We start from the raw sequence: 57,671 nt of genomic DNA, 5'->3' as shown, positions 1-57,671 counted from the left end.
ATCTTGATACTCAATTTCAGCCTCTGCGAGTGCTGTCTCACTGGATGGTGACCAATAAACAGGTTTTAATCCTTTATAAATCATACCTTTGAGTGCCATTTGCGCAAAGACGCGAATTTGTTGCGCTTCGTAGTCTTTATTGAGTGTAATGTAAGGATTTTTGTAATCACCAATTTTACCAAGTGATTTGAAATCTTTCATTTGGATTGCAACTTGTTCACGTGCATATTTCTCACAAAGCGCTCTAAATTCATGTAACGGCATTGATTTACGATCTACACCTAACTTTTGAATTGCATTTTCAATCGGTAGTCCATGTGTATCCCAACCTGGTCTAAAGGGTGTTTTAAATCCTGCCATGAATTTTGTGCGGACAATAAAGTCTTTTTGAATGCTGTTTAATGCATGACCAATATGTATGTTTCCGTTAGCATATGGAGGACCATCATGTAATACAAAGAGTGGCGCACCTTCTGCTTCTCTGGTTGTTTGCATTGCTTCATAGAGATTTTCTTCATCCCATTTTGCTTGGATGAGTGGTTCTTTTTTACTGAGATTCCCTCTCATTTCAAATTCTGTTTTCGGTAACAGTAGTGTATCTTTGTATTCCATAATTTCCTCCTATATACAAAAAAAGACGTCCTTAGATAAGGACGTCTTCGACGCGGTACCACCTTAATTCACAATTAGAAATTGTGCACTCAAATGCGGTAACGCCGCCGACGTGTTTCTTACTTTATTCATAGAGTGTTCAGAAACAAGCTCACAAGTGATAAACCCATAAGGCCCTCTTCGTTCTCACCAACCACGAAGTCTCTGCAAGGGATGCTTATTGATTATTGTCTTGGTCATCGCCAATTATTAATGAATAAGGCGCTTCGGGAAGTTCAAGTCCTTCAATCGCTTCTTCTAGATTTTTAATTTTATCTTTCAATTCATCACGAAGCAAGTTCGATTCATTTGAAATTCGTGCAATCTCAACAAGCACTTGACGCGATGTTGACATTGCTTCACGAACAATCATATCTGCATTTGAATAAGCATTTTCAATAATGTCGTTTGCTTCACGAAGGGCAAGGCGTGACATTTCTTCTGACGCTCGTTCACGAACAGTGATTTCGCCAACAAGTTGTTGATACCTCTTTTTAATGAGGTCACGTTGTTCTTGGAGTGTATCAATCTGTTTCTTATAGATTTGTGTTTGTTTTTGCAACAAAACGCGTTCACGTTCTAGTTCCGAGATTGTCTGATCTACTTCAAAGCGATCGTATCCCTGTTTCATAATGCGAAATGCATGATTGTTTGACATAGTGTCTAAGAATCAAATTCTTCAAGGTTCATACTGATTTCACCTTGTACACCAATTGTTTTAGGAGTACATAGAATTACATTATGACCTATTTTTTGAATTGATCCATCAAGTGCAAAGACGACACCTGTTAAAAAGTCAATCGTACGCTGTGCGTAATCACGTTGTAAACGGTGTAAGTTTACAACAGCAGCGCGTTTTTCTTTTAAATAACGTGCTACTTCCTCAGACTCCTCAAAGGATCTTGGTTCGAATAGAACCATCTTTGTATCACTTGGTAATTTTGTTCCATCGCTTGCGCGTGGTGTTTCATAATCGCTCAATGTTTCTACCTCATCATCTGAAAATTCTAGGTATTCGTCATCTTCTACCGGCGTTAGAATGTTTTTAAGTTTGTCTTTAAAGCTCATATCCAAACCTCCATTTGTGTAATTATAGCATTTTTTCTACTGAACTTAAAATAAATTTTGTTATTCTACCTCAAGCAGACCATAGTCACCATCTAAACGCTTGTAAACAACAGCTACTTCATTGGTTTCATCATCAGTATAAATGAAGAATGTATGACCAAGCATTTCCATGTTTAAGATTGCATCGCTTAGGTCCATTTTTTCTGCAGCAATTGTTTTGGTTCTTACTAATTCTGCTTCTTCGTTTTGTTTTGTTTCTGCCTCTTGATCTTCGATCATTGAAATGAATGCTTGTGATAAGCCTTCGCGGTTTTTCTTAGAAATACGTGTCTTATGACGACGAATTTGATCTTCTAATTTATGGACCACTTTATCAAGTGCAGCATAGAAATCTTCGGTCATTACTTCTGCACGTAATGGTCCGATTTTTGAAGTAATAGTTACTTCAACTTTAACGCCTGTTGGGTATGTATTAACAACAACGTTTGCACGCCATGTATCGTCAATTTCGAAATACTTGTGTAAGAATTCCAATTTTTCCTCTACTGCTGCGTACATCGCCTCTGTAATGTCGACGTTTTTTCCATGAATACTGATTAACATAATAAAACCCTCCCTATTATAGTGTTATAGATTTAATAAATACTATTGTAATACTTCATTTCTTTACCAACAGGTCGCCCTGTATCATATTGGCAATCTCTGAGTATGTCATCAAATGTCACACTAGGATCTGCAAGTGCTTCATTGAGACGATCAACAAGGATTACACCTAGTTTAATTGAGTAATCGTACAAGTCGACGAAGCTTAGTCGCGATGTATCGTTTATATCCGTTGGATTTGACCAAACATCGTGTTTTAAATTAAGCACATCATGTTCTGAATCCAGTTTTCCATTCACCACATGACTCGTGAGTGCCCAGGGTTCCAAGAACTTGTTTTCATATGCCCGGATGACAGGCGTCTTGATGTTACTTGGATCATATAAGAATCCAAGTGCCGTCTTGAAAGTCACAATTGATTCTTCTATGACTTGTGGGCTCGTTTGAATATCAAACACATTTGCCAATAACATTTGGTAAAATGATGCGATAACACGACGCTCCGTCGCATCAACATCCACAAATCGTGTCGCTTTCAATTTTTTCATGTCTCTTCGTTTTACGTAAGATACCATGAGGGCGTCAATCATTGACTCGTAACGGAAATGCCAGTATTTCGTTTCATTTGCAATTTCGCCACCGCGATAGAACACAAATGGATGTGCTAACATATCTAGTGACCAATGCATAAAATGTCCCGAAAGAAATGCAATGAGAATTGCACGTCGTTCTGGATCTTGAACTTGACGAACAAATGATACAGCTTCACGATAGAAGTCATTAATGTGTTCGACATGAACTAAGTTTCCATACCCACCGACTTTTTTATTCAAAGCTTGATCTTGCCAAGGCAAGGCTTTGTAGTAAAAAAGAAGGTCAGGTCCGTTACTCCCAAGCAAGTAAGCTTTAGGATGTTTTGCGATTGCCTCTTGGACTTCTGACACCTCTAGTTTGTTGTAAACGTCGAGCGCCATCAATCCGTGTGTTATTACATTAGGTATGACGGCCACCTCCTTTAATCTATTGTACCAAAAATGCTTAAAGAGTTCATCCTTTTAACGTATTTTTCATGTTGATATATTCAAAATTTTGGGAACGGGCGACTGCAGCATTTGTAATGTGACCATCATAGGCATTAAGACCATTAAATAGACCTTCATTACTTTGGATTGCTTCCAAAGCGCCACGATTGGCAATTTCTAGACCATATCGAATTGTCGCATTCCCCAACGCATGAGTGGATGTTTGTGGGACAGCACCCGGCATGTTCGTAACACAGCAGTGCACAATGCCTGAGTCAATAAAAATTGGATTTTGGTGTGTTGTCGGTTTGCTAGTTTCAAAACATCCCCCTTGATCGATTGCAACATCCACAAGAACTGTTCCTTTTTCCATCAGTTCTAGATGTTCACGACGTACAAGTTTTGGTGCCTTGTCGCCTGGAATCAATACACTACCAATCACAATGTCAGCACGTTTCAACTCTTCTTGAATATTATGCTCATCGCTGAAGATTGTATTGACACGACCATTAAAGACATCCTCGATGTATGCTAGACGATCAAGATTTGTATCCAAGATACTTACAGATGCTCCAGTTCCAAGTGCTGTTTTACATGCACTCATACCGACAACGCCAGCACCAATAATTACCACATGACCGCCATGAACTCCCGGAACACCCGATAGAAGAATTCCTTTACCACCGTAGTGACCTTCAAGGTATTTTGCTCCTTGTTGAATTGAAAGTCGTCCTGCAACTTCTGACATAGGACGTAATAACGGTAAACGACCTTGCGGATCGGTAACTGTTTCATAAGCAAATGCCGTCACTTTTCGGTCTACAAGTGCCTGTGTCAGTGGCGCATTATCTGCCAAATGAAGGTATGTGAACAATATTTGTCCAGCACGCATCAATGGATATTCACTTTCAAGCGGTTCTTTAACTTTTATCATCATGTCTACTTGTGCCCATACCGCTTCAGCGCTATCGACAATCGTAGCTCCAGCTTCGCTGTATAGTTCATCAGGAAAACCGCTTGCCTCACCCAATCCGGATTCCACAATCACAGTATGCCCTGCATTCACATACTCAAATGCATGGGTCGGCATTAATCCCACTCGGTTCTCGGATTCTTTTATTTCTCGTACACAACCTACAATCATATTAAATCCTCCTTAATTTTTATGAGTAGTTCTTCTCGGTTTCCACGCCACGTCACATAATCATCATGGACGTCCGGCTGACGGTTAATTAAGTCATCCGTAATCAACCATGTTTCCATACCTAGTTTTGCAGCCATCATATCTTCTTGTACATCATTTCCAATCATGACGCAGTTTTTGGGTTCTAAGTCACAAACACTCATAATTTCTTGATAATACATTGGATTAGGCTTGCAGAAATGATTCGATTCGAATCGTGTAATATAGTCAAAGTCTTCAGGTTTAAATCCTGCCCATTCGATACGTTTATCAGTAGCTATCTTAGGGAACAAAGGATTTGTCGCTAAAATAACGGTATATCCTTTTTGTTTGGCATAATGGATTGCTTCAATCATCGCCTGACTTGGTTTTGTTGCTTTTTGAATTTCTGAAAACGGACCGTTGTAGTACTGATCCATTGTTTCCTTAATATATGCGGTTGCTGATGCGCCAATCAATGCTTCAAATGCTTTCCAAAAAGTTGTTTCATTGGTTCGATTTGGATCAGTATTTTGAATCATCGCTGCGGTTGCTGCCCACAGGCTTTTCGCTAATTTTTCAGGTTCGATAGTATCCTTCGCAAAGGTTGTTAGCGTTCCAATATAGAGACGTTCAAAATCTTTGTTATCCAAAGGTAATACAGTTCCATCTAAATCAAATAATAGTGTCTTTTTCATTATGCACCCCCTAGTACTCTAAAAGTATATCATATTGTGTTATTTTTCTGTGAAGACTGTGTTCACAATCCGTCGTTTTATTGCTAATAATCCTTAATTTTGTTATAGTTTACATGAAAGTGAGGTGGCAACATGGAAGGTCAAAGTTGTAGTTCTAGTATATGTAGCACTTGTTCTTTAGACGATGATCCCTTGGGGCCTCCCTCGGGTTATTATCTATTTTAGTGCGCTTTTTCTGATGAAGGAGGGCTTATTGAATGACATCAAAAAATAAAAATATTCTAGACTTGCTCCAAAGTTCCCAAGAGGAACTCTATGATAATTTGGGAGCGTCGCCAACAGGGTATACTCTCGACCAAGCAGAGCAAAAACTTGAAGAGCTTGGTCCAAACGCGATTTCACAGGGGACGAAAAAGCATCCAATTATTGGTTTTGTAAACGTATTGATTAATCCATTTAACTTAGTGTTAATGGTCGTTATTGCAATTACACTAATTACTGATGTAATTGTTCCGGTATTTTTCTTGACTGGGGAAACACCCGATTATCTCACCATCACAATCTTGACTGTCATTGTCATGATTTCAACACTGATTTCATTTGTTCAAGAAGAACGTTCCAGTGCTGCTAGTGAGAAATTACTCAACATGGTTTCGAATACCACCGCAGCACTTCGTGATGGCGTCTTTACTGAAATCCCAATTGATGATTTAGTGTTGGGTGATATTGTCCGACTATCAGCAGGTGATATTATCCCTGCAGATATGCGCGTCTTATCTGCAAAAGATTTATTTATTTCTCAAGCGACCTTAACCGGGGAATCACAGCCTATCGAAAAATTTGTTAAGTTCGACGAAGATCAAATGATCACAGAGTCTGATTATTCTAACTTGTGCCTCATGGGAACCAACGTGGTCTCAGGTAGTGCCCGTGCAATGGTCATTCGGACTGGTGATGATACATATCTTGGCCGAATGAATACAAGTCTCAAAGAAACAAAGCAAATCAACAGTTTTGAAAGTAGTATTTCAACAATTAGTTCGCTTTTAATGCGATTAATGTTAATTATGCTACCCATCATTTTTATCATTAATGGCGTTTTGAAGCATGATATTGTTGAGGCCTTCTTGTTTGCGCTAACAGTTGCAGTTGGTCTTACACCAGAAATGCTTCCCGTTGTATTAACCACAAGTCTTGCACGTGGTTCTATCAACATGGCAAAGCATCAAACAATTGTTAAATCCCAAAGTTCTATTTCTTCCTTTGGAGAAATGGATATACTTTGTACAGATAAAACCGGAACTCTAACACAAGATAATATTGTTCTTGAACGTTATATGGACGTTAATGGTGAAGATGACATGCGTGTCCTTCGCCATGCATTCTTAAACTCATACTTCCAAAGTGGCCTTAAAAACCTAATTGATCTCGCGATCATCAATCGTGCTGAATCATATAACATGGATGACCTTGTCAACTACTATTCAGTCGTAGATGAAATCCCATTTGATTTCTCTCGCCGTCGAATGAGTGTCATCTTGGAAGATGGTAATGACAAACGCCAACTTATTACTAAAGGTGCCGTTGAAGAAATCGTTAAATTATGCCGATACATTGATCGTAATGGCGAAGTATTTGAACTCAACGACGAAATTCGTAAAGAAGCTATGGAAGTCTACTCACAACACAATCATGATGGATTACGCATGATCGCTGTCGCTCAGAAGAACAATGTTCCTACAGAGCACGAATTCGGTGTCGAAGATGAAAGTGATCTCGTATTAATTGGATTTATTGGTTTCCTTGATCCACCTAAAGAAAGTGCGAAACCTACAATCGAAAGCCTGAACCGACATGGTGTCAAAGTTGTTGTTATTACAGGTGATAGTTTAGGTGTTGCTAAAAAAGTAAGCAGTAAAGTTGGAATCGATACTGAGATTACTTATATGGGTGATGAAGTAGAAGCGATGAGCGATGAGGAATTACGTGATGCAGTTGATCACTGTCACCTCTTTGCTAAGATTTCTCCAGATCAAAAACAACGAATCGTTAAGGCATTCCAAGATAAAGGCCATACCGTTGGTTTCTTGGGTGATGGTATCAACGATGCCCTCGCATTGAAGCAAGCAAACGTCGGTATTTCGGTTGACAGTGCCGTTGATATCGCAAAAGAATCTGCGGATATTATTCTATTAAAGAAAGATTTAACCGTTCTTGAAGAAGGAATCCTTGAAGGTCGTAAAACAATTGTAAACATGATCAAGTATTTGGAAATGGCAGTCAGTGGTAACGTGGGAAATATGATTTCCGTCTTGGTTGCAAGTCTCTTTGTACCATTCCTACCACTATTACCAGTTCATATTCTTGTTCAAAACCTCTTAAGTGATTTAGCACAAACAGGTATTCCATTTGATAATGTAACTGAAAAGGAGCTCGAGAAGCCGCGTAAACTTGAGTCAAAATCGCTCGTGAAGTTCATGAAACTCTTTGGACCACTCAGTTCAATCTTCGATATCGCATGTTTTGTTGTATTGTATGCAGTCTTTGATGTTCGAACACCTGAACATGCAACCTTATTCCAAACATTCTGGTTTGCGTTTGGTATTATCTCGCAATCCTTGATTATTTTTGTAATTCGTACAAAACGTCCTTTCTCGCTTGGAAATCTCCCTTCAGGCGTACTAGTATTTGTATCATTCCTAGCAATCGCAATCACGTTGCTGTTTGTTACAACACCATTAGCATCAACAATTGAACTCCAAGTACTCTCCTCAGCACACCTCATGTGGGTTGGCGGAATTGTACTTATGTATATCATCGCGACTTCAGTTATGAAACGCATTTGGTTTAAAGATATTATCTAATTTAAAGGAGTGCGTATGCACTCCTTTTATATAAAAAGAACCGCGTAACTGCGGTTCTTTTCTTAATTTATTAATGATCCAATAACTCCTACATACAGTAGGATAATAAAGATAAGAATAATGATAAGGCTCTTTTTACGAGCACTACGCGGATCTTTTTCGACATCAAAGCGAAAGATTGTAGAAATACCTTTTACTAGAGTGTTAATGATTGCTTCCATTAGTTTATCTGTCCTAAAACAACATCTAATTGACGTCGATATTCGTCAAGCTTCGCTTGTTCGGCTTCAACTTTTGCAGCAGGTGCTTTAGCGATAAAGTTCTGGTTCGCAAGCATTTTTTCACCACGTGAAATCTCCGCTTCAAGTCGTTGTTTCTCAGCATTTAGTTTTACTAACAATGCTTCCTGATCTACTAATTCATCTTGTAATAAAATAATTGATCCACCTTGAATTGGTTGTTTAACGGGATTCTCGGTAATCGTTCCGATGGTAACCCGTGCCATACTCTCAAGCATCGCTTTTAAAATAGCATCAAATTCGTAATCATTATCTTTGTTGTTCAATAGTTGTGCCGTGAGTGGTTTTGAAGGCTTAACATCGTATTGAACACGGAGTTCACGAATTGCAGAGATTGCATCAATCATGAATGTGACTTGTTCTAATCCATCTGTGTCAATTTCCATCATTAAAGGCCATGTCTCGAGATTGATTGATTCCAAGCTGCCAGGCATCGATTGGTAAATCTCTTCCGTTACAAACGGCATGAATGGATGAAGGACTTTCACGATATTCTTCAACATATGAGCAAGTGTTGCTTTCGTTGCATAGACAACTGTTTCGTCCTCACTTTGAAGTCCTGATTTGCTGAGTTCGATATACCAACTACAGAAATCATCCCATACAAAACGTTGTAAGGTATTTCCTACGAGAGCATACTCGTATTTGTCCATATTACGATTTACTTCATCGAGTGTACGGTTAAATTGATGAATAATGTGACGATCAACCATTGAAAGTGTTGCTTTCTCTATATCATATACTTGATCACTGGTATGCATGTTGACGAAGCGTGAGGCATTCCAAATTTTGTTGATGAAATTCCATGAAGCTTCTACTTTCTCTGGCACATAACGCATGTCTTGCCCCGGTGTCGAGTTTGTCGTTAAGAAGTAACGTAGCGCATCAACACCAAATTCTTGGATGACATCCATTGGATCAACACCGTTTCCTAATGACTTACTCATTTTATGACCGTGTTCATCTCGGATTAATCCATGCATTAGGACGTCTTTAAATGGCTTGGATCCTGTAAAGTAACGACCTTGGAATGCCATTCTCGCAACCCAGAAGAAGATGATATCATAACCTGTTACTAATAAGTCCGTTGGATAGTATCGTTCAAGATCTGGTGTTTGTTCTGGCCATCCAAGTGTTGAGAAAGGCCATAGTGCTGATGAAAACCAGGTATCTAAAACATCAGGATCTTGTGTCCAATTTTCGATATCCTCAGGGGCTGTTTCTCCTACGTAGACTTCTTGCGTTTCGTTATGAAACCATGCGGGAATACGATGTCCCCACCATAACTGACGTGAAATTGTCCAGTCTTCAATATTTTCAAGCCATTGGTTAAAGGTATGGTTAAAGCGTTCTGGGTAAAATTTAATTGGATCTGTTTCTTGGAACTTTAAAACTTCTTGAGCAAGTGGCTGCATTTTAACAAACCATTGATCGGATAAATACGGCTCTACAATAACACCAGTACGTTCCGAGTGTCCGACCGAATGTATATGTTTTTCAATACTGATTAACTTTCCGTTTTCCTTAATGTAAGCTACTAGCTGTTTTCGTGCTTCAAAACGGTCTAATCCTGCAAATTGATGTGCAAGTTCATTCATGGTGCCATCTGGATTCATACAAATTGGCATTTCTAAATGATGGCGTTTTCCAATTTCATAATCGTTTGGATCGTGTGCCGGAGTACATTTCATAACACCTGTACCAAACTCAATATCGATATAGTCATCCGCAATAATGGGTAAGACTTCACCATTTGCAGGATTTATCGCATGTTTCCCAATTAGATGCTGATAGCGGGCATCATCTGGATGTACAACGATACAAACATCACCGAACATCGTTTCAGGGCGTGTTGTTGAAACGGCAAGTTTTTCGCCCGTCTCTTCAACCGTATATTCAAAAGTAAAGAAATTTCCTTCAATTTCTTTGTGCTCTACTTCAATATTTGATAGCGCCGTTTGGGCTTGAACGTCCCAGTTTATGATGCGATATCCGCGATAAATCAAACCATCGTTGTAAAGATCAACAAAGACTTTATTAACCGCTTTGTTCAGGCCTTCATCTAGGGTGAAACGCTCCCGCGAATAATCAACCGAAATTCCAAGTTTCTCCCATTGAGCACGAATGTGTGAAGCATATTCTTCTTTCCATTCCCATGATTTATTGAGAAACCCTTCGCGACCTAAATCATATCGCGAAATTCCTTGCTCACGGAGACGTTCGTCAACTTTTGCTTGAGTTGCGATTCCCGCATGATCCATCCCCGGAAGGTACAACGCATCTTTACCTAAGAGTCGTTGGTAACGAATTGCAATGTCTTGCAAGGTATTATCCCATGCATGACCTAAGTGTAGTTTCCCAGTAACGTTTGGAGGTGGAATGACAAGGGAATATGGCTTTTTACTGATATCTCCAGCTGTAAAATAACCTTTGTCTACCCATTCTTGGTATTTATCTTTTTCAATATCTAAGTGATTGTATTTTTGTGCAAGCTCTTTACGCATCTTACATCCTCTTCTTTCTTTTCTGTTTTATTTGAACTCTTCATCAAGCATCGCATAGTAGATGATATCACTGTAGTGATCATCAATCTTAACCAATCGTCTACGGACGCCTTCATATGTAAATCCTTGTTTTTTGATAATATTTCGAGATCCAATATTCTCTGCATTATGGCGAATTTCCATCCGTCGAACACCGAAATCCTCAAATGCAAACTTTAAGACTGCACGGCATGCTTCAGTCATGATACCTTGACCCCAATACGCTTGGTTTAGAACATATCCCATTTCATACGTGTTGTCACCATCAACCCTCCAAAAATCGCAAGTTCCAATCATTTGATGTGTCATTTTATCGACAATTGCGAATGCTTCAGGTGAGCCGTTATCGGGACGTTTCATAAAGATATTTGCAATCGCCCATTGCGCATCCTCGACCGATGAGTGTGTCGGAAATGACAGGTAGCGTGTAACCTCAGGATTTGAAGTATAAGCAAACATATCAGATGCATCATCCATAGTTACAGCTCTTAATATTAGTCGGTTGGTTTCGAGTGTTGGAATTCTTAACTTGTTCATCATAGACTCCTTTTCTAAACACAAAAAAACATCATCCAAAGGACGATGTGTTAGTCGTGGTACCACCTTAATTTACTTGTTTTCAACAAGCCTCAATGTGTTAACGCCACCAACGGATTTACTTACTTAAGTTCAGTATCTCATCTCACATACGACTTTCCCGTTTCCAACGATTGTCTTTCACCACACGACAACTCTCTAAACGTTTTTACACAGTACTCCTTATGCTCATTGATCTTTTTATATTTTAACATAGTCTTTTGCGATTAGCAATTTTTCAAAGTTCTTATTTTAAAAGTTAGCTAGCTTTTTCCGCTACTAAATTACTGACGTACGGAATCACGCCATTTTGGGCGCCCGTACAGTAGCTTTGTTTTTTTCAAGAAATTGTAATGATACTTCAATTTCTCTTTGTTAGTTCTGTAACTGTTCGTATGTCTTTTAAAGCATCGTTTTACGTTCTGAAATAGACTCAGCACCTTCAAGATCCATTTGAATATATTGCTTCATATCCTTCACTGACCGGGAGTAGTTTCCTGAGGGTATGCTTCTATTATAGATGATTCACCAAAACCATCATGGAGATCTCTATGACAAATTTGAAAAGCAATGATACAAAAATGATTTATCTAATTCGCCACGGGCAAACACTCTTCAACCTACAAAAGAAAATACTAAGATTCTGCGACTCTCAACTCACTGTGCGTGGCATTCAACAGGCACAAGCCGCTCATGAACAGATTAATTCACTAAACATTGTTTCTGACGACGCTTATTGTTCTACTTCGGAGCGGGCAGTTAACACACTCAGAATCTTAACTGACATGTCCTATACACATTCAAAAAACCTAAGTGACTGGAATTTTGGGCGTCTAGAGGGGAAGGTGAACATCTCAATCCACCGATTCCCTATCAAGATTTTTTTAGTGCAATTTGATGGCGAGTGTGAAACCGACTTTCAAAATCGCTTCAGTCTTGAAATAACGCAATGCTTAGCTAACTCGAAAGGGAATCATACAGCTCAGTACGCCGACAAAATCGAATTCCCAACTGTGCGATTTTCAATTATTTATATGTAAATCAGACATTTATACTCCAAGAAATAATTGAACATGACATTTAAAATCCGGGCATTTGAGGTGTTCTAAAGGCATCTTTCATTCTTTCCCTTCTGAGCATTGTTTGTGGTCCATGAATGCGATATAATTGATGACGTATAAGAACTTACGGAAGGTGATATCATGAAAAAATTTAAATATATGATTCAGCGTATTACAAAAATGAATCATAAAGCTATGTATGAAACAGCTAAGGAAGTTCATAAGCGAACGGGCAAGAACACCTTTGTAATTTTGATCGATATCATTAAAACCGGATTAAAATATCAAGCTGGATATGTAGATTATTTGGATTTCGAATTATACAACGTTCCCGAATCAAAACGTGGCACCTTCGTGACTCGAGGTGTCAATAATGCCTATGTCGCAAAATTTAACAGTCAAGAAAAATGGGATACACTCGATAATAAAGTTGAGTTTCTCAAATATTTTGATGGGTATCATAATCGTGCATGGCTCGATCTGAATACGACCAGCTTTGAAGATTTTGAACATTTCTTCAAGACAAACCCACGAATTGTCGCAAAACCAGTAGATGGGATTGGTGGTAAAGGTATCGCATTCTTTGATTTTGACGGTACCAATGCAAAAGCCGTATATGACTCGATGCGTGCGAATAACCAAACACTCGCGGAGGCGTATATCATTCAAGATGAACGGATGGGTATTTTACATCCTGCATCAGTAAATACTGTACGGATTGTTACATTGCAAAAGAATGGTCATATCCGAATCCCCTTTGCATGTGTTCGTTGCGGAAATGGAAAAAGTGTTGATAATTTAAACAGTGGTGGATTTGCAGCGCGCATCAATTTAGAGACTGGTGTCGTTGAAACTGACGGGGTTGGTAAATTCAATAAAATCGCTGCCGTTCATCCGTTAACTGGTATCACATTCAAAGGATTTGAAGTCCCTGAGTTTGAGGCAATGATTGAACTTGCTAAAAAAGCTGCCCTTCACATTCCTGAATTAGGAATGGTCGGATGGGATGTTGCTTTGACTAAAGATGGACCAATGCTTATCGAAGGGAATCAGTTCCCAGGACACGATATTTATCAGTCACCAGGATTCCTAGGTGAAGCACAAATAGGAGTCAAACCACTCTTTGACCGTCTCATTGCTGAACTGGATAATACACAAAATACCGAGAAATAGTGATAGAACACTATTTCTTTTTTTTGACTCATTTACGAGACCTTTTAACACCTCTAAATCATAAGAATAGCTACTATTCAAGCCGTATTACACGTTTACGCACCATGTTGTTTATCTTGACACATGAGCCTAAAACCGATAACATAGTAAGGACAGGAAGGTATTCGTATGAAAAAATTATGGTGGCGTATAAAGTACTACTTTAAACGTCTGAAACAAATGGATCGTCAGGGATTCAAAGACGCAATTAACTATGCTCATGAAAAGAGCGGAAAAAGTAAGTTTGTAATTCTCGTTGATATGATGTGGTGTTCATTCCGATACACTGCGGGCTATGTTGATTACAATGAGTTTGAATTTTATCTTTTAAACGGTAAAGAACGTAAAACTTATATTACATTAGGACATTCTGACAAAGTTGTTAAATACTACAACGATCGAGAGTATGTTGGACTTTTTGATGATAAATCTCAATTTGATGTATTATTTGCGAAATTCATTAGCCGTAAACACATCGATTTAGAAGAAGTTGATGTTGATGCATTTAAAGCATTCGTCGTTGAACATGGCAAAGTTATGGCTAAACGTAAAAACGATTATGTTGGACGTGGTATCGATAAGATTGACTACAACGAAACTCCAGACATCGATTTTGAAAAGCTATACAATGATTTAAAAGCAAATCGCCAATATCTTATTGAAGAATTCTTTACGCAACATCCAAAGATGTCGGAGCTATCACCAACATCTGTTAATACAATGCGTATTATTACATTTTTAGATAACACTCAAACACCTCGAGTGCTTATTACAGCATTAAAATCAGGTTTAGGTGGTCACGTTGATAATATTGGTCAAGGTGGTATGTACACAATCTTAGATGAAAAAGGGACTGTTATTTACCCATTCATCGACAAGCATGGAAACCAACATACAAACCATCCACTTACAGGTGAAAACCTTATGGGATTCCAAATTCCAAACTTCGAGAATGTCGTTGCTCAAGTAAAAGAAGCGTGCCTCGTCATTCCTCAAGTACGTTATATCGGTTGGGATGTTGCTGTCTCACAAGACGGTAATGCAGAGCTTATCGAAGGAAACAGTTCTTCAGGACCATTCCAAGTTATTCCATCATTATCAAAAGATCGTGTTGGAATTCGCCCCGTTTATGAAAAATATATGACAGACATCAAGTTCTAATTCTAAAGCTATCCCCTATACGGATAGCTTTTTTGTCATAAAAAAACCTGCTTTCGCAGGTTTTAGAGAACACTTCGCATATATTCAATAATTGGTTCACGAGTATCATGGTTCAGACTTGAAAACTCAAGTACTTTTACATCAGGATATTCTTTGTTGACAGCACGTCGCTCATTCGCAATTTTATTGCGTGATAACTTATCGGTCTTCGTTAGAACGATAGCATGCTCAATGCCATTGTAACGTGCGAAATCAAGCATCATGATGTCATCTTTACCAACGCCACGGCGGACATCAATCAAGATAAGCATCATTGCTGGATGACGTTGTTGGAAGTAACTATCCATGAGCACACCATACTGAATTTGCTCTTCTTTAGAACGGTTCGCAAACCCATATCCGGGAACATCAGTCAACAATAACTCATCATTAATATGATAAAAGTTAATAAGACGGGTCTTACCAGGACGCTGTCCTACGTATGCAAGACGCTTACGGTTTGTAAATGCATTAATAAGGGATGACTTCCCAACGTTAGATTTACCAACCATTACAATTTCCTTCTGTGTCGTTTCCGGAAACTGCGATGCAGATGCACATGAAATAATCAGATGTGCATCTTGCGTATTCCAATTAATCACTAAACAAGTGCCTCTTTGATGACTTGGTCAATGGTTTCAACCGGAATGAACTTAACATTTTCTTTAACGACATCCGGAACATCAACTAAGTCTTTTTCATTCATTTTTGGAATCACAATTCGAGTAATACCAACGCGGTGTGCAGCTAATGACTTCTCTTTTAAACCACCAATTGGTAGAACATTTCCACGCAGTGTAATTTCACCTGTCATAGCTATATCTGAGGCAACCTTACGGTTGGTGAGTGCAGAAATAAGCGCTGTGGTGAAAGTAACTCCAGCAGATGGTCCATCTTTCGGAACAGCACCTTCAGGAACGTGAACTTGAATGTCATGTTTTTCAAAGAAATCAGGCGCTATCTTTAACTCTTTGGCATGTGATTTCACATATCCAAAGGCAATTTCTGCTGATTCTTTCATAACATCGCCTAACTGTCCTGTGACGATAAGGCGTCCTTTCCCGTCAAATGAAGTTACTTCGATTGGAAGCACATCTCCGCCAAATTGTGTAAATGCAAGACCTGTGACGACACCCACTTGATCTTTCTTTTCTTTTTGTCCATACTCAAAGATAATTTGACCTAACCACTCAGAGATTAAATCTTTAGTGATTGTGACTGACTCTTTTTCATCTTTAAGAATTGCTAATACTGTCTTACGTGCAAGCGATGAAATGGTACGCTCTAGTTGACGAACTCCTGCTTCACGTGTGTAGTGACGAATTAAATAACGAAGAGATGCATCGCTAATTTTGAACTGCGATTTTTTCAATCCATTACGTTTAAGTTGTTTCGGAATTAAGTGTGCTTTCGCAATGCTTAATTTCTCTTCTTCAGTATAAGAACTAAGGTTAATAATTTCCAAACGGTCACGAAGTGCTTCTGGAATATCACCAAGATAGTTTGCTGTTGCAACGAACATAACTTGTGATAAATCATACGGTTCTTCTAAGTAGTTGTCAGAGAACAATTTATTTTGCTCTGGGTCCAATACCTCAAGCATTGCACTTGTTGGGTCACCCTTGTAATCGGATGCCATTTTATCAATTTCATCAAGTAAGAATACAGGGTTTACAACACCTGCTTTTTTCATCCCTTGAATAATTCTTCCTGGCATAGAACCAAGATATGTACGACGGTGTCCACGAATTTCCGCTTCATCACGTACACCACCCAGTGAAGCCTTCACAAACTCACGACCTAGTGAATCTGATATAGACTTCGCCAACGAAGTTTTACCAACTCCTGGAGGCCCAACAAGCGCGAGAATAGGAGCTTCGAGGTTCCCTGTCATTTGTTTAACAGCCAAGTACTCCATAATACGGTCTTTAACTTTATCCAATCCAAAATGATCTTCATCCAGTTTTTTACGAACATCATTGAGGTCTTGAATATCCGTAGTTTGTTGCCACCAAGGTGTCTTTAACAACCAATCTAGATAGGTTCGAACCACACCTGATTCACCCGATGCTTGTGGAAGCATTTCATAACGGCGAATTTCTTCAAGTGCTTTTTCACGTATATGATCTGGATAAGGATTGTTTTCTAGAAGTTCACGGAATTCGTCACTGTCTTCTCCAACATCCGTAGCATCTCCTAATTCTTCACGAATAGCACGCATTTTTTCACGTAAGTAGTACTCACGTTGATTTTCTTCAACACGATCTTTAACTTTTTCATTAATTGTCGTTTCAATAGTTGCTAGCGTTTGTTCACGTTGAATTTCTTCAATGATCATTAAAAGACGCTCATTAACATCGAGTTCTTCAAGTAATGCTTGTTTACGCTCAACTTGCAATGGGAAGTACTGTGCAAATTGATCACTCAATTGTGAAGCTGACACTCCCAAAGTAAGTTGATTAATTAATTCTGTTGGAATCGTAATGTTTGCGGCGGATACTTTTTCGATTTCTGATGTAATACGACGAATAAGCGCAATTTCTTCATTTTCTGAACCGATTATATCCTCTAGGAGTTCAACAGTACCAAAGAGCATTTTTCCATCATCTACGAGTTCACTGATACGTACACGTTGCAATCCCGAGAATGTAACACGTAAGAATCCTTGTTTACGTTTAACAGATTTAATATGGACTAAAGATCCATATTGAAACAATTCATCTTTCTTAGGATCGTCAATGAGAATGTCTTTTTGACTTACGAGAATGACGTGTCCGTTGAAGAATTTTTCTGCTTCGTCAATCGCATTTATACTTTTATGACGACCTACTTCAATCATTATTTCCTGTTCAGGAAATACGATTACCCCGCGTGTTGCCACGACAGGGACATTCATAATTTTATTTTCTTGTTTTTCGCTCATAGCAATCCCTCCTTTTAGGATAAAAAAGACGCTAAGCGTCTTTTAATTAAGCACGAGTTTCTTTAACTAACTCGATTGCCTTACGAAGTAAAATGTCGTATGTTACAGCATCGATTGAGACAAGTTCTTTAACTTGTTCGAGTTCGATTCCGTATGCTTCTGAGATCGCAGCAAATTCTTTTTCTACTTCCTCATCATCAACTTTTAATCCTTCAACTTCAGCAATTTTTTCGAGTGTTAAGCGTGTGCGAACGCGTTTTTCTGCATCTTCACCCATTTGTGATTTAACATCTTCTTCTGTTTGACCTAAGATTTGTGAGTACAATTCAAAGTTCATTCCTTGTTGCGCAAGACGTTGTTGGAATTCATTGAACATTTGGTTCAATTCTTCTGTAATCATTGCTTCTGGTACATTGATTTTTGCATTATCAGCAACTGTTTGAACTAAAACGTCATTGACACGGTCTTCTTCTGCGTGTTGACGATTGTGCTCTAAGTTGTGTTTGATTGATGCTTTCAATGCTTCTAAAGTTTTAACTTCTTCATCATCTAACAATTCAACGAACGCATCGTTAAGTTCTGGTAATTGTTTTGATTTAATTTCGTGTAGTTTCACTTTGAAAACAACAGGTTGTCCTTTTAAATCTTCAACATGGTAGTTTTCTGGGAATGTGATATTTAGATCTTTCTCTTCTCCAGCTGCCATACCGATCAGTGCTTCTTCAAATCCTGGGATAAATGAGTTTGAACCAATTTCTAATGTATAGTTTTCACCTTTTCCGCCTTCGAATGCAACGTCTTCTTTAAATCCTTCAAAGTCAATAACAGTTGTATCTCCTGATTCAACAGTTCCTTCTTCTTTAAGAACTAATTCTGCTTGTTCTTCTTGTAATTTTGCAAGTTCAGCTTCAACATCTTCGTCTGAGACTGTGATATCTTGTGCTTCTACTTTAATCCCTTTATACTCACCCAATTCAACTTCTGGTTTTACCGTTACATTGAAAAGTAATGTGAGTGAATCAGCTGTCATTTCTTTAACATCTAATTCTGGTGTTGCGACTGGTTCTAACTTATGTTCAACCATTCCTGCAACAAACGCGTCATTTGCAATTAAGTTCATTGCTTCCATCATGACTGAGCTGTCACTAATTTGTTTGCGTGCAAGTTCTTTAGGAGCTTGTCCTTTACGGAAGCCTTGAACCTCAACGTCTTTAGTTAATTTATCAACTGCTTTATCTTGTGCTTTTTTCCAAGCATTTTGTTCAACTTCAACAGTTAATAATCCTGTTGAGTTTTCGTTTAGTTTCCATGTAGATTTCATGTGTTCCTCCTAGTACGTAACTATTATAACATACCTTTTAGCACAGTCAAGCTATGAGTGCTAAAAGTTTTAAATCATTGATTGAGATAGCGATTTACAGTGTCCAAGATTGATTGTGCATCAATATTTTTGGCTTCTTCTGGAAATGCCTCTAAAACTTTTTGGTCCAACTCATCAATGCAAAGCATGAGTAGGCTCGGATTTACAGATTCTAGCATATCACGAAGTGATGCTACAGTTTGTAAATATGCTTCAGTGCCAATTGGATTTTCAAGTTTTCGAATTTCAAGTGTGTACATTTTATGGTTCAAACGTACATCAATTGAAACATCAATATTTTGCTCCATCAAATAAAAGACTAACTGCTTTTTAAGCCAATCATCAATCAGTTTATCGCGCATAATATCCTCAAGATCATTCAAGACAGCACGTAGATTCATACGTTCGAGTGATATGAGTGCTTTTTGTTTCAGAGCATCATTCCCTTTCAACGCATCAAAAACCTCTTCCATTGACTCGAAGTAACGCGCTTTCGGGTTTCTATCGATTCGTAAGTTATCCCGTAAATCACGAAATACTTGGTCATACGGCTGAGGTATAAATGGCATTGAAAGTTCTTGGTCTAAAAGTGTCAATGCTTCTGCATGATTTTCATCAGCAATACATTGTCGAATCACTTCTAAACATGATTCATAGTAGTTATTCATACGTATCCTTTCATACCGTTTCATTTTATCATAAGTTGCGTTATTTTGACATATCAATAGGTTTTTTCTTCACCTCTGAAATTTATTTTCAATCAAAGTGTATTTTATGAGATTTTATACCAAATTGTATTGACTTACAATTAGTTCAATGTTTTAATATAGGTGCATGCATGTGTAGTATATAACTAATAATGAATGTCTCTTCTCTATTAACAAAACTACACTTACACCAAGCGATCCAAGTTCGCTTGGTTTTTTTATGAGAAAAGCAGGACCTTCCGATCCTGCTTTTGTATTTCTTAGTAACCAAATAATTGCACCCAATACCACTCGCCATTGCTTGCCTTAAAGACAGCAACACTTCCCATTGGGAATTCTGAAAGAATGTTCTTTCGATGTGTCGGCGAATTCATCAGTGCATCCATCGCCACATTCACTTTGTAGGCCTTTGTAGCGAGATTTTCAGCATAGATAACATCTGGGTTAAGACTATCCCATGCAGACCCATCAGGTCTTCTGTGGTCAAAGACTGCCGAGATCTCTTGTGCTCTAATTTTTGCATAATCATAAAGTTGATTCGACCACCGTAGGCGACTTAATCCGTTTTGTTCACGAATATCATTCATCGCATCAAACATCGATCGAGCGAGTCCATCATCGTAATTTCCTTGAGGTACTGCTACTTCTTGAGTTGCTGGTTGCTGGCCACTTGAATTTGATTCACGTGACCCTGCACTAACTTTAGTCCCAACAACAATGACTTCATCAATTGGTGCAGTCACTGTATTTTCTGAAACTAATGTTGTTGCTACGAACACATCCCCTTCATATTCATCGTTATATGTGCTTTCAAGCATTCCTTCAACACCTTCCACACTTACATACGAATCTTTTTCTTCACGCGTATCGTCATACACATACTGTGTATCAAACGCGATAGGTGTATTCTTTACACGACTCTTATATGTTTGGACTTTTTCTATTTTTTTGTCATCCGTTTGTGTGCCATTTCCAATTGCCGCATTTATGCTGCCCGAATGGGGGGTGGATACAGGAATTATATTTGGTTGGGATCCCTGTATGTTTGGAGATGTATTTTTCGACACCGAGCCTGCTAATATTGCTTCAGTTACCATCACGCCCACGATGAGCGTAATTATTAACATGCTTCGTTTCTTCACGTTCTACCTCTTCTGTCCAAACATTGAATCGGTATAAGTTTACAATATCATAATTTATCTTAAAAAACAGTTTATTGCTTAAAAAAAGAGGTGCTTTTCACCTCTTTAAATCTATTTTCACGCCTTGAATGAGATTTTCAATATCAATACGATTGACCATGACTGCATCACCGTAGACAGTATGTGCTAAAACACCACTCGCTACGCCGTACGTTACGATATCCTCTGGTGCCATGCCTTCAAGTATACCGGTAAGTGCCCCCACTGCAAATCCATCACCGCCGCCAATACGATCTATTATTGTAAGTGGATATCGATCGGATACATTGTACGCATCAGTGCTCACAATAAATCCTTGAATGGATTGCTCAAAGCGTTCTGTTCCTAAAACATATTCAAGCGCATAATGTTTCTGAAAGACTTGCATCAACGTTGCTGTATCGCCGTCAATGCCGAGTAATTTAACAACGTCTTTAGGACCCGCAAAAACAATGTCTGCACGCTTGAGCATTGCTTCATACATTTCTTTATATAAATGCATGCGATCATCTTGCCACAAGGATGGTCTGAAATTACTATCAAAAACAACCGGAACATGATGGTCTTTGGCAATATCCATCAATGTTAATGCAATGTTATATGTGTTTTCGTTAATAAGCGAAATACCACAAATATGTAACATATCCGCATTCGCTACCACAGACTCCCAGTATTCGAGTTGGTAGTTCGTTTTCGCAAACGAACTTTCAGTACGGTTCAAATATGTTACTTGGGAACTTCGCGCACCTGCACCAAACTCAATGACGTATGACCCTAAATGATTCCCTGAAAAGCTAATATGGCTATCTTTAATACCTAATCGTCGTAGATGCGATGCAGCAGCATATCCGACATTATTGTCAGGTAATGCAGTTAATAGGGTTGTTTCAAACCCAAGGCCGTAAAGGCCCGCTAAGACATTAACACCCGTCCCTGTAAACATAAAATCAAACGTCTGTGCTTGTTGAAGTGTTGTATACATTGGGGGTGCTAATCGCATCATGACTTCGCCAAACGCGACTATTTTCTTTTTCATTGGGTTAGTTTTTTCATTATGGTGTAGAGTGTCGCAACATCTTCAGGTCGGGTTGCTCCAGTTTCTGGATCAATGATTGATGAATAAACATGAGGAATTACGCGTTTAACACCTGCATCAAGTGCCGTCTTCACGACAATTTCAAAATTTTCTAAATCCAATCCACCTGTTGGTTCCAACATGAAATCATATTCTGCACATGCTTCACAGACTGCTTTGTATTCTTCAAAAGTTGACAATCCATTCATTGGAAAGAATTTTATGGATGATGCTCCCATTTCTTGCATCATGCGAATTGCCGTACGAATTGGAACGAGTGCCACAGCTTCTTCACGACTCTTAATACCTGTAGACACATTTACATATCCTACTTTTCCGGATGGTGATACGAGACTGTTAACGATTGTTTGATCTTGACCCAGAAGTCCGCGTGTGTATCCTGTTGCTGTAAACATCTGATTAATATGTTGAGGTTGAATAATCTCGGAGATTTGAGCAACCATTTTCCATTGTCCTGGATCACCAGCTCCCAATCCTACAGATATTGCATTATCGGTAGCATTTTGATAGCGTTTCATGTCTTCAACAGCAGCTTCAACTGTTGGATAATTTTTGGACAATACACCAACTAATACATGCCCTTCTGCAGCCTCTACGAGCGCTTGAGCATTTTCTACTGAATTGGTTAAGACATTCAGTGCCAGTCTGTCGTTTAAATATTTCACATTTAATGTCATTATTTTAATCCTCCATAAAGTGTTTCTATTGCCTGCGCAATTTCTTCCAATTCCGTTTCACTTACATCACGAAGATCCACCTCGATTATACCTTCATTTTTTCGATAATCACGAGTATATATTTTGGGATCATTTTCTTGTAACGCTTTCGTAATCTGCATTGCATCTTTGGCATGTGTAAATGTAATTGATGCACGATAGATTGGGCGACCTGCGCCATCTTGAACACTTATAGCACGTACACCATCAAGTGCATTCATCCGAGCCAAAAGTGGTGCCATGAATGCTTCTTGCACCGCTTTTGTTGCTGGTTGACTCTTTTTGAAGTGAAGTAGCGCAGCCATCAGTCCAAAAATCGATTCTTTACCAACTTTCATGACTCGACCAATACCTTGCCCTTGCAGTTTTAGCAAGTCAATAAACGTTGCTTTCCCAACAACAACCCCTGAAGTAGGTCCTTCTAGCGCTTTGGTTCCTGAATAGATTACAGCATCTGCTCCTTGGTTTAAATAAAGATTTAAATCGCTTTCTGCTGCAGCATCCACGATTACGGGTACTTTATACTTTTTCCCAAGTTCGACGACTTCTTCAAGTTCTAGCATTCCCTTTTGTACTGCATGGTGTGATTTCACATAAAGCAGGGCGGCTGTATTTTCCGTGATTTTTGTTTCAAAATGTGCTTTTGAGCATGCATTTGCGAATCCCGCTTCAATGATGGTACCACCACCCATTCGGATTGGTACCTCGATAGATGTTCCGTAATCTACAATATGCCCTTTCGCAATCACAATGTCTCGCTTCGTAACGTTAGGTGCATAGGGATTAAGTATTACATCCAAGTTATCCTGGGCTATTGCCGCCGCAACGGTCTGCGCAATGCCAGAAGATGCGGAACTCACAATCCATGCCGCCTCGACGTTATAATTCGTTTCAATCCATTGGCGTGATTTCATCATCAAATCAGACATTACATAAAAATTTTGTGAGCCGTCGCACATTGCTTCTGTTACTGCTTCTGATAATTTTGAGCCACCTAAAATGGTCATTTTACCAGATGCGTTAATCACTCGAGTTAACGATAGTTCGTTTTGGATTTCACTCATAATTCAATATACTCTCCTTTAATCACTACAGCCTCTACTTGAATTCCACGTTTTAAAGTTCGCGTCACATCGTGAGAATCAACCAAGGTCTGATGGATTACTTGTTCCTTAAAAACTGTAAGATCTGCATAATTACCAACCGCAAGGGTACCTAGTTTGGGAAGGCTCATAATCTCTGCCGGTCTTACTGTTACCATCTCAATGACACGTTCAAGAGAATAACCAACACTCAATAATTTATTCATTGTATGCGCCAAGCTATAAACGGGCCCTTCGACACGGTTATGATGGTAAATATCACTGCTAATCGTATCGCACAACAAACATTCTTTGAATGCTTGTTGCGCAATATCAAAACTAAAGCTTTCACGGCCATGACCAATATCAAAAATAACACCACGGTGATGTGCATCCCATACTTCTTGGCGAACTTTCCCAAGATGATTTAAAATCCCGTTCTCTTTACCGTTAAAGATGTGAGTCACGATATCCCCTGTATCTAACCGTGTCAAAATATCTACAAGAAGTGGCGGATTTGAACCAATATGAACCATTAAAGGTTTCTGAAATTGAGTCTGAATGGATTTTGCGATTTCCAATGGAACAATCCCATTATCCCCAATTACAGATGCACTCATGCGTACTTTAAACCCAATGACAAAATCAGGATATTTCGTGATTGCTTGATCTATCATTTGGATGTCGATGTTATTCAAGTCGGCGAGTTCATTTTGAGTTTTAATACCTTGTTTCGCAATATTTATCATTGCATAGACTCGTGTTTTTTTTAATCGTGTATCGGCATAGAATGTTCCAATATCAAGGGCACCAGTAGTTCCTGCATCAATCACTGTTGTAACGCCTGTTTTATAACCAATCTCATCTGGATCATCATAATACAAATCCATTCGCTCGTAGCAATGTGTGTGCATATCAATCCAACCTGCGGAAATATAGTTTCCGACGAGATCAATGATTGATGAATACGCACTTTCGTTGGTGGGATTAATTGCAATGATTAATCCATCTTCAACACCAATGCTAATTGCTTCACCATTCACGAGTTTTCCATTTTTATAGAGTCGCACTATTTCACCCCTTTATAACATTATAATGATATCACATTATAGGATGTTTGAGGTACCATTTATCAAAACAATTTTTCCGTTTGTTTGTTTCCGGTCAATTTTTTCATGTGCATCCCGGATAGCCGCAACCGACATTGGAACAATTTCGCCAATGATTGGGTGAAGACTTCCATCATCAAGTCTCGCTACGAGAGCTTCCAGTACCTCCGCCGATGATTTATTACTAAAGAATCGAACTTTATCTGAATCGACAACTTTTCCTATTATCGTGACTATACTCCCAGTCTCATTCAACACATCCATACTTTTGATCTGCGTATCATTTCCAATCGTATCAAACACTAAATCAATGTTAGATACTACCGCCTCGAATTGTGTTGTATGATAATCAATTACCACATCCGCTCCAAGTTCTAACAAGCGGTCATGATTTTTGGTGGATGCAGTTGTGATTACAAATGCACCTGCCTGGTGTGCAAGTTGAATCGCAATACTTCCAACACCACCCATACCGCCATGGATAAGGACACGTTGTCCTTGCTTTAAATTACCCTGGATAAATAGCCCCTGATAGGCAGTAGCTGCAGCTGTTGGTAATGTCGCTGCAGTTTCATAGTCAATGCTATCGGGTAGTTTAACTAAGCGATTTTGGGGTACCACTGTAAATTCACTGTAGGTTCCTTGATCTTTAGGTGCAGGATCACCTACAACACGATCCCCAATTTTAAATTTGGAAACCGCCGAACCGACCGCGATCACATCCCCTGCCACATCACGACCCAGAATTTTAGGAAAATGTTTATTTGGAAAACCTGGCATCAATCCTGCCCGGATTTTGGTATCAACCGGATTTACTGATACTGCCTTCACTGCTATTAATACTTGGTCAGATCCAACTTGTGGAATCTCTAGTTCAATTTCATGCAGTGTATCAACACCGCCGAATGTATCGATTGCGATTGCTTTCATAGTTTCACCTCTAGTATTATTTTAGCACATAGATTGAATCTGTCATCATTCGTACTTCAGACACTTACTTTTTATCAAGATTAAAGTTTGGGGTCATCATAATCGCAAGAACATGGGTTTATACCATAGAATAAAGCAATTATGTACGATACTACTGGTTTTCACAGGATTCCTGCACTGAGGAAATTCTAGAGCAGAATAGTATATCATATTGAATTTCAAATTTCATTTTTCCTCATGTTCACGAATCATCGCATCGTACCACCCAATACATCATAAAAAAAACACCAAAGGTGCGTTTACTTAACTTATTGGCGTCATCGGAGGGATGCTAAAAATAGAGATTTAAGGTGATGTTTAAGAGTGTAAAACGCAATTAAACAGTGTATTTTAGTTAATTGTTATTTTCGATATATTTACTTGTAGGGGTTTTCTACATAAGGGTACAAAAAAACCCACTATTAAGTGGGTGTAATTTCAATTGGCGTCCTCGGAGGGATTTGAACCCCCGACCACACGCTTAGAAGGCGCGTGCTCTATCCACTGAGCTACGAAGACACTGCGACTATTATAATAACAAATAGTACAGCCATTTACAACGCCTTTTATAAATCTTTCGAAAATAATTTTTCAGCGAAGATTATGTCATTTTCTATCGTAATTCTGGCATAACTTGGATCACTTCCATCTCGATTATAATAGAGCGATCCTGGGTTAATTACGGTTACGCCATCAATCGTTCTGAAATCAAATTTATGGGTGTGCCCATAGCAAGCAATTTCACAGTCTTGGGCTTTTGCACGTGCGACTAAAGTCTCAATTGCTTTGCCATACGGAAGCGTATGACTGTGTGTAATGTAGATACGTTTTCCGCCAAGCGTCACTATCATGTATTCTGGGAATTTGAAGTAATAGTCGTTGTTACCCGTAACGACAGTAAAATTCTTTAAATCACGGGGATCCATCTCACTGTCGCCACAATGGATAAATCCTTCCGCATTGGGGTGCTTTTCCAAAATTTGTTGGAGTACCTTTGCATTGCCATGATTATCACTTACAACGATAAACTCTTTCATACGCCTTCTACCTCGATGTCTTCTAAAAATAACGCTTTGATTTGATCTCGCATAATAGCGGGATTTCCACTCGTTACAACGCGAATGGATCCAACCTGATTGCTTTCATAATGTTTTAAAACCTTATAGATTGGTTCTCTTGAATCTACAATTTCACCATCAAAGAAGCGTTCAAATGTATCTAATATCAAAGGGTAGTGTGTACAACCTAGAATTAGCGTTGTTGCCGCTTGAATAGGCTCAAGTGCTTTTTGAAGATACTCTGATGGATCTTCCATATTTTCAATATAGTTCACAAGGTCGCCCAATGGCAGACTCACAACATTATAGATACCACGAGCATGTAAAGATTTGGCATATGCCTTGGATCGATGTGTTGCCAATGTTGATACGACCGCCACTGTGTCGTTGGTACTTGACATTTGCGACGTCGTGAGATCAATAATCCCCATAATATTTAAAGCAGGATAGACTTCCGAGATTGCTGATATCGCAATTGAAGATACAGTATTACATGCAATCACGACATCAGTAATTCCTTGAGCCTCAAACCAAGCCATTGCATGAATTGTATGGTCGATAATTGCTTGATTACTCTGGTTGCCATATGGCGCATTTTTTTGATCCGCATAGAGCACGAGATTTAACGATGGTAGATGGGTTTTTAAATATTGAAAGACGCTGTATCCACCCAACCCAGAATCAAAAAGTCCTATTTTCTTATTATTTCTCATCATTATGTTCCGTCCAATCTATATGAATTATATCATAGAGTTCGCGTGCAACATCTTCTGGAATAATCGTTTCTAATGCTTCGATGCTTGCGCCGCGAATTCCACGAAGCGATCCAAATGTCTTAAAGAGTTGTTTCTGTCGTACCGGTCCTAAGCCCGGAACCTCGTCTAAAATTGATTTGGTCATCGCTTTTTTACGTAAATTTCGATGGTAACCAATAACGTAACGGTGGACCTCATCTTGCATATGCGTCATTAATGCATACAAGGATGATGTTTTATCGACATTGAGAATCTCACCACTTGCATTTAGTAGCGCATGAGTGCGGTGACGATCATCTTTTACAAGTCCTGCAACGGTTATGTTTAAGTCTAACATTTCCATAATTTCGAGTGCAGCATTGACTTGCGGCTTCCCACCATCTACTAAAATTAAATCTGGAAAGACGCCGTCTTCTTTCAGAATTCTAAAATAACGACGGTATAGAACTTCTTTCATCGATGCTACATCATCATTGCCTTGATGTAGACGGTATCGACGATACAACGATTTGTTCGGTTCCCCATCATCAAAGACAACACATGCCGAAACTGCGAAGGTTCCGGAAATATGCGAGTTATCAAAAACCTCAATCCGATGAATTGTCTCAGAAAAGGATAGTAATTGTGATAAGTGCAAGAGTGCTTCTTCTTTGAAATTTTGACGATTTTTGAGGAGTTGAAATTGATCATTCAATTGTTGTTGTGCATTTTTTTCAGCGATATCCATTAATGCTCGCTTTTTCCCACGCTGAGCATGCAAAACTTCGGTTTGAATCATCGCCTGAATCGAATCTTTATCTAGCAATTCTGGTACATATACGAATTTAGGAGTGGGTTGGTTTTGGTAGAACTGTGCGATGAATGATGTCAGTGCATCTTCTGGTTCTTCGAGGCTTGCTTCAACCGCCATGGTTCGTTCAAGCAAACGACCTGCACGAACAAACAATCCGGTAATCGCAATGTATCCTTGGTAATATGCATAGTTGAACACATCAAAGTTTTCAGTGCGGCTAAATTGGACTTGTTGGCGGTCTCCAACATATTCGATTGCCTGAAGCTTTTCTTTATAGCGTTGCGCCAACTCAAAATTCATATCTTGACTGGCTTCAAGCATCTTCGCTTCTAGAGCGTCAATGAACGATTTCGAATTACCATTAAGGATGCTGATAACGTTTTGTCGCCACAACGATAACTCTTCTTTCGAGTATTTTTTTTCAGTCCGGTTAAAGCTGTTGTAGATTGCTTGTGTATTAGGAAGTAAATCATCCCCTGTTGGAATAGAATCATTCAGAACACTTGCCATAGCTCGAGCAGCAGTAGCATCTGGATATGGACCAAAGTAGGTGTAATTCGGTGAATGTTTTTTATCACGAGATACAATAACTTCCGGTTTTCCAGTTCGACTCACCTTGAGGTAAGGATATGATTTATCGTCCATAAATAGGATATTAAAGCGCGGCCGGTGTTCTTTAATGAGGTTAATCTCGAGAATCAACGATTCCTTCTCAGTTGACGTTATAATTGTGTCAAAATCTCGCACTTGACTCACCATCTTGGTTGTCTTGTGATCATGCGCACCATGAAAATAGGAACTTACACGGTTCTTAAGTTTCTTCGCTTTACCAACGTAGATAATTTCTCCGTTTTTATCTTTCATAAGATAACAACCAGGCTCTGTTGGAAGTAATGCTAGTTTTTCTTCAATTGTATGTTTCATGACTGTTTTAGTTTAACGACAGTAGCTCCCGAGCCACCTTCCCCAATACTTCCAAGTTCGAATGAACCGACATGTTTATTTTTTCGAAGTCTATCGTGAACAGCGTTACGAAGTTGTCCTGTTCCATGCCCATGTACTATGCGGAATTGAACAACATTGTTCACAAGGGCATCATCAATAAATTTATCTACCATTGGAATTGCTTCCGCAACACGTTTACCGATAATATTTAGCTCTGTATTGAATGATGAACGGGCACTGATAGAATGTGATTTCCGTTGTTTTGATTTCACTTTTGGCGCTGGTCCAGCAATCTTCGTCAATTTTGATAAATCTACCTTAACTTTTAAGCCTGAGATTGATACGTGTGCCGTATTCTTTTCAATACTTTCTACCACACCAACCTGACTGGTTGATTTAAGTTTGACCCGATCACCAATCGCAATATCATCTACTACAATTTCACGTTGCATTGATGCAATCTTTTTGACGGCTTGCTTCCTAAAATCAGGACGGCTTGATTGATTAATCACATCAAGTTGTTTCTGAGCTTCTGAAAGCATCTCTTCGAGATAGGATTCATTTTCTTCAACTAATTTTTCTTTTTCTTTTTCAAATGATCGCTGCATTGCTTCACGATCTAACAGAAGCTGCGCCTTTTCTTTTTCTAGTTCATTTTCTTTCTCATTTAGTTCAACGATTTTTTGTTCTTGCTCTTGAATTTTCGCCTCTAGAATTTCCATCATATGTTCTGTTTCATATTGACTTGCTTCTTTATATTCCTGAGCTTGGTTGATAATCGCTTCGTTTAAGCCAAGTCGTTTAGCAATTGCAAACGCATTCGATTCGCCCATGATGTTTTCACGGTAACGATACGTTGGCATCAAATTTTGAAGGTCAAACTCGACGCTCGCAATAAGAATATCCTCAAATTGTGTACCATATTGTTTTAATCTTGAGAAGTGCGTTGTTGCGACAACCCAGCATCCAACATCTCTGAAATGATCAAGAATCGCCATTGAAAGACTCTCTCCTTCGAGAGGATCTGTTTGTGAACCGAGCTCGTCAAGCAGTACTATCGAATTGCGTGTTGCGTCTTCACTAACCGTTGTCATCGTTTGCATATGTGCTGAAAACGACGATAACGACTTCTCAATAGATTGTTGATCCCCAATATCCACAAAAATTTTGTCAACTAACATAACTTCTGCTTCTTCAGCGCACACAGGGAAGCCCGCTAAGGTCATCATAATACTCAGGCCTATTGTTTTGAGCGACACCGATTTACCACCAGTGTTCGGTCCTGAAATGAGTATCATTCGGTGAGGGGGAAGCATTTTATATGTATTTGAAACGACTGTTTTAGGATCAATTAGTGGATGACGTGCGTTCTTTAACTTCAAAGAATCTTTGGTCAATGTTGCGACGACCGCGTCATTTTTATGGCCCCATTCTGCTTTCGCAAAGAGCGCGTCAAGAATTCCGGCAGTATCAACATCAGCCTCTAATTGTAGGGCTTCCCCAGCAATTAAACCCGATGTTTCGCGACAAATACGCTCAATTTCGTCGGCTTCTTGATGATGCAAGCCTTGAAGTTCATTTTGCATGCGAGATAAAAACGCGGGCTCAAAATATACAGACTGTCCACTTGCGGATTCACCATATATTGTTCCATCGAGTTTGTTTTTCTCGGATGGCTTGATTAAGAATGTTTTACGACCATGTTGTAATGAAACAACCGCTTCGCTCAACATGGAACGATTTTTCGTCAAGAACTCTTGCGTTTGTTTATCAATATTTCCTTCAAGTTGTGTAATACTTTTTCGAATCGAAGAAAGTGTTGTGCTTGCTCGATCAAGAACATTCCCTTGTTCTCCAAATGCATGATTGATATGGTCAAGCACTTTTTCGTTCACAACTAAACTTTCAAACAAGTCATCTAAAGCAGGATAACTGCCTTCAACTTTCTCGTATTGATTTTTTAATCGTTGAATCCCTTGCATAAAACGACCAACATCGATGATTTCATCAATTGCGAGTGTTCCACCTTTGGCTGCGAACCCTAGTGCAAAATTAACATCGGTAATACCCCCAAAAGACAATGATCCGTTGGTTATAACTAGTTGCAGTGCATCTTTTGCACGTGCTAAATCTCGACGAACGATTAAAGCAGAAAAAGAAGGCTCACTTTGTAGCACCTTCTCTTTCCCTAGTGAGAACGATGCGTAAAATGATACTCGTTCTAGTACTTTATCGAACTCGAGACGAGACGATATATTATTCATATTTATTTAAAAACTCCTTAATTTCTTGATCTGTAAAATTATTATCGGTTAGCCATTTTACCATTGCCTGTTCTTGTTCATCGGGTAGTTTTTGTTCCATGATAATCGACTGAATTGCATCATTTCGAACGATAAAGTCATCGACAAATACAAGTACAGGCTGTCCGACTTCATTGACTTGTTTTAACCACGTATTATTGACGACATCTTGGCCATTGATAATTAATGGTGTTGAGAGTAGTAAAATCGCAATCATTAATTTAACTCCGAACATCACGACAGCAAACACACCGCCAATTGCTGAATTAACCTGTTTAATTAATGGCATTTTGGATATGAATGAAGCAAGTGGTGTTACGAGTAACAAGAGGATACGTATCACTACAAATAGTACTACGAACCAAATCAGGCGGTTAACTTGATTGCCTACGAATTGATTGATGGTAACGAGTCCGTTACCATCTAACTTGACGAATGTGATGACCTTGGAAAATGCAGGAGAAAGAAGCCATGCTGCAAAAAGCGCAACAAACGTTCCTACTACGTCTACGATTTGCAAGAGCATTCCCCGCTTGTAGCCTCTATATAGGTCAATGAGAAACCATATGATAATCACACCGTTTAAGTAGATCATCCAATCTGATGGAAATGTAATCATTGTATCACTCCTTTGTTTAATCATAATCTAAAAATATTTGTGATTCAACTTCAAATAGTCTATATTATTGTTATGAAACCAATCACATTAAAACTTACACACGATCAAATATTTGATCTTAAAAAGCGTTATCACGCTTACAAAATACGGACTGACTTACCATATACACATTTCCAGATTCGTGGTGACGATTTTACAATTACCGCATACACAAGTGGAAAAGTAGTATTTCAAGGTCATGCTGCTGTTTTTCATGCTTCACTTTTTGGATACGTCGAATCAGAGGAAACGCAATCAACAAAGAAAGTATCTACTCAAATTAACGCAACACCAACTCGCTATCCTATGGCAGGATCTGATGAGGTTGGTACTGGAGACTACTTTGGGCCAATAACCGTGTGTGCTGCTTATCTTACGGATGCGGACTTAAATGTCCTTCCCGTCAGCAAAATCGTAGATTCTAAACAGATTAATGACGACACGATTCGCCAACTCGCACCCGTTATCATGGAGACTATCACATATAGCCTGCTAGTATTAGAAAATGCAAAATATAACAGTATCCATAAAACAATGAATATGAACGTTATCAAAGCAAAGCTTCATAATAAGGCTTTTCTGAATTTATCGAAGAAAATAACAATGCCCACTTTATCCGTAATTGATCAATTCATGCCTAAGGATGCTTATTTCAAAGCCCTTGCTCAAGAACCCGAAGTCTATAAAGACTTAACGTTTGAAACAAAGGCCGAGAATAAATATTTAGCTGTAGCATGTGCAGCAATCATTGCACGCTTTGCATTTCTTGAAGCGCTCGACCAATTAGGAACACTTTATGATTTCGAATTCCCTAAAGGGGCTGGAGCTCATGTAGATATTGCAGGTAAAGTATTTATCGAACGCCATGGGCAGGAGGCCTTACATAAAGTCGCCAAAACCCATTTCGCCAATACTCAAAAAATAATTAATCTTTAACCAGTTCAATACGGACTGGTTTTTCTAAACGTCGTAACGTAACACCTGCGCTCGTAAGCATTCTTTTTGAAGCGATGACAGAGTCCGTTGCCGCATACTTATCATCTTCATAGACAACTTCGGTAATTCCACTCTGAACTATTGCTTTCGTACACTCATGACACGGAAATAGCGAAACATAAATCGAACATCCTCTTAAAGATGTCGTGGCATTCAGAATTGCATTGAGTTCAGCATGTACAACATAAGGATATTTTGTAGCTAACATTTCACCGTCACGATCCCACGGAAATTCATCATCACTTACTCCGATTGGAAATCCGTTGTATCCGATTCCGACAATTTTTTTGTGTGGATCAATGATTGCTGCGCCGACCTGGGTTGAGGGATCCTTTGAGCGTTTAGCAGATAAATGTGCTAAACCCATAAAATATTCATCCCAAGAAATTGCATTTTGACGTTTCGACATAAAGCCTCCTATGAAAGTATATTTTTTAAGTGTTTAGAATAGCCAGTAAATCCAAAGCTATCCCATGATTTGATCAAATTCTCTGCAATCGTTGCATTACTGATTGCATCTCGTTGCATCACCATAATCGCAATAAGCAGAATATAGAAGATAGGCATTAAGACTTTTAATCCTGTGCGAATGCTTTCCCAATCTCGGCGCTTGGAGAACAAGAAGCCAAGAAGGAGACCTGCAAATAGGCCACCACCCATCGCTGTGTAGCTTGAACCTGGTAGCATCATAATCAAAATGTTCATGAACACGATCGAAGAAATTTGACTAAGAACACGGGGCACTTTATAAATTTGGGTTTCATACACATAGATTAAAAGTGCACCCAGTGTTGCCGCTAGTCCTGCAGCCATACCATACCCAATAGCAGTATCTTGCATGATGAAGAGGAACATATTTCCTGATATCGTTCCAACAAAGAATATGATTAGGAAACGTTTCCATCCAACAACGGGCTCTAACAACGTTGCAATGTTTCTTAGTATCATCAGATTTAGCAGAAGATGAAAGAAATCAATATGCACAAATGCTGATGTGACAAAACGCCACACTTCGTAACCATAGCCGACTAAGGGTTTATAAAATCCTCCGGCCATGATCATAACACTATCAAAGTCGAAGCCCTGCATTGCCAAAAACAGTGCAAGTCCATACCCAATCATCGCCATTATCATGATGGCATTGGTTGCTGGGAACATTTTTCGTTGGACTTGTTTTTGTGCTTTAAACATTGTCTTTCGAAGATCCATCACTGCTTTCGATAGCGACTTCTCTGGATTGCTACTCATTGAAATCGAGTTTTCAATGTTTGGGAATTGCGCGATGAATTTTGAATGTGATGTGTACCCTGGCAACACGACAACATTCTCGTCATTACGTACTGTTGTGCTGTCATCAACAGAAATATTTAGGCCTTTGGCCTCAGTTTTAAAAACTACCGCAAGTGATTCACGATGTGCTTGAATTGCAAGTGGATCGATTCCTTGAAGCGGTTTGCTCGTAATCATAATGATTGGCAATGACGCATGCGTAGCATTGGTTAACCAAATCTCATCATTCGCTTTTGTCATTGTAATCATTTGATAACCGTGTTCTTTGATTAAATAATTTGAAAGTTCGATAAGCCATGCACCATAGAGCTTATTCACGAATCGAGGCGTCTCACTTCATCGATTGTATCTTGCATAATTTGTGGCATTTGACTTTCAAATTCTAGGGCTTCATGTGTAATAGGGTGCGTAAATTTAAGACGGAATGCATGAAGGCATTGTCCTTGTGTATCCAGTGTATTCTTGTAACTGTAGGTTGCATCACCCACAATTGGGTGTTGGATATAACTGCAGTGAACACGAATCTGGTGTGTACGACCAGTTTCTAGTTTACATCTGAGTAAACTGTGATCTTTAAACTTTTCGACTAAGAAGAGGTGTGTAACTGCTTCTTTACTATTTTTATCTGTAACAGTCATTCGTTGACGATTACGGGTATCGCGACCGATTGGTGCATCTACAGTTGCACTTTGGTGTGGGAATGCATGGTGTACCAGTGCATAATACTCACGGGAAATCTCACGATTTTTTAGGGCCTCCACCAAAAGTTCATGTGCTTCATTTGTTTTAGCAACAATTAATAGACCTGATGTATCTTTATCAAGACGATGGACAATACCTGGGCGCAATTCACCATTTAAATCACTCAGATGGTTTGTGTGTGCAAGCAGTCCATGTACCAACGTCGCTTGATTTAGTGTCGACGGTGACGGGTGAACAATTAACCCTTTGGGTTTGTTCACAACCATGAGATGCTCATCTTCATATACGATATCCAAATCCATTTTTATCGGTTGAATTGTTGTATCTTTCTCTGTTATTTCATAACTCACAACATCAGACTCTTTCAAGCGATAATTGCGCTTCGTTGTTTTATCATTGACGAGAATCTTCCCATCTTCAATCCATGCTTGAATGACACTACGGGAGTAATCTCCAAGCAGTAGTGCCATATACTGGTCAATGCGTATTCCTTCTAATTGTTCATCAATCATTATTTTGTTCATGTTTTAACCTCATCTCCTCACGAAGAATAATCAATATTACTAAAAAAACTCCAAATACCACTGCCATGTCCGCAACATTGAAAACTGGGAAGGCATATCCAAATATATTAAAACTAAACATATCTCTTACATATCCAAATACGACACGATCTACAAAATTCCCAACTGCACCAGCAAGTATAAAAGCAATCGCTGTTAAGTGGAGAGGTTCAGATTTTTTTACGTAGTAATAGACCAATGCTCCAATAATAATTGGTGTCACAAATAAGAACACAAATTGCTTGCCTGATAACAGACTCCATGCAGCACCATAATTACGGACATATGTTAATTCGAAAAAATTAGGGATAATTGTTATAGATTGACCTAAGCGTAATGTCGATTCAATCCAATATTTTACGAATAAATCAAGTGCTAAGATTCCTACACTTAATACCAATAATAGTTTTTTCATAAATTCCTCGCTTTATGACTTATTATAACACGCTATGCGTATCGTTGCATTAAAAAAGGACCGCTAACCAGCGACCCTCACTAAAAATTCAACAAAGCGCTCAAATGTCATTTGCGACTGTTCAAGTGTCATGATAAATTGGTATTCATGAACCAACTCTGCTTCAGATTCATCATAAAATGCTGCAGTCACATCAACACCGAGCTTCTCAAGCGCCGCAACCAGTTTCAAGCCATCTTGAGTGAATGTCATTGTATTGCCATCAGTAACAAAGGCTGGTGGAAAATCTTCATTTACATAATCGATGATGGTTAGTTCATTAATATAGTCGCCTTGACGCCAATTTCTTTCACCAAAGTATGCCCAACCAATTCGCTCGAAGAAGAAATCCAATGCTCCTTTACCAAAATCTGCAAACGAAAGAATTTCATTCAAGTCATACGGACCGCTGAATAGTCCGACTCCTGTTATTGTATTCGGAGCCATCACAGGCTTGATGCCTACTTTTTCTGAATAAGCAGCATCATTTTGAATGAGAACAAATTGTGACACTATATGAGCACCGGCAGAATCTCCCGCATAAAATACTTTATCCATGTTCAGGTTGTACAAATCACGATTGGATGACAAGTGCGAGTAAAGCTCTCCAACTTGTATAATTTGACTTGGGTAGTTTGCCTCTGGAGCACGTTGATAATTCATATTTGCCACAACAAAACCACGTTGTGCTAATAATACTGAATACTCTGTGATATCCGCTTTATCACCACCTACAAATGCACCACCATGAACCCAAATAATGATTGGCTCCATTCCAGTTGCATTTTTTGGTTTATAGAGATCAAAGATGTTATCTGTTTCAATTGATGGATAAACCAGATTTTCTTGGACATCAACTTGTGCCCGAATCTCATCATAATTTTCAGGCGGTTTCGCAATTCCCACATCAAAAGCACGACGAACCACCGTCGCGGATACATACGGGTTAAAATAGATATAACCAAATAGCCCCGAAAAAACGATTGTGAGTGTTAGTAAAGTGCCAATAATGTTGCGTTGGTATTGTTTCACGTTTCCGTACCAACAATATCAATTTGGAATCCTGCCATAACTTCCAATGCTTTTAAATCTAAGGATTCATCAAAACTCGATGTTAAATTTCGATTCACAACAATCCGAGCTTCCGGAAGTGCAGCCTTCGCAATTGCAGCATTTGTGATGACGCAAATATTCGAGACTAAACCCATTATTTCAATTTCATCAAAATCCTGTGTTTTTAAATAATTTCCCAGTTCCAGTGAGCCGAATGTTGGTTTATCAAATATCTGCGTCGTGGTTTTGATCCATGGCGATAATGCTTCAACGATTTCCCAACCATAAGTTCCATGAATGCAATGAGGAATTGGTAATCGCTTCCCTTCTTGCGTTTTTAAGTAATTTTCAAAATGGGTGTCTCGTGTAAATACAACGACATCTTCAGGTTCAAGCTTTGTTTCTAATGTCGCGACGATTTGCTTCACAACATCCTCGGCTTTTTCAAATCCTAGCGCACCATCAACAAAATCATTTTGTACATCAACTATCATATATAATTTTTTCATACAACCACCTCTCCATAATCATATCACAGCTCATTTTTTACTGCCTTTTTTACACTTTAATTTCTCGCATTATTTTTGTATCTTTTAGTATTGTATAATGTGAAATCTAATGTTATAATACATTAGCATTAAGGAAATGCACCAGTGGCGGAACGGTAGACGCGCACGCTTGAGGGGCGTGTAGAGCAATCTGTGGAAGTTCAAATCTTCTCTGGTGCACCAATAAATAATTTAGCTGAGATTCACTCTCAGTTTTTTTATGCCCACGAACAAAAAGATGGTAATCGTCTCCGGACTACCATCTTTTTTATTATTTGAAATAATCTGAAACGACAATAGCTTTTTGCAAGCCATATCGGGTCACGTATGCACTGTACAAGATATCGATTGCAATAAATTGTGCATAAATAGAATTTGTAAGTGCTGTTGGTTCGGTGCTTACTGGTGCAGTATAGAGATTATAATCACTATTGTGTTCAATGCGACTGTCTGCACGACGACTAATTGCTAATGTCTTAAATCCGATACTCTTCGCAAACAACATCAGTTCTAAGACTTTTGATGAGTTCCCTGAATTTGAAATCGCTACATAAACAGAGTCTTCTTTTTGCGAATACATGGTCACACGATCCGATCCTTGGTCGTTTACCACAAATACCGCTTTACCAACACGTAACCATTTTTGTCTAAAATTCTCAACAGCCAACACAGAAAATCCATCCCCATATAGGAATATGTTCTTCGCACGATAGAGTAATTCGACAATGGGATTGATCTCTTCCATTGTCAAATCTTCTGTCGTTTGATTCATAGCCTCAAATGCTGATTTCAAAATATCGTGTTTGGCTTCTTGTGGTTTCGAATAGTGCAAGATTTCATTCGCTGACTTATAGCTGTGGCGCGCAAGTTCACTCGAAAGCATAACTTTGAACGTTTGAAAACTTTCGACTCCAATTTTACGGCATAAGCGACTAACCGCTGATGCACTCGTCTCTGTTTCAACCGCAAGGGTTTGAATTGACATACCGACAACGCGTTGGGGTTTCTCTAAAATAAAGTCTGCAAGTCTTTGCTCGGTTTGTGTTAAGTCTGCGCGATGGAATTCTAGGGCATCGAGAACGCGGAGTTGATTTCCCATTTATTCTTCCTTTCTACAGTCTTGGTTGATAGACATACATATAGGCTATCTTATCACTTTTCCCCCCATTTCTACAATCAATCCTTTTGATTATATGCAAATTATGTACTTTCGATTAGGTATCTTAACCATTTTTTATGAATTAAGTGCTCTTCGTTTAAAGAAACTAATAGATTAGAAAAAGTATAATTGGTACAAGTAACAACAATAATAAAAATACTTTAACTTTATGATCACCTAAAGCCGTGTCAATTTGTCGTCGAAAAATTACACCAATGATCAATGAAATAATGACCACAATATCAAGAATTTCCATGATATTCTCCTTTTTAACCATATCTCTTCACTTGATATTTACTATATCATGCCATTGTTCTATCCATGCAAGGTGATGTTTATATAGTCATCTTTGGCGGCTAAATTGTTGTATATGTGCCTGAATAATTTCAAAAGTTTCCTTAAGTGTCTTTCACGACACTAAAAAACCCACGTTTAGGTGGGTTGGCTTGATATTGGTGCGAACAACAGGAATCGAACCTGTGGCCTAGCGCTTAGGAGGCGCTCGCTCTATCCTACTGAGCTATGTCCGCAAAAAAGAAATAGCAAGTTTCAGCTATTTCTGTTGAGCATAGCGCTCAATGAGTCGATCCGCTACGTTGCACGGGACGAGTGATTTTAAATCGCCACCAAAGCGTGCAATTTCTCGAGCAACTGACGACGAAATATATGAATAATGGGGATCTGCCACCAAAAACAGTGTTTCAATTTTAGGATTTAAGACTCGGTTCGTTGCAGCGTGTTGCAACTCATACTCGTAATCCATAACCGCACGAATACCGCGTATTAACAATGTACAGTTTTCTTTGACTGCATAGTCCACGGTCAGACCATCACCAATTTTAACTTCTACATTGGGTAGATGTTTAACACTCTCTTGTGCTAGCTCTAAACGTTCCGCCATTGAAAATGTTCCTTGTTTGCTATCGTTACCCATAATTGCGACAACAACTTCTTCAAACATTCGAGAACAACGTTCGATTAAGTCAATGTGACCTAAAGTGATTGGATCAAATGACCCAGGATACATAACTCTCATATGAATACCTCTCGTTAACATTATACGCTATGACAAACAAAAAACACACCCTACCGTGTGTTTTTATAAAGGAGACGATTCGTTGTTACTGATGGAGGAAATATAAATGTATTTCATTAGTTGAGGAAATAGTGTCAACGAATCTTCTTGTGGACAAGTATTATATAAGATAGTTTGGCTATCTATGTTTACATTATACATTGAAAAATGTAAAAGTCAACGGACTTTCATTATTTTTTACACTATTTTTACATTATTTTTGAAACAAATTACATTTTGAAGTAAGATGTTACTATTTCCTTCACATTTGCGAGTTGCTCATCGGTAGGTTCCCATTGGATTTGATAGCGATCGAGTACCTCTGCACCTGAATCAATCATCTCTTGATTCCAGCTGACCATCCATTCGCCATCACCCCAGTCGTATGAACCAAAAAGAACAACTTTTTTTCCATCAACATATGGGAGTAGATCGTCTAAAAATGGTCTAAACTCATATTCTTCAACTGCTTCACCGGACATCGAAGGACATCCCAAAAAGAATAGATCAGAATCCTTTACATCATCTGCAGTGACATCACTGACGTAATTACTTTCACATTGCATTCCTAAGTCTTCAATTGCTTCTTGTATCGCTTCAGCGATAATTTGTGTGTTACCAGACCCCGTCCAGTATACGATTGATGGTTTCATATTTTGCTCCTTGCTTTGACAATAAAAAATGTTAGTTTCCTAACATTTTTAGTGATTTAATTAGTCACCCAATACTTTTTTAACTTCAGCAATAACTGCTTCACCGTTCATTGTTCCGTATGCGCGCATATCGATAACTTCGATTGGTTTTTCAGGAAGTTGTTTTTGAACTGTACTTAAGTTAAAACGAACTTGTGGTCCCAAAAGAACGATATCTGCATCCGCTCCAACACGTGCAGCTTCACTTACTGAGTGAGCTGAGATTTCAACTTCATAACCTTGTGAGTCTGCTGACTCTTTCATTTTGTTCACTAAGATGCTTGTTGACATACCAGCTGAACATAGTAGAATAATTTTTCTCATAATACCCTCCTTGATACAAGAACATTATAACAATTTACGTTTCAATAGTCTATAAGAAAGCGTTGACATTGCACTAACTAGTGCAAATGCTTAACGGAAATTTTTTCCAGCAAATTTTTGTTCAAGGGCCTTCATGTCAGTAAGTGGCATTCGTAGTTTGAATGGTTGTCCCTTTAATAAGAAGGATAAGCGACCTTTTTCATACTTAACACGTGTAATGTCTTTAACGTAAAATGAGTGCTCAAGTATAAAAATCACCTTTTTACCCCACGCCACAATACGACGTGTATGATAAAACGTCACAATGAGCATAACGAAACCATAAAAGGTCAAGAATGAAACATTAGCTTTCAAATCTGGATAAATAATAAAGTCAATATTCAGCACTCCTACAACGACGATTTCGATCCAACTTCTTACGTCAAACTTCAGTTTCAACGTATCATCAATACGTTTTCCGCGATTGTATCGCATCATTTCAAATCCATAGAGCGCTATGATTACAAAGCGACAAATCATAACGACAATTTCACTTATGTTCATTTTCTTTCCTCACTTTTGTACATTGTATCATGTAGTCATATATTTTAGGCACTTTCTTAACAAAAAAACCACCCTAGGGTGGTTTTTATTATTGAATTCGTTTGTGAATATCAATAAGTTCAGCTGCAATAATTTTTAATACTTCTGCACTCATCATTTGATCTTCCGCATGGATTAACAATAAGTTGATTGCTGTATTTCCTTCTTGAGCTTCTTGTTGAATTAATTGAGCATGTACACGGTGTCCTTCAACGAATTGTTCTTCACCTTCTGCCATCAATTGTTCTGCACGATCGAAATCGCCTTCTTTTGCAGCTGCGATTGCTTCGATGAAGCATGAGCGTGCTGATCCGTTGAATGAGATCATTTGAAAACTTAGTAGTTCAATACCTTCCATAGTTAATTACTCTCCTTTTATTACAGAATCATTATAACAAATTTCATTTTGCTTTCCTAGTCAAATAGCCTTGGATTGCGTTTTCTTCCCATTCCATAAAAAAAAACTGTATGATTACATACAGTGTGCCTAGCAAATGGTGCCGACTAGAGGACTTGAACCCCCAACCTACTGATTACGATTCAGTTGCTCTACCAATTGAGCTAAGTCGGCGTAAGATTATTGTATTCCTTTTTGACACAGGTTTCAATCTTTTTCGAATGATTTCGGATTAATTGATTTAGGCAAGTTACAATCGTAAGAATACAAGAAGCGACAAAATTGCCGCTTTTTGCTTAACTTTATTTTTTTGATATTGTAGGGCACGCATTATTTAGCATTTAGTGTATTTATAATGAGGTGGGTAATTTCCAGTGCGTCTTGTTGTTCGTTAAGTAAGGTTTCATCAATATTGCTGAGCAAATCGCCTTTGACCCACCAGCGTTTTAGGGCATCCAACCCAAACTCTGCTGTATCTTTCATAAGGTGACGTGAATAGCTTGCCTCAAACGACAGATCGAAGTAGTAGAAATAAGTAGGAACTGCTAACGCCGTAATTTCTCGGAACATTTCCTGATATTTCCAACTGTTAAAAATTCCTTCAATCACAATTAAATCATATTTCCCCAAACCAAATTTAAGCATATTTACAATAAGTGCTGCTGAGAGATTGCCTTCAGTATCTTTTACATTGAGAATCTCACGGCGAATCACATCTTGCGACAAGATCATTGTGGATCCTGTATAGTGCTCCCGTAGCATATGCGCAATCGTTGTCTTCCCACTACCACTGTTTCCTCGTATTACAACAATTTGTGTCATTTCAACTGTCCTCGACTTTCCTTTCTATGGTAACACGATACTCTAACGCGTATCCTTACAATAAAGTAAGGACCGTGTATCAATCGTTACACGGTCCTTGCTTTAGCCTTTTTGACATTGATTGCTGATTTCGCGAATGCGTAATTCTTTAAAATCTGTTAGTTCGCCTTTCGTGCGCGACAATTCGTGATTTTCTAATTCTATGAGGACTATTTCTGCTGTCGATTTTACCTGACTCCCTTGAACGATATGTCCGCCAAAGACTTTAAACTCAGAATCACTCACAGATGCATGAATGTGCATCCCTTGCATCGACAATGTCCCAACACACGATACAATTTCAAATGGACCATCCATCACAAACATGGTCTGATTGTATCCTTTGCGGAATACAACTTTTTCAAGACTTCCAACGACGGTTCCAATGTATGCAGCTTTAATTTCATATTTTTTACAGTATTGGTCCAACGCCACAATAATATCTTCACCAGGCATTAATTTAATAACATGTTCTTTCATATGTACACTTCCTTAATTCGTGATTAGATATAGTTTCCAATAAGTTCAATCATACTTGCCTCATCATTAACAACAACTCCATTTAATTTGATAAGGCCGATAGTATAGAGGTTAACATACGAAAATTGAGACTCGCCAATTTCAGCTAATGCTGCAATTTTTTTAGGATTTTCAAAACCTTGCTGACGGGAGTCTGTATACAACCCAATCACCGGGATATTAGCGTGATACGCAACACCAATTTCTGAAGCTACACCAGCATCGATACTAATACCATCGAGTACAGCAACAACAACATCAGATGCTAGCAATGCGTCTGTGTCAAATTTAGCAATCATCGTTGAATCAGCATAACTTGATTTATCATTAATATCCCCTTGTTCTTGCGGTAAATAAACTTCTAATTCAGGGTAAGCTTTACGGATTTCAGTGACAACACTTGCGTTGTAACGAAACTCCATATTTGAGAATAGCGGACTTGCAAAATACATTTTTTTCATGAATGAGGCCTCCTTGTGTTTCTTCTATTCTATCCAATCTTAATGAAATTGTCACGATATCATCATGATACTTCTAATGTCACATCTTTCAAAAGGCCACCATATACATACTCAGAAATATTTACAGCATGGCCACCAATTCGCACAAGTGTTGTTAATATGTCGATAAATAGCGAACTTGCATAGTTCGAGTCACAGGTTCCCTGTGCCATCCGTTTAAAGTGGCGTTCTCGGTATTTCATGTCCATTTGGTGTAATGCGCGATTATTCTCAGCAAGAATAATAAAGTCTTGCATATCATCAGTCTCAAACATCTTTAATGCTTGATCTAACATAATTTTGACATGGTCGTACATCGTGTTTAAATCTTGACGTGCCGCTTCACTCATTGATTCTCGGTTATTAAAAATTGTTTGGTAAATACCTACAAGACTCGTTGATAAATCCGCAACACGTTCTAAGTTTTTTACTGTGTCCAAACTAATTGCATACTCTTCAGCAAAATGATCGGTTGTCGATCCCTTTTTCGCAATTTCAAGAAGGTATCGTGTCAATTGCTTGTCGAGATCATTAATCATCTCCTCAAGTTGCATGACAATATCAAACTCTTCTTCATCTCTTGAGTTTAGATAACTCTTAGAAGTCTCAAACGACTCTATAACAAGATCAGACATACTTGCGATACCTTGCTTTGCAAGTTGCTTCGCTCCTTCTGGATAGCTTTCGATTAGATTGTAATCAAGCGGTTTAATTTTCTCACGTTCTTTGATTCGATCCTCACCTGGAATAACTTTCTCCAAAATACGGATACAGAGTGGAATGAATGGAATAATACCTACAACCCAAATTAAATTAAATACAAAATGATTGAGTCCAACCGCCATTTCTGGCGAGCCACCCATCGATGCATTCAACGATATAATAAAGTCCGAATAGATTCCGATGATAGGCATCATAACCAAGGCCCCTAGAATATTATAGAGCGCATGGAACCAACCAGCACGGCGTGTTGATACGGAACCTCCGACAGAAGCAAGCACTGCAGTCAGCGTGGTTCCGACATTTGACCCAAATACAAATGCGGATGCAGCCACCATAGTCATGCCACCTGCTCCATAAATAGTTTGTACCAAAACAATAACAGCCATTGAAGAGTTGATCAAAGCAGTAGCCAGTGTACCCGCAAGCAATGCAAGCCATGGGTTTTGAGACATGTACACCATGAATGATTCAAATTCAGGTAACGTTGACAGAATAATCAGTTCATTACTCATCAGTTGGAGTCCCACAAAGGTAATTCCAAATCCAAAGATAATTTGGGCATAGGCTTTTATTTGATTTCGTTTTACAAACATTAGCATAAAAGCACCCACAAATACGAAATAGTATCCAAAGGCTTCGATATTTAATCCAACCATCAAAGCAGTCACAGTTGTACCAAGGTTTGCTCCTACCGAAATACCAATTGCTTGTTCAAGTCGCATTAAGCCCGCTCTAACAAGACTTATTGAAATTACGGTCGCTGCGGTACTTGACTGCATCAAAGCAGTTAAAATCGTTCCAACTAGGATTGCCGAAAAGATATTCCCGGTGTATTTCTCGATATAATCACGTATCCGAGGTCCAGCGGCATCCTTAAAACCATCGCCCAATAATTTGATTCCCAAAAGAAATAAACCAAATCCACCAAGGATTACATTAAATTGTATATCTGATAAACTTCCTAGACTTGATGTTACATCCATCGTCATTTCCTCCACCCATATGTGTTCTATTATACATCGTTTCTGATGTATCCTGAAAGCGAAAAATAAATGCTATATAGAGAAAAAGCAGCCATGTCGACTGCTATATTCTAAAGTTCATTATCACTGTCGTGACGTTTTACCGTTGAAACCATATAACGTGAGACATTGACACCATGATCCCCAATTCGTTCTAATATTCCAAGAATATCAATAAAGATGCTACTTGCGACTTTTGTTTCACAGATTCCTTCTGCAAGACGTTGGAAATGTTTCTCGCGGTATTTTTCTTCAATCAGATCAAGATATTCTTCATCCTTAGAAAGTTTTTCAAAGCGCGATATATCTTCTGTCTTAAAAATTTTCAACGAACGACGTAACATGTCATCGAGGAGTTGATACATCGTATCTAAATCTCGAATTGCTTCACTCGAGAAATCCTCACGATTATCAAATGCTAATTGATAGAGTTCTACTAAATTTGTCGATAAATCACTCATACGCTCATAGTTTTTAATAATTTCGAGCTGACGTGTGTATGCTTCTGCAATGTTTGGTTGATTACCTGCAGACTTCATAATTTTTAGAAGATAAGCAGTCAGGTTGGTATCAATTTTATTTACCATTTCCTCCAACTGCATTACGACATCGTAATCTTCTTTATCTTTGGTACGCAAATAACTTTGCGATGCTTCTAGAGATTCATGGACTAAATCAGCCATAACGATCGTGCGGTCCTTCACAAGGCGTAGTGCACCTTCTGGGAAACGTGAAATAATTTCCTCATCCAACGGCTCGAGTTTATCTCGATTCTTAATTTTATCTTCCCCTGGAATAATAACTTTCAAGAGTTTGATAAATGATGGAACAAACGGTATTACAAGAATACAGAAGATTAAGTTAAAGAAGAAATGCGCAACACCGATAGCCATTGCATTTGATCCACCCATCATTCCATTTACATAAAGAATAAAGTTTGAATAAGGAACAATAAAGAACATCATAATCACTGCGCCAAACACGTTGAAGAGCGTATGGAATAGAGATGCACGGCGTGCGGATGCAGATCCTCCGATGGATGCAAAAAATGCTGTAATCGTTGTTCCAATGTTTGATCCAAAAACAAAGGCAACAGCTGCAATAATTGACATTCCACCATTTTCGTAAATTTTTTGCACAACCGCAATCGTTGCCGACGACGAGTTAACAATCGCAGTTAATCCCGCACCGCCCAACATCGACCACCATGGGTGTTCTGAAAGTTGAAGCATCATTGCTTCAAACCAAGGCATTTGTTGTACTAAAAGTAGTTTATCACTCATAATTTGTAATCCGACAAAAGTCATCCCAAATGCTAAGACAACTTTGCCATAGTTTTTAATTGATTGTTTTCCTGAAAAGAGTAACATCATAGCACCTAAGAATAGGAAGAAATAACCCATTTCATCAACATTGAGACCAATAATTATTGCGGTCATTGTTGTTCCAATGTTTGCTCCTAAAGAAATTCCAATTGCTTGATCCAATCGCATTAATCCTGCACGGACGAGACTGATTGAAATTACGGTTGCTGCTGAACTTGACTGCATAATCCCAGTCATGATTGCCCCTACTAAAATTGCTGATAATAAGTTGCTTGTATATTTGTCGATATAGTCGCGCATGCGATCTCCCGCAACTGCCTTGAAACCATCTCCTAAAAGGGTGATTCCCAGCATGAACAAGCCAAATCCTCCTAAAATAATATGTATTCCCAAATCCATCCAGGTTTGAGTAAATGCATTAATAAGCTCCATGAGCATCCTCCATCAATATAGACCATGCTCATAATATCATGAAACTTTCACAATAGTGTGAAAAGAAATTAACAATTCTATTGTGACTGATACTTCATGTGAAGCATCGGATTACGATTTCCTGCTTGATCGATTGGATTAATCCGTTCCAGTTCAAATCCCAAATTTTGATAGAACAGTTTTTCGTGTAAATTCGTCTCTGGAATATCCACTGTTATTGTTTGATTGAGTTGTAAGACTTCTCGAACCAGTGAACCTGCAATATCTTTGTTACGAAACTCCGAACTAACGTACAACATCTCAATTGCGCCATTTAGAACACCAATAAATCCTTGCATGAAGCGGTTGCTTTCGAAAACATAGACAGCATCCATTGACGCGAGTCCAGTAAGTATTGTCGGGCGCATTGATTCAATCATAGATTCATTGATTGTCGTATGCGTCGCTTTTACAGATTGTTCCCAAACATCAAGTAACCGATTCAAATCATCTTCTAAAACATTAATTTTTGTAATCATTGTGCCACCCCTTTGTATCTTTATTATAACGCGTCTTGATGCAGAAGTATAATGGACGTTTCAGGAACAAAAAAAGACACCCGTTATGGATGTCGTTATTTTAAATATGGTGGAGCTTAGCGGGATCGAACCGCTGACCTCCTGCGTGCAAGGCAGGCGCTCTCCCAGCTGAGCTAAAGCCCCATATATTTTGTTATTACTTAAAGAAATGGTGGGCCTGAATGGATTCGAACCAGCGACCTCACCCTTATCAGGGGTGCGCTCTAACCAACTGAGCTACAGGCCCATTCCTTATTGCTAAGATAATATATCATTCTGAATTGGGAGTGTCAACACGTTTTCATAATTATTCCCAATTAATCCTAAATCCATCGAAAATCACCCTAGCATTACATTCTTTTATCTGTTTTTACAGAAATTTCATCGTATAATTCGTGAATAGTGAAATAATAATCACTATCATATCCTTTCATGGATTATGTATGCTATTTATTAAGAATATTTGTATAATTCTCTATTTTCAGACACATTCACCAAATATGCGCAATGCTATACTAATTGTAGTGAACGATTCACTACAGGAGGAAGTAAAATGAGTAAAGTAGTTTTAATTGGTGCAAACCATGCTGGAATTGCAGCTGCAAATACGATCTTGGACAACTATCCAGATCACACATTAACAATACTTGACCGTAACACAAATCTTAGTTATTTAGGTTGTGGTACAGCTCTATGGGTGGGGCAACAAATTGATTCTTCTGACCAATTGTTCTATACGAACAAAGATGCATTTATCGCTAAAGGTGCCGATGTGCATATGCAAACAAACGTTGATCACGTTGACTTTGCGGCAAAAAAGGTTCACTATGTTGACTCCGAAAATCGTGAAACAGTCATCGATTATGACCAATTAATTTTGGCAACTGGATCATTACCAATTACACCAAAATTACCAGGAATGGATTTAGGCGGAGTTCACTTTGTCAAACTCTTCCAAGACTCACAAAAAGTTGACGCATTATTAAGTCAAGAACATGTTAAAAATGTTGTTGTCGTTGGTGCTGGTTATATTGGTGTTGAAATGGCTGAAGCTGCGCGTCGTCGTGGTAAAAATGTTCGAATCGTCGAATCTGCATCGACATGCTTAAGTAGCTACTATGATGAATGGTTCTCAAAAGACATGGACAAAGTTATGAGCGATAAAGGTATTGATCTTAACTACGGCGAAATGGTTACTGCTTTCGAAGGTGAGGGCAATGTTTCAAAAGTTGTTACAGATAAAGGTTCTTATGATGCTGAACTTGTCATCATGGCTATTGGCTTTAGACCAAATAATGAATTAGGAAAGAACGATCTTAAATTATTTAACAATGGCGCTTACCTTGTTGATTTACAACAACGTACAAGCTTGCCAGATGTATATGCTGTCGGTGACTGTGCAACATTGTATTCAAATGCCTTACAAGAAACAACATATATTGCGCTTGCTACGAACGCTGTGCGTTCAGGAATTGTTGCTGGACATAATGTTGGAGGAACACCTCTTAAATCATTAGGGGTCCAAGGTTCAAATGGTATTTCTATTTACGGATATAACATGGTTTCGACAGGTCTTAACATCGAAGCAGCTAAAAAAGCAGGTATTGATGTTGTCTACACAGACTTTGAAGATCTTCAAAAACCTGGCTTCATGAGCGAGAATAATAAAGTTAAGATCCGTATTCTATACGAACGTGCAAGCCGCCGCGTAATCGGAGCACAACTTGCGTCTTACACTGATATTTCAATGACCATCCATATGTTCTCATTAGCAATTATGAAAGAAGTCACAATTGAAGAAATCCAACTCTTAGATATCTTCTTCTTACCTCACTTCAATCAACCATACAACTACATTACGATGGCTGCACTTTCAGCTAAAGAGTAATTTTTTAAAAGGAGTCTTGAAGACTCCCTTTTTTTATGCGCCGAATTTAATCATATTAATCCAATGCTACTATTCAGATTTAATCATCTTTTCAACCCATAACAATAAAACGAATCCTGGCATTGGATTCGTTTTATTTCGATGTTGACTCAGTACTGAGAAGTGTCTGTTGGAAACTATTATAGAAAATTCGGTTATCGTAGTCCTTTAAATCAAGACTTGTGATCAAAACTACATTGAATCGAGCAACTTCCGCATCTTCCAAGGGAATCCATACAATATCATCCCGTTGTAAGACATCTTGGATTGCGAACGGAAGGAATGTTACCGATTTATATGTCGCAACATGTTCAACGATAACTTCCCAATTTTCATTCACAAAGACAATGTCGGGGTAGTAGCCAATTTTAATGCAGCGTTTCTCGATCTCGTTTCCCATTGCAAACGCATCTGTCATCATACTGAATCGTTCATTTTTAAGCTGTTCAAGCGATAAGGAGGTTGCTTGACACAAACGATGCCCTTTTGGCAAAACGACGGCAACGTCATAATAGTAGTCATCAAGAATTACTTTTGATTCATTGAGGATTGGAAAATAAATTGGCGTTGAGACCATCCCAATATCCAACTGTCCATTTGCGACGAGTTGCTGAATTTCTTTTGAACCGCGTTGCGTATAGTCGAGGCGATAGTCGGGATAGAACTCCGTAAATTTTTGAAAGATACTCATGTATTCAATTGAAGAGAGTATTGTTAATCCAAAACGGATTCGCCGTTTTTGAAGTTGACCAGCATAACGAACTGAACGCATTAGGTTATCTGCATCCATTAGTAAAGTTTTCGCACCTGTATAGAGCACATTTCCTGCCTCAGTTATTTCAATACCGGTTGTTGATCTTTTAACCAACTGGGTTCCCAACATTTCTTCAAGTTCTTTAACATTCCAACTAAGTGCTGGTTGAGTTATGTATAGTGCTTTCGCTGCACGAGAAAAATTACCTTCTTCAACTAAAGTTACAAAATACCCTAATTTTTTTAGGTCCATGCTGCCCCCTACGTGTTTCTTTTGAAACGCTGTACAGGCTCCTCTTGTTTATAGGCACGATAACCACCCATTGATAATGCTTCAAGTTCATACTCACCTGGGTAAATGACTACCTTAGCAAGGAAAGAAACACGTTCTGTTACCCAGTTCATGACGCGGGCAGAACGAGAGAAACCACCACTTATTACGATTGCATCAATGTCTCCCGATAAAACTGGAGCAAGTGTTCCAACACTCTTCGCAATCTGATATGCCATTGCTTCGAGAATGAGTGCTGCTTCGGTATTCCCAGCATCAATTAATGCTTCAACTTCACGAACGTCGTTAGTGTCAAAATATGATACCAACCCCCCACGATGGCGAATGTCTTTCGTAACCGATTCTTTAGGTTTATTATAGCATAAATCCATAAATGGTCGTAGTGGCAATCCTCCCGACCGCTCTGGCGAAAATGCGCCTTCATCATCACCAACAAGATCGATCATACGACCTTGTTGGTGTGCTGTCACAGTAATACCAGTTCCAGCATGTACAACGATCAAATTTAATGAGTTATAAGGTTTATTTGAGTCTTTTGCATATTTATGAGCAACCGCCCGAGAATTAAGCATGTGACCCACACTCTTGCGCTCTATACCGTTAAGCCCCGAAATACGGGCAATATCATTTAACTGATCTACGGATATAGGGTCATAGACATACGCCTTGCCCTTTCCGTTTGCATCAACAATCCGTTTCGCCATTGCGGCTGCTAGATTTGCTGGATGTGACACGCTAGATTCATTCAAAAGATATGATACAAGTGCGTCATCAATTTCGATGGCGCCTGCATCAACGGGTGGAAGGATTCCCCCACGAGCGACAACCACATCAATATCTGAGACAGAATATCCATGCTTTCGAATTGCTTCTAAAATGGAGTCATAGCGCATCTCCAACTGATCAATGAGACGATTGTATGACTCAATTTGTTTGATATCATAGCGTGCTTCATCCGTAAATACTTCAGTTGTATCTTTATATAATGCGCACTTTGTTGATGTCGCTCCAGGATTAATACTTAGAATGTATGTCATGTTAGGATTCCTCATTTCCAATAAAGCATGAGAGTAAAATGGAGTTTATTTTTTCATCTAATGTCGAACCCCTTGAGGTAAGAACAATCGGTACTTTCGCACCTTGAACGATTCCTGCCATTTTCCCTTCTGTAAATAGCGTTCCAACCTTTCCGAGTATATTTCCACTAATGATATCTGGGACTACGAGAATATTCGCATCACCTTGAATTTTACCCGTGTATTTTTTTGTGTTAGCGATGGCTGCAGATACTGCCAAATCGATCGAAATTGGCCCTTCGACAGTTGCATCCTTCCAAGTCTTTTGTGAAAGTTTCTCTGAGTCGAGTGAGGCTTGTATGTGTGGATTAGTGTGCTCAGCCGCATCGATGAGTGCAACTTTTGGTACCTCAACCCCTAGAGCATGTGCAACGTGTACTGCATTTTCAATAATACCTATTTTTTGTTCGAAATTTGGATAAGGTATCATTCCGCCATCAGTAATCATAAACATACGTTCCAAATATGGAATTTCAACCAAAGCAACATGCGATAATACCGGCTGATTACGAATACCAGTATCACGATTCACCACCTCACGCAAGAGATCACTTGTCTGGATAAAGCCTTTCATTAAGATATCTGCATCCCCGTTACGAACACATTCAACGGCTTTAAAAGCTGCTTCTTTATCTGTATCTGCATGGATGATTTTGAAGACATCGCGTGTTTTATGAGCTTCAAGTATTTTCAATATTTGAGGTTCATTACCGATTAATGTTGGCTCAATATAGCCACGTTTCATAATTTCAACAACTGATAACAGTGACGCTTCCTCATGAGCATTCACAAGCGCAAACTTGCGCGGTTTTAGTTTATTTCGAATTAGTAACGTTTCGAGTTCGACAAAGTTCTTAATCATATTATTGCACCTCGATTTTGTAATCCTCTGGCGAAACAATGGGTTTCATTGTTGTAAAGACATAACGGAAAATGAAGGAAAGCACGACCGGAACAACAATGAATGCAATGATTGCTTGAAGAATATTGATGAATGTCCAACCACCTGCGAGATTAATAGCATTGATTGGTCCGATAAATCCACTAATACCAAAACCTGCTGACATCGGCGTTCCTTGTTGACCAAGAATCGCTCCAATCATCCCTGCAATTGCAGCATTACAGACAATTGGCAACATAATTTTTGGTTTTTTGATAACGTTAGCCATTGCCATTTTTGGCGAACCGGCCATGAGTGCAATACTGATACCTGTTGAGTTTGCTTTCCAGCCTGTGATTGCCAGTCCAAAAGCAGTTGCACAGATTCCAATATTAGCAGCTGCCGACCCAACTCCCGTTAAGTTGATAGCAAGTGCTATACCAACCGTTGAAATTGGCGAAACAATCATCACTGCAAAGATTGATGCCATGAGTAGCGACATAATAATCGGTTGGAAATCCATTAATGATCCAATCATCGATGCCAATCCACCGGTGAACATTTTGACATAAGGTAACGTTAAGACACCAATTCCACCAGCAATAATCAACACAAGTGTTGGTGTTAAAAGTAGCGTATATGCTTTAAACCGACCATTTATGTATAAAATCATGATTGTCGCAATAGTTGCGGTAATGGAAATGTTTATGATATCTCCACTTCCTGCAAAGAGGAAGCTGCCCCCTTCCGCAAATTTCCATGCCCCTGACCCTAGACCTGCCGCCATAGCAACAGAAGCCGTTTCAATCGGTGTAAATTTAAATTGCATAGATATCGCATATCCAATAACCACCGCCATCATCGTCATCGCTAAAGATGTTGCATCTAAGACAAATTGTCCTTGTGGAAAGATTGGCAGAAGTGCTTTGAATAGCTCATTGAGTAACGCTCCAGGTATTAATACAACAACGGACCCGACAGCGATACCATTCAATATTTTCATCCCAAATCCTTTTTCAAAAATTGGTTTTTTTGTCATATTTTTCTCCTATATGTGTATTGGAAGTCCTTTCGCAAGTTCACTCGCATCCATAATTGATTCGGATAATGAAGGGTGAACATGAACGATTAGGCTAATATCATCAAGAGTCAGTTGCGTTTCAATTGCCATTGTTAACTCAGCAATTAACTCACTTGCTTGTTCCCCAACAAGCTCGGCACCAAGAATTGATGAAGTCTCAGTATCTACAATAATTCGAACAAATCCTTGTGTTTTTCCCATTGAAAGTGCACGACCATTCGCCTGAAGTGGGAATGTAAATCCTTTTGCTTTAAATCCTGATTTTTTTGCTGAATCGACGGTATGACCTACGACCGCAATTTCTGGATCTGTAAAACTTACTGCTGGAATCGCAGTATAGTCAAATCCTGCCGCTTGTCCAGCAATTACTTCAGCAACAACTTTTCCTTCATAACTTGCTTTATGTGCAAGCTGAGGACCAGGAATTACATCACCGATAGCATAAATGTGGTCGACAGAGGTTCTACCTTGTGTATCAACTTCAATAATTCCGCGTTGGTCTTTTTTTACATCTGTATATTCCAAACCGATTTCATCGGTGTTAACGCTTCGGCCAACTGTTACCAAGACGTAATCAGCGGATATTGATTCTTTTTTGCCATTGGTTTCGAATGACACCGTTACAAGATCAGGTTCAGATACAGCTTTTGTAGCTTTGACATTTGTCAGAATTTCAACACCTTTGTGCTCAAAATTTCGAATGACCTCTTTGACAAGATCTTTACTAAATGTCGGCAAAATCGTTGACGTTCCTTCTAGTATTGTGACTTTCGTTCCGAGATTCGCGTACACACCTGCGAGCTCACTACCAATGTATCCACCACCAACGATAACCATTGATTTTGGCACTTCTTTGAGGTTAAGGGCTCCGGTTGAATCTAAAATGCGATTACCAAATTTAAATCCGGGTATTTCGATTGGTCGACTTCCAGTGGCAATAATTGCATTGTCGAAAGAGAATGTTTGACCCTCACTTCCACCAACCACGCGTACTTTTTCGTTGCCAATGAACATCGCTTCACCATATACAACAGAAATTTTATTTTTTTTCATGAGTGCGGCAATTCCACCAGTTAGTACATCCACAACTTGAGTCTTTTTCCATTGTTGTGTCTGAACCATATCTAACGTTGATGGACCATAACTTAATCCAAACTCATTTTTTTCTTGTGTAGCTTGGAATTCTTTACTCACATGAATCATCGCTTTTGATGGAATACACCCCACATTGAGACAAACGCCACCTAAAGTATCCTTTTCAATTAAAGTAACCTTTTGACCCAGCTGGGCTGCGCGTATCGCAGCCACATAACCACCAGGACCTCCTCCGATAACAAGGGTTTGAGCGTGTTTACTAAAATCTCCTACTACCATATAACCCTACCCTTCTAAGACGATTTTATTTGGATCAGCTAAAAGTGATTTTAATTCGTCTAGTGCTTTCTGTGCTTCGACACCGTCAATGACACGATGATCAAATGTAAATGAAAGTTTCATAACTGGCGCTACTTCAAGTTCACGCTCCGCATTTACGACTGGTTCATACGTAATACGGGATGTTCCCAAAATTGCAACCTCTGGGTAATTAATAATCGGTGTTGAGTAGACGGAATCTTTTGAAACCCCGCCGACATTCGTAATTGTAAATGAGCCATCACGCATGCTTGATCCCGGTAATTTTCCTTCAGTAGCAAGTTCTGCATTCTTTTGGATTTCCTCGGAAATTTCGAATAAGTTTTTCGAATCTGCTTGTTTAATGTTTGGTACATATAAACCACCATCCGTATTGGTTGCCACACCAATGTTGATTGCATTTCGATATACAATTTCAAAGTTTTTCTCATCTACAAATGCATTGAATATTGGATATTTTTTTAACATCGCTGTCGCTGCTTTAACAAAATAAGCTGTATAGGTTAAATTAATACCTTTTTCTTTTGCATAGGCTTTGTAGCTCTCACGATGTTCCACTAATTTTGTTGCATTCAAATCAGCAAAGACTGTGACACGCGGAATTTCAGTTGCTGAACGAACCATCGCTTGCATCGTTGCTTTACGCATTGGTGACATTGTTTCGCGACGGTAACCACCGCTATCCACAGTGATTTCAGGTTCGAACATAGGTGCAACAGGTGCTGCAGCTTCCACGACCGAAGTAACTACAGGTGCACCATTCAGGAATAAATCAATATCCTCACGCGTCACAGTATTATTTCTACCTGTAGCAAGGATTCCGTTAATATCTACACCCTTTTCACGCGCATATTTTCTAACAGATGGAATTGCTTTCGCCTTAGCCAATACTACACCTTCTTTTGGTGTAACAACTTCCGTCGGCACCTCAGCCACTGAAACTTCTGGTTCAGTTTCTACATGCACTTCACCTTCAATTTTGAAACCTGTTTTTGCTGCCCATGCATCGTCAACATCAATTTCTACTAAAATCTGACCGACTGTCGCAATGTTTCCATCATCAATAAATATTGATTTAACCAAACCCGTTACTGGTGATGGTACTTCTATCGTCGTTTTATCATTCGCAACTTCAAGCAATAGCTCATCTTGCTTGATTGTATCGCCATTTTTAACACCCCAACTTACAATTTCACTTTCTGTTATTCCTTCTCCAAGATCGGGAAGTCTATATTGAAATTTCATACAATCACCTAATATCCTTCCTTAACAATTTTTACTGCATCTATAATATCCTTTGCATTTGGAAGCCAAATCGTTTCGGCTGCAGGCAATGGATAAGTTGTATCCGGTGCAGAGACACGTGTAACAGGTGCAAGTAGATCCAAGAAGAATCGCTCATTAATCTCTGATACGACATTAGCGGAAATACCGGCTTGACGTTGTGCCTCCTGAACCACGACGACTCGCCCTGTTTTACCAACGGAGGCTCCGATTGTTTCATAATCTGGATGTGATACAGTTCGCAAATCGATGACTTCAACACTAATGCCTTCATCAGCGAGTATCTCTGCAGCTTTGAGGGCTTCAATAACCATTGCACCATAGGCAATAACAGTTACATCTGTACCCCCTTTTGTAACAGCAGCTTTATCTAATGGCACTTCATAGAGCCCTTCTGGAACCTCCATTTTCGCACCACGGTAAAGTTTTAAATGTTCTAAGAAAACAACGGGATCATTACTACGAATTGAAGATACAAGTAAACCTTTTGCATCATAGGCGTTCGTTGGTACGACAACACGAATTCCCGGCATTTGAGCCACGATACCCTCATAACTATCAGAGTGAATTTCAGGAG

56 protein-coding genes, 6 tRNA genes and 2 other annotated features (2 of these 64 cut by a window edge) are annotated in these 57,671 nt (G+C 38.9%); of the genes, 7 read left to right on the top strand and 55 right to left on the bottom strand.

Annotation, left to right across the window (positions count from 1 at the left end):
• The 7 genes from ileS to GVV22_RS09975 form a co-directional block, all read right to left on the bottom strand.
• Positions 1-612, bottom strand: partial view of an isoleucine--tRNA ligase gene (ileS, locus tag GVV22_RS10005; RefSeq protein WP_159649921.1) — the start only. It extends 2,106 nt beyond the left edge of the window; 612 of the gene's 2,718 nt are visible here — the first part of the coding sequence; its start codon is at positions 610-612; the stop codon falls past the left edge of the window.
• 34 nt (positions 613-646) lie between these two features.
• Positions 647-861 (bottom strand) — a binding site (T-box leader).
• Positions 830-1,309 carry a DivIVA domain-containing protein gene (locus GVV22_RS10000; RefSeq protein ID WP_159649920.1) on the bottom strand — a complete coding sequence of 160 codons (480 nt, stop codon included), beginning with the start codon at positions 1,307-1,309 and terminating at the stop codon, positions 830-832. Its footprint overlaps the feature before it by 32 nt.
• Positions 1,310-1,314: 5 nt before the next feature.
• A complete protein-coding gene (locus GVV22_RS09995) occupies positions 1,315-1,719 on the bottom strand; it encodes a cell division protein SepF (protein WP_159649919.1) in 405 nt (134 codons plus the stop codon).
• 60 nt (positions 1,720-1,779) lie between these two features.
• Positions 1,780-2,322 (bottom strand): ribosome hibernation-promoting factor, HPF/YfiA family, encoded by a 543-nt coding sequence (gene hpf / locus GVV22_RS09990; RefSeq protein ID WP_159649918.1) that lies wholly within the window; start codon positions 2,320-2,322, stop codon positions 1,780-1,782.
• A 32-nt stretch (positions 2,323-2,354) separates the two neighbouring features.
• Complete coding sequence (locus GVV22_RS09985) at positions 2,355-3,296, bottom strand: zinc dependent phospholipase C family protein (RefSeq protein ID WP_236261951.1); 942 nt, start codon at positions 3,294-3,296, stop codon at positions 2,355-2,357.
• Between the two features lie 73 nt (positions 3,297-3,369).
• Entirely contained in the window at positions 3,370-4,488 is a 1,119-nt protein-coding gene (gene ald / locus GVV22_RS09980; RefSeq protein WP_159649916.1) for an alanine dehydrogenase, read from the bottom strand.
• Positions 4,485-5,204: an HAD family hydrolase gene (locus GVV22_RS09975; RefSeq protein WP_159649915.1), complete on the bottom strand. Its 720-nt coding sequence runs from the start codon at positions 5,202-5,204 to the stop codon at positions 4,485-4,487. The genes ald and GVV22_RS09975 overlap by 4 nt, the downstream gene beginning before the upstream one ends.
• Positions 5,205-5,461: 257 nt before the next feature.
• Between GVV22_RS09975 and mgtA the strand changes: the two genes are divergently transcribed.
• Positions 5,462-8,068 carry a magnesium-translocating P-type ATPase gene (mgtA, locus tag GVV22_RS09970; protein ID WP_159649914.1) on the top strand — a complete coding sequence of 869 codons (2,607 nt, stop codon included), beginning with the start codon at positions 5,462-5,464 and terminating at the stop codon, positions 8,066-8,068.
• Between the two features lie 62 nt (positions 8,069-8,130).
• Here mgtA and GVV22_RS09965 read toward each other — a convergent pair whose 3' ends face one another.
• From GVV22_RS09965 to GVV22_RS09955, 3 genes are read right to left on the bottom strand one after another with little or no spacing between them, the layout of a single operon-like run.
• Positions 8,131-8,289 carry a hypothetical protein gene (locus GVV22_RS09965; protein WP_159649913.1) on the bottom strand — a complete coding sequence of 53 codons (159 nt, stop codon included), beginning with the start codon at positions 8,287-8,289 and terminating at the stop codon, positions 8,131-8,133.
• Positions 8,289-10,871, bottom strand: coding sequence for a valine--tRNA ligase (locus GVV22_RS09960; RefSeq protein ID WP_159649912.1), 2,583 nt, complete (start codon positions 10,869-10,871; stop codon positions 8,289-8,291). Before GVV22_RS09960 ends, GVV22_RS09965 begins: the two co-directional genes overlap by 1 nt.
• Positions 10,872-10,898: 27 nt before the next feature.
• Positions 10,899-11,447: a GNAT family N-acetyltransferase gene (locus GVV22_RS09955; protein WP_159649911.1), complete on the bottom strand. Its 549-nt coding sequence runs from the start codon at positions 11,445-11,447 to the stop codon at positions 10,899-10,901.
• Between the two features lie 35 nt (positions 11,448-11,482).
• Positions 11,483-11,688: a binding site (T-box leader), on the bottom strand.
• 349 nt (positions 11,689-12,037) lie between these two features.
• On the opposite strand from GVV22_RS09955, the gene GVV22_RS09950 reads away from it, so the two are divergent.
• From GVV22_RS09950 to GVV22_RS09940, 3 genes are all read left to right on the top strand, one after another.
• Positions 12,038-12,526, top strand: a complete 489-nt coding sequence (locus GVV22_RS09950; RefSeq protein ID WP_159649910.1) for a histidine phosphatase family protein — start codon at positions 12,038-12,040, stop codon at positions 12,524-12,526.
• A 162-nt stretch (positions 12,527-12,688) separates the two neighbouring features.
• The gene (locus GVV22_RS09945; RefSeq protein ID WP_159649909.1) at positions 12,689-13,720 is read left to right on the top strand and encodes a sugar-transfer associated ATP-grasp domain-containing protein; all 1,032 of its coding nucleotides are present in this window, start codon (positions 12,689-12,691) and stop codon (positions 13,718-13,720) included.
• 168 nt (positions 13,721-13,888) lie between these two features.
• Positions 13,889-14,920 carry a sugar-transfer associated ATP-grasp domain-containing protein gene (locus tag GVV22_RS09940; protein WP_159649908.1) on the top strand — a complete coding sequence of 344 codons (1,032 nt, stop codon included), beginning with the start codon at positions 13,889-13,891 and terminating at the stop codon, positions 14,918-14,920.
• Positions 14,921-14,982: 62 nt separating this feature from the next.
• On the opposite strand, the gene yihA is transcribed toward GVV22_RS09940, so the two are convergent.
• The 16 genes from yihA to GVV22_RS09860 form a co-directional block, all read right to left on the bottom strand.
• Positions 14,983-15,561, bottom strand: coding sequence for a ribosome biogenesis GTP-binding protein YihA/YsxC (gene yihA, locus GVV22_RS09935; RefSeq protein WP_236261950.1), 579 nt, complete (start codon positions 15,559-15,561; stop codon positions 14,983-14,985).
• Positions 15,561-17,882 carry an endopeptidase La gene (gene lon / locus GVV22_RS09930; protein ID WP_159649907.1) on the bottom strand — a complete coding sequence of 774 codons (2,322 nt, stop codon included), beginning with the start codon at positions 17,880-17,882 and terminating at the stop codon, positions 15,561-15,563. Before lon ends, yihA begins: the two co-directional genes overlap by 1 nt.
• A 46-nt stretch (positions 17,883-17,928) precedes the next feature.
• A complete protein-coding gene (gene tig, locus GVV22_RS09925; protein ID WP_159649906.1) occupies positions 17,929-19,203 on the bottom strand; it encodes a trigger factor in 1,275 nt (424 codons plus the stop codon).
• Between the two features lie 74 nt (positions 19,204-19,277).
• Complete coding sequence (locus GVV22_RS09920; RefSeq protein ID WP_159649905.1) at positions 19,278-19,910, bottom strand: DUF3196 family protein; 633 nt, start codon at positions 19,908-19,910, stop codon at positions 19,278-19,280.
• A 299-nt stretch (positions 19,911-20,209) separates the two neighbouring features.
• Positions 20,210-21,091: a G5 domain-containing protein gene (locus GVV22_RS09915; protein ID WP_159649904.1), complete on the bottom strand. Its 882-nt coding sequence runs from the start codon at positions 21,089-21,091 to the stop codon at positions 20,210-20,212.
• A gap of 97 nt (positions 21,092-21,188) precedes the next feature.
• A complete protein-coding gene (locus tag GVV22_RS09910; RefSeq protein WP_159649903.1) occupies positions 21,189-22,166 on the bottom strand; it encodes a sugar kinase in 978 nt (325 codons plus the stop codon).
• A complete protein-coding gene (gene dagF, locus GVV22_RS09905; protein ID WP_159649902.1) occupies positions 22,163-22,903 on the bottom strand; it encodes a 2-dehydro-3-deoxy-phosphogluconate aldolase in 741 nt (246 codons plus the stop codon). Before dagF ends, GVV22_RS09910 begins: the two co-directional genes overlap by 4 nt.
• The gene (locus GVV22_RS09900) at positions 22,903-24,006 is read right to left on the bottom strand and encodes a DgaE family pyridoxal phosphate-dependent ammonia lyase (protein ID WP_159649901.1); all 1,104 of its coding nucleotides are present in this window, start codon (positions 24,004-24,006) and stop codon (positions 22,903-22,905) included. The genes dagF and GVV22_RS09900 overlap by 1 nt, the downstream gene beginning before the upstream one ends.
• A complete protein-coding gene (locus GVV22_RS09895; RefSeq protein ID WP_201290718.1) occupies positions 24,003-25,094 on the bottom strand; it encodes an amidohydrolase/deacetylase family metallohydrolase in 1,092 nt (363 codons plus the stop codon). The genes GVV22_RS09900 and GVV22_RS09895 overlap by 4 nt, the downstream gene beginning before the upstream one ends.
• A 36-nt stretch (positions 25,095-25,130) precedes the next feature.
• On the bottom strand, positions 25,131-26,063 hold the full coding sequence (locus tag GVV22_RS09890) for an NADP-dependent oxidoreductase (RefSeq protein WP_159649900.1): 933 nt from the start codon (positions 26,061-26,063) through the stop codon (positions 25,131-25,133).
• Positions 26,064-26,545: 482 nt separating this feature from the next.
• Positions 26,546-26,621, bottom strand: a tRNA-Arg gene (locus tag GVV22_RS09885).
• A gap of 47 nt (positions 26,622-26,668) precedes the next feature.
• The gene (locus GVV22_RS09880; RefSeq protein WP_159649899.1) at positions 26,669-27,139 is read right to left on the bottom strand and encodes a metallophosphoesterase family protein; all 471 of its coding nucleotides are present in this window, start codon (positions 27,137-27,139) and stop codon (positions 26,669-26,671) included.
• Positions 27,136-27,876 (bottom strand): glutamate racemase, encoded by a 741-nt coding sequence (locus tag GVV22_RS09875; RefSeq protein ID WP_159649898.1) that lies wholly within the window; start codon positions 27,874-27,876, stop codon positions 27,136-27,138. Before GVV22_RS09875 ends, GVV22_RS09880 begins: the two co-directional genes overlap by 4 nt.
• Positions 27,863-29,632, bottom strand: a complete 1,770-nt coding sequence (gene uvrC / locus GVV22_RS09870; protein WP_159649897.1) for an excinuclease ABC subunit UvrC — start codon at positions 29,630-29,632, stop codon at positions 27,863-27,865. The genes GVV22_RS09875 and uvrC overlap by 14 nt, the downstream gene beginning before the upstream one ends.
• Positions 29,629-31,917, bottom strand: a complete 2,289-nt coding sequence (locus GVV22_RS09865) for an endonuclease MutS2 (protein ID WP_159649896.1) — start codon at positions 31,915-31,917, stop codon at positions 29,629-29,631. The genes uvrC and GVV22_RS09865 overlap by 4 nt, the downstream gene beginning before the upstream one ends.
• A complete protein-coding gene (locus tag GVV22_RS09860) occupies positions 31,910-32,575 on the bottom strand; it encodes a CvpA family protein (RefSeq protein WP_159649895.1) in 666 nt (221 codons plus the stop codon). Before GVV22_RS09860 ends, GVV22_RS09865 begins: the two co-directional genes overlap by 8 nt.
• A gap of 72 nt (positions 32,576-32,647) precedes the next feature.
• Between GVV22_RS09860 and rnhC the strand changes: the two genes are divergently transcribed.
• Positions 32,648-33,550, top strand: a complete 903-nt coding sequence (rnhC, locus tag GVV22_RS09855) for a ribonuclease HIII (RefSeq protein WP_159649894.1) — start codon at positions 32,648-32,650, stop codon at positions 33,548-33,550.
• Here rnhC and GVV22_RS09850 read toward each other — a convergent pair.
• The 6 genes from GVV22_RS09850 to GVV22_RS09825 all read right to left on the bottom strand — a co-directional run bounded on the left by GVV22_RS09850 (position 33,540) and on the right by GVV22_RS09825 (position 38,181).
• Positions 33,540-34,019: a deoxycytidylate deaminase gene (locus GVV22_RS09850; RefSeq protein WP_159649893.1), complete on the bottom strand. Its 480-nt coding sequence runs from the start codon at positions 34,017-34,019 to the stop codon at positions 33,540-33,542. The two genes, rnhC and GVV22_RS09850, sit on opposite strands and share 11 nt — an antisense overlap.
• An 8-nt stretch (positions 34,020-34,027) precedes the next feature.
• Positions 34,028-35,218 (bottom strand): rhomboid family intramembrane serine protease, encoded by a 1,191-nt coding sequence (locus GVV22_RS09845; protein WP_159649892.1) that lies wholly within the window; start codon positions 35,216-35,218, stop codon positions 34,028-34,030.
• Positions 35,215-36,126 carry an RluA family pseudouridine synthase gene (locus GVV22_RS09840; RefSeq protein ID WP_159638230.1) on the bottom strand — a complete coding sequence of 304 codons (912 nt, stop codon included), beginning with the start codon at positions 36,124-36,126 and terminating at the stop codon, positions 35,215-35,217. Before GVV22_RS09840 ends, GVV22_RS09845 begins: the two co-directional genes overlap by 4 nt.
• Complete coding sequence (lspA, locus tag GVV22_RS09835) at positions 36,107-36,580, bottom strand: signal peptidase II (protein ID WP_159649891.1); 474 nt, start codon at positions 36,578-36,580, stop codon at positions 36,107-36,109. The genes GVV22_RS09840 and lspA overlap by 20 nt, the downstream gene beginning before the upstream one ends.
• A 63-nt stretch (positions 36,581-36,643) precedes the next feature.
• On the bottom strand, positions 36,644-37,651 hold the full coding sequence (locus GVV22_RS09830; protein ID WP_159649890.1) for an alpha/beta hydrolase: 1,008 nt from the start codon (positions 37,649-37,651) through the stop codon (positions 36,644-36,646).
• Positions 37,648-38,181, bottom strand: coding sequence for a cysteine hydrolase family protein (locus GVV22_RS09825; RefSeq protein ID WP_159649889.1), 534 nt, complete (start codon positions 38,179-38,181; stop codon positions 37,648-37,650). Before GVV22_RS09825 ends, GVV22_RS09830 begins: the two co-directional genes overlap by 4 nt.
• Before the next feature lie 138 nt (positions 38,182-38,319).
• On the opposite strand from GVV22_RS09825, the gene GVV22_RS09820 reads away from it, so the two are divergent.
• A tRNA-Leu gene (locus GVV22_RS09820) sits at positions 38,320-38,403 on the top strand.
• Between the two features lie 88 nt (positions 38,404-38,491).
• Here GVV22_RS09820 and GVV22_RS09815 read toward each other — a convergent pair.
• From GVV22_RS09815 to GVV22_RS09740, 16 genes are all read right to left on the bottom strand, one after another.
• Positions 38,492-39,319, bottom strand: coding sequence for a MurR/RpiR family transcriptional regulator (locus tag GVV22_RS09815; RefSeq protein ID WP_159649888.1), 828 nt, complete (start codon positions 39,317-39,319; stop codon positions 38,492-38,494).
• Between the two features lie 513 nt (positions 39,320-39,832).
• Positions 39,833-39,909: transfer RNA gene (locus GVV22_RS09810), tRNA-Arg, on the bottom strand.
• Between the two features lie 23 nt (positions 39,910-39,932).
• Complete coding sequence (gene coaD, locus GVV22_RS09805; RefSeq protein WP_159649887.1) at positions 39,933-40,415, bottom strand: pantetheine-phosphate adenylyltransferase; 483 nt, start codon at positions 40,413-40,415, stop codon at positions 39,933-39,935.
• 269 nt (positions 40,416-40,684) lie between these two features.
• Positions 40,685-41,107 (bottom strand): flavodoxin domain-containing protein, encoded by a 423-nt coding sequence (locus tag GVV22_RS09800; protein WP_159649886.1) that lies wholly within the window; start codon positions 41,105-41,107, stop codon positions 40,685-40,687.
• A 60-nt stretch (positions 41,108-41,167) separates the two neighbouring features.
• On the bottom strand, positions 41,168-41,470 hold the full coding sequence (locus GVV22_RS09795; protein ID WP_159635155.1) for a PTS sugar transporter subunit IIB: 303 nt from the start codon (positions 41,468-41,470) through the stop codon (positions 41,168-41,170).
• 90 nt (positions 41,471-41,560) lie between these two features.
• The gene (locus tag GVV22_RS09790) at positions 41,561-42,013 is read right to left on the bottom strand and encodes a hypothetical protein (protein WP_159649885.1); all 453 of its coding nucleotides are present in this window, start codon (positions 42,011-42,013) and stop codon (positions 41,561-41,563) included.
• Between the two features lie 88 nt (positions 42,014-42,101).
• Positions 42,102-42,410, bottom strand: a complete 309-nt coding sequence (locus GVV22_RS09785; protein WP_159635161.1) for a PTS lactose/cellobiose transporter subunit IIA — start codon at positions 42,408-42,410, stop codon at positions 42,102-42,104.
• A gap of 137 nt (positions 42,411-42,547) precedes the next feature.
• Positions 42,548-42,623: transfer RNA gene (locus GVV22_RS09780), tRNA-Thr, on the bottom strand.
• 156 nt (positions 42,624-42,779) lie between these two features.
• Positions 42,780-43,271, bottom strand: a complete 492-nt coding sequence (locus GVV22_RS09775; protein WP_159649884.1) for an AAA family ATPase — start codon at positions 43,269-43,271, stop codon at positions 42,780-42,782.
• Positions 43,272-43,373: 102 nt separating this feature from the next.
• Positions 43,374-43,790: a PPC domain-containing DNA-binding protein gene (locus GVV22_RS09770; protein WP_159635168.1), complete on the bottom strand. Its 417-nt coding sequence runs from the start codon at positions 43,788-43,790 to the stop codon at positions 43,374-43,376.
• 23 nt (positions 43,791-43,813) lie between these two features.
• Positions 43,814-44,290, bottom strand: a complete 477-nt coding sequence (locus tag GVV22_RS09765) for a nucleoside 2-deoxyribosyltransferase (protein WP_159649883.1) — start codon at positions 44,288-44,290, stop codon at positions 43,814-43,816.
• A 62-nt stretch (positions 44,291-44,352) separates the two neighbouring features.
• Positions 44,353-46,035, bottom strand: a complete 1,683-nt coding sequence (locus tag GVV22_RS09760) for a Na/Pi cotransporter family protein (RefSeq protein ID WP_159649882.1) — start codon at positions 46,033-46,035, stop codon at positions 44,353-44,355.
• A gap of 110 nt (positions 46,036-46,145) precedes the next feature.
• Positions 46,146-47,831, bottom strand: a complete 1,686-nt coding sequence (locus tag GVV22_RS09755) for a Na/Pi cotransporter family protein (protein WP_159635177.1) — start codon at positions 47,829-47,831, stop codon at positions 46,146-46,148.
• Positions 47,832-47,908: 77 nt separating this feature from the next.
• Positions 47,909-48,349, bottom strand: coding sequence for a GNAT family N-acetyltransferase (locus GVV22_RS09750; protein WP_159649881.1), 441 nt, complete (start codon positions 48,347-48,349; stop codon positions 47,909-47,911).
• Between the two features lie 107 nt (positions 48,350-48,456).
• Positions 48,457-48,532 (bottom strand) — tRNA-Ala (locus GVV22_RS09745).
• Positions 48,533-48,558: 26 nt separating this feature from the next.
• Positions 48,559-48,635: transfer RNA gene (locus tag GVV22_RS09740), tRNA-Ile, on the bottom strand.
• Positions 48,636-48,941: 306 nt separating this feature from the next.
• On the opposite strand from GVV22_RS09740, the gene nox reads away from it, so the two are divergent.
• Positions 48,942-50,276 (top strand): H2O-forming NADH oxidase, encoded by a 1,335-nt coding sequence (nox, locus tag GVV22_RS09735; protein ID WP_159649880.1) that lies wholly within the window; start codon positions 48,942-48,944, stop codon positions 50,274-50,276.
• 133 nt (positions 50,277-50,409) lie between these two features.
• Here the strand turns inward: nox and GVV22_RS09730 are convergent, their stop codons facing one another.
• The 7 genes in view from GVV22_RS09730 to GVV22_RS09700 are tightly spaced (at most 9 nt apart) and all read right to left on the bottom strand, a layout consistent with a single transcriptional unit that may run on beyond the window.
• Positions 50,410-51,321, bottom strand: a complete 912-nt coding sequence (locus GVV22_RS09730; protein WP_159649879.1) for a LysR family transcriptional regulator — start codon at positions 51,319-51,321, stop codon at positions 50,410-50,412.
• 8 nt (positions 51,322-51,329) lie between these two features.
• On the bottom strand, positions 51,330-52,397 hold the full coding sequence (gene buk, locus GVV22_RS09725) for a butyrate kinase (protein WP_159649878.1): 1,068 nt from the start codon (positions 52,395-52,397) through the stop codon (positions 51,330-51,332).
• Between the two features lies 1 nt (position 52,398).
• A complete protein-coding gene (locus tag GVV22_RS09720; protein WP_236261948.1) occupies positions 52,399-53,298 on the bottom strand; it encodes a phosphate acyltransferase in 900 nt (299 codons plus the stop codon).
• 1 nt (position 53,299) lies between these two features.
• On the bottom strand, positions 53,300-54,355 hold the full coding sequence (locus tag GVV22_RS09715) for a PTS transporter subunit IIC (RefSeq protein WP_159649877.1): 1,056 nt from the start codon (positions 54,353-54,355) through the stop codon (positions 53,300-53,302).
• Between the two features lie 9 nt (positions 54,356-54,364).
• On the bottom strand, positions 54,365-55,771 hold the full coding sequence (gene lpdA / locus GVV22_RS09710) for a dihydrolipoyl dehydrogenase (protein ID WP_159649876.1): 1,407 nt from the start codon (positions 55,769-55,771) through the stop codon (positions 54,365-54,367).
• Positions 55,772-55,777: 6 nt separating this feature from the next.
• A complete protein-coding gene (locus GVV22_RS09705; RefSeq protein WP_159649875.1) occupies positions 55,778-57,055 on the bottom strand; it encodes a dihydrolipoamide acetyltransferase family protein in 1,278 nt (425 codons plus the stop codon).
• Between the two features lie 8 nt (positions 57,056-57,063).
• Positions 57,064-57,671, bottom strand: partial view of an alpha-ketoacid dehydrogenase subunit beta gene (locus tag GVV22_RS09700; protein ID WP_159649874.1) — the 3' portion only. It continues 373 nt past the right edge of the window; the window shows 608 of its 981 coding nt (coding positions 374-981); its start codon lies off the right edge, out of view; its stop codon occupies positions 57,064-57,066.

It is taken from the genome of Erysipelothrix aquatica (assembly GCF_009828825.1).
Lineage (GTDB): Bacteria > Bacillota_I > Bacilli_A > Erysipelotrichales > Erysipelotrichaceae > Erysipelothrix > Erysipelothrix aquatica_A.
This window is presented reverse-complemented; position numbering and strand designations above follow the sequence as displayed.

Bases quoted from the DNA above. Each gene is read 5' to 3' on its own strand.
- GVV22_RS10000 (WP_159649920.1), bottom strand. From the start codon at position 1,309: ATGTCAAACAATCATGCATTTCGCATTATGAAACAGGGATACGATCGC.
- GVV22_RS09995 (WP_159649919.1), bottom strand. From the start codon at position 1,719: ATGAGCTTTAAAGACAAACTTAAAAACATTCTAACGCCGGTAGAAGAT.
- hpf (WP_159649918.1), bottom strand. From the start codon at position 2,322: ATGTTAATCAGTATTCATGGAAAAAACGTCGACATTACAGAGGCGATG.
- GVV22_RS09985 (WP_236261951.1), bottom strand. From the start codon at position 3,296: ATGGCGCTCGACGTTTACAACAAACTAGAGGTGTCAGAAGTCCAAGAG.
- ald (WP_159649916.1), bottom strand. From the start codon at position 4,488: ATGATTGTAGGTTGTGTACGAGAAATAAAAGAATCCGAGAACCGAGTG.
- GVV22_RS09975 (WP_159649915.1), bottom strand. From the start codon at position 5,204: ATGAAAAAGACACTATTATTTGATTTAGATGGAACTGTATTACCTTTG.
- mgtA (WP_159649914.1), top strand. From the start codon at position 5,462: ATGACATCAAAAAATAAAAATATTCTAGACTTGCTCCAAAGTTCCCAA.
- GVV22_RS09965 (WP_159649913.1), bottom strand. From the start codon at position 8,289: ATGGAAGCAATCATTAACACTCTAGTAAAAGGTATTTCTACAATCTTT.
- GVV22_RS09960 (WP_159649912.1), bottom strand. From the start codon at position 10,871: ATGCGTAAAGAGCTTGCACAAAAATACAATCACTTAGATATTGAAAAA.
- GVV22_RS09955 (WP_159649911.1), bottom strand. From the start codon at position 11,447: ATGAACAAGTTAAGAATTCCAACACTCGAAACCAACCGACTAATATTA.
- GVV22_RS09950 (WP_159649910.1), top strand. From the start codon at position 12,038: ATGACAAATTTGAAAAGCAATGATACAAAAATGATTTATCTAATTCGC.
- GVV22_RS09945 (WP_159649909.1), top strand. From the start codon at position 12,689: ATGAAAAAATTTAAATATATGATTCAGCGTATTACAAAAATGAATCAT.
- GVV22_RS09940 (WP_159649908.1), top strand. From the start codon at position 13,889: ATGAAAAAATTATGGTGGCGTATAAAGTACTACTTTAAACGTCTGAAA.
- lon (WP_159649907.1), bottom strand. From the start codon at position 17,882: ATGAGCGAAAAACAAGAAAATAAAATTATGAATGTCCCTGTCGTGGCA.
- tig (WP_159649906.1), bottom strand. From the start codon at position 19,203: ATGAAATCTACATGGAAACTAAACGAAAACTCAACAGGATTATTAACT.
- GVV22_RS09920 (WP_159649905.1), bottom strand. From the start codon at position 19,910: ATGAATAACTACTATGAATCATGTTTAGAAGTGATTCGACAATGTATT.
- GVV22_RS09910 (WP_159649903.1), bottom strand. From the start codon at position 22,166: ATGAAAAAGAAAATAGTCGCGTTTGGCGAAGTCATGATGCGATTAGCA.
- dagF (WP_159649902.1), bottom strand. From the start codon at position 22,903: ATGACATTAAATGTGAAATATTTAAACGACAGACTGGCACTGAATGTC.
- GVV22_RS09900 (WP_159649901.1), bottom strand. From the start codon at position 24,006: ATGAGTGAAATCCAAAACGAACTATCGTTAACTCGAGTGATTAACGCA.
- GVV22_RS09890 (WP_159649900.1), bottom strand. From the start codon at position 26,063: ATGAAAGCAATCGCAATCGATACATTCGGCGGTGTTGATACACTGCAT.
- GVV22_RS09880 (WP_159649899.1), bottom strand. From the start codon at position 27,139: ATGAAAGAGTTTATCGTTGTAAGTGATAATCATGGCAATGCAAAGGTA.
- GVV22_RS09875 (WP_159649898.1), bottom strand. From the start codon at position 27,876: ATGATGAGAAATAATAAGAAAATAGGACTTTTTGATTCTGGGTTGGGT.
- uvrC (WP_159649897.1), bottom strand. From the start codon at position 29,632: ATGAAACATACAATTGAAGAAAAACTAGCATTACTTCCAACAGAGCCT.
- GVV22_RS09865 (WP_159649896.1), bottom strand. From the start codon at position 31,917: ATGAATAATATATCGTCTCGTCTCGAGTTCGATAAAGTACTAGAACGA.
- GVV22_RS09860 (WP_159649895.1), bottom strand. From the start codon at position 32,575: ATGATTACATTTCCATCAGATTGGATGATCTACTTAAACGGTGTGATT.
- rnhC (WP_159649894.1), top strand. From the start codon at position 32,648: ATGAAACCAATCACATTAAAACTTACACACGATCAAATATTTGATCTT.
- GVV22_RS09850 (WP_159649893.1), bottom strand. From the start codon at position 34,019: ATGTCGAAACGTCAAAATGCAATTTCTTGGGATGAATATTTTATGGGT.
- GVV22_RS09840 (WP_159638230.1), bottom strand. From the start codon at position 36,126: ATGAACAAAATAATGATTGATGAACAATTAGAAGGAATACGCATTGAC.
- lspA (WP_159649891.1), bottom strand. From the start codon at position 36,580: ATGAAAAAACTATTATTGGTATTAAGTGTAGGAATCTTAGCACTTGAT.
- GVV22_RS09825 (WP_159649889.1), bottom strand. From the start codon at position 38,181: ATGAAAAAATTATATATGATAGTTGATGTACAAAATGATTTTGTTGAT.
- GVV22_RS09815 (WP_159649888.1), bottom strand. From the start codon at position 39,319: ATGGGAAATCAACTCCGCGTTCTCGATGCCCTAGAATTCCATCGCGCA.
- coaD (WP_159649887.1), bottom strand. From the start codon at position 40,415: ATGAGAGTTATGTATCCTGGGTCATTTGATCCAATCACTTTAGGTCAC.
- GVV22_RS09800 (WP_159649886.1), bottom strand. From the start codon at position 41,107: ATGAAACCATCAATCGTATACTGGACGGGGTCTGGTAACACACAAATT.
- GVV22_RS09795 (WP_159635155.1), bottom strand. From the start codon at position 41,470: ATGAGAAAAATTATTCTACTATGTTCAGCTGGTATGTCAACAAGCATC.
- GVV22_RS09790 (WP_159649885.1), bottom strand. From the start codon at position 42,013: ATGAACATAAGTGAAATTGTCGTTATGATTTGTCGCTTTGTAATCATA.
- GVV22_RS09785 (WP_159635161.1), bottom strand. From the start codon at position 42,410: ATGGAAGGTATTGAACTACTAAGTTTTCAAATGATCTCATTCAACGGA.
- GVV22_RS09775 (WP_159649884.1), bottom strand. From the start codon at position 43,271: ATGACACAAATTGTTGTAATACGAGGAAACAGTGGTAGTGGGAAGACA.
- GVV22_RS09770 (WP_159635168.1), bottom strand. From the start codon at position 43,790: ATGAAAGAACATGTTATTAAATTAATGCCTGGTGAAGATATTATTGTG.
- GVV22_RS09765 (WP_159649883.1), bottom strand. From the start codon at position 44,290: ATGAAAAAAATGTATTTTGCAAGTCCGCTATTCTCAAATATGGAGTTT.
- GVV22_RS09760 (WP_159649882.1), bottom strand. From the start codon at position 46,035: ATGGATGTAACATCAAGTCTAGGAAGTTTATCAGATATACAATTTAAT.
- GVV22_RS09755 (WP_159635177.1), bottom strand. From the start codon at position 47,831: ATGGAGCTTATTAATGCATTTACTCAAACCTGGATGGATTTGGGAATA.
- GVV22_RS09750 (WP_159649881.1), bottom strand. From the start codon at position 48,349: ATGATTACAAAAATTAATGTTTTAGAAGATGATTTGAATCGGTTACTT.
- nox (WP_159649880.1), top strand. From the start codon at position 48,942: ATGAGTAAAGTAGTTTTAATTGGTGCAAACCATGCTGGAATTGCAGCT.
- GVV22_RS09730 (WP_159649879.1), bottom strand. From the start codon at position 51,321: ATGGACCTAAAAAAATTAGGGTATTTTGTAACTTTAGTTGAAGAAGGT.
- buk (WP_159649878.1), bottom strand. From the start codon at position 52,397: ATGACATACATTCTAAGTATTAATCCTGGAGCGACATCAACAAAGTGC.
- GVV22_RS09720 (WP_236261948.1), bottom strand. From the start codon at position 53,298: ATGATTAAGAACTTTGTCGAACTCGAAACGTTACTAATTCGAAATAAA.
- GVV22_RS09715 (WP_159649877.1), bottom strand. From the start codon at position 54,355: ATGACAAAAAAACCAATTTTTGAAAAAGGATTTGGGATGAAAATATTG.
- lpdA (WP_159649876.1), bottom strand. From the start codon at position 55,771: ATGGTAGTAGGAGATTTTAGTAAACACGCTCAAACCCTTGTTATCGGA.
- GVV22_RS09705 (WP_159649875.1), bottom strand. From the start codon at position 57,055: ATGAAATTTCAATATAGACTTCCCGATCTTGGAGAAGGAATAACAGAA.